The following is a 57671-nucleotide window of genomic DNA, read 5'->3' as shown; positions in this document are numbered from 1 at the left end:
TCGAGGTTTTGACAGGGCACGCTGCTTCCCCGGCGTGCCCTTTTTCCATGTGGCGAGTGATCATCCCTGTCGCTCCGCCCGTATTGACCTTGCCACGACGATATCCCTGCCCTTGCCGCCAGGTTGCGTCGTCGATCTGGCGCCTCGTTCAAAAAGTCCTCACGCGCAGGTGATGGGCCCTATGAGCCATCTCACACGCGCGCCTCATGTCTCTCGCTACCTTGAACCGCACGCTGAACGTCAAAATCCTGAAAACCAGGACTGGCGCGGCTCAACGTCACGAGGAGATCACGACATGAAATGCGCCGTCGGAACGTATCCAAGGTCGCTTTCGCTCGCACTGAAGACCCTCATTCAGGCCACCATCGCGGCGGTCACGGCCATCACAATCAGCGTCAGCTCGATCGGCCTCCCCGCGACGGGATTGATCGGCATTGCGGGTCTTTCGATTGCGACCGCGACGCCGGCACATGCAACTTGCCTGATCGCGAGCGTCCGGCGCGACGACATCTCGGACGACGATTGCCTGGAGGCCCAGCGAACGGGCTGCGTGCGGCATATGCTGACGCCGCAGCAATACACCAACTGCCTCGCGGCAAACCAGAACAAGCGCGCCAGCTGCGTCCTCAACGGCACGGTCCGCGATGATCTGAGTGCTGCGGATTGCGAAGAGGCACGGGCGACGGGTTGCGTACGCAGCCTGCTGACTCCCGCACAGTACAAGTCCTGTCTCGACGCGCAGCCGGTGCGGCGATAGCACTTTCGCCACCCACATAAGACAATGCCGCCGCCGACAATCAAGTCGACGGCGGCATGATGAAGTCAGCCGTTGCAGGCGGAAGGCTTCAGTTCCTCGCCGGCGCCGTTGCCGCCGCCGAGTGCGCCGCCCGCGGCGCGCCGGGTTCGGCGACCGGCCCAGCCGGACCGCGCGAACGGGCGATCGCGGCGTCGATCTCGGCGATGACGCGGCGCTGGATCGCCTCGTTCTTGTCGATGGTGATGTGGCCGACGCCGCTGCCGCGCACGTCGACATTGTCGAGCTTGCCGCGCAGGCCGTTCGCGGCCCGCACCGGCTCACCCGGACCGTCGCCGATATAGATGTTGATGTAGCGCTCGGCGCCGGTCGACAGCTTGGTCTTGAACACGGAGTCGAGCCCAATCGCGAGCTTCACGGGCACGCCGAGCTGGTTGAGCTTGGCGATCATGTCCGGCAGCGCGGTCGCGCCCGAGGAATGACCGACCAGCACGATGGTCTTGATACGGCCGGCCTTGTAGGCAGTCGCGGCCTCGTCAGCGAGCGAGGACCAGGACACGAAGTTCGCGACGGTCACCGGGATGCCCTGCGCCTGGAGGCGGGCGCCGATCGTGTCAAGCCCGAGCGAGAAGATGTTGAGCACGCCGCGCAGCAGGTAGACATGGGTGGTCTGGGCCGCAGTCTGGCTCGGCGCCGCCTTGGCGGTGGCCGGGCTCATGGCAACAGCTGACAGCAGGAGCAGGCAGATCGCCCACACGCGGAGGGCGGGCAATTGGCTTGCGCCGGCGGTGTGACGGCCGTTCAGTCTCATCGATTGTTTCCCTGGGGACATACGCTTCGCGACTGGCCGGAATCGTAGCCACGGCCTGCTCGCAGACGCAACAAAGAGCCGCGTGAACTGCGATCTTAGCCGCAATCCGTGACCATCCCGCAACACCTGCCCGAAACCTGCCCTTGAAGTGCCTGTTTTGAGACCATTTTTCTCTCAGCAATTGCGACCGGGCAAGGCCATTCCTATTTCAGGTCTCCGCTGCTCTCCGCCCGACAGGGTGCGGGTTCCAGCGCCTCCCTCCCCACCCCACCGGCCACCATGTCCTCCATCATTTCCGTCGCCAATCTGTCGAAGACCTATGGGTCCGGCTTCAAGGCGCTCAAGAACGTCAATCTCGACATCAAACGCGGCGAGATCTTTGCCCTGCTCGGCCCCAACGGCGCCGGCAAGACCACGCTGATCTCCATCATCTGCGGCATCGCCAACCCCAGCGAGGGCAAAGTCCTGGTCGGCGGCGAGGACATCCAGACCTCCTACCGCAAGGCACGCTCGCTGATCGGCCTGGTGCCGCAGGAGCTGCACACCGACGCCTTCGAAAGCGTGTGGGCGACCGTGAGCTTCTCCCGCGGCCTGTTCGGCAAGCCGAAGAATCCGGCGCATATCGAGAAGGTGCTCAAGGACCTCTCGCTCTGGGACAAGAAGGACAACAAGATCATCACGCTCTCCGGCGGCATGAAGCGCCGCGTGATGATCGCCAAAGCGCTGTCGCACGAGCCGCAGATCCTGTTCCTCGACGAGCCGACCGCCGGCGTCGACGTCGAGCTGCGCAAGGGCATGTGGGAAGTCGTGCGCACCCTTCAGCAGTCCGGCGTCACCATCATCCTCACCACGCATTACATCGAGGAAGCCGAGGAAATGGCCGACCGCATCGGCGTCATCAACAAGGGCGAGATCGTGCTGGTCGAGGACAAGGCCACCTTGATGCAGAAGCTCGGCAAGAAGCGGCTGACGCTGCATCTGCAGAACAAGATCGCCGCGCTGCCGGAGAGCCTCGCTCATTACGAGCTCGACCTCTGCGATAGCGGTGCGACGCTGGTCTACGACTACGACACCAAGGGCGAGCGCACCGGCATCACCAGCCTGCTCAGCGACCTCCGCACCGCCGGCATCCGTTTCAACGATCTCGACACGACCCAATCGTCGCTCGAGGACATCTTCGTCGACCTCGTGAGGGCGTCATGAATTACCGCGCCGTTCGCGCCATCTATCTGTTCGAAATGGCGCGCACCTGGCGCACGCTGTTTCAAAGCATCGTCTCGCCTGTGGTTTCGACCTCGCTTTATTTCGTGGTGTTCGGCGCTGCCATCGGCTCGCGCATCAGCCAGGTCGAGGGCGTCAGCTACGGCACCTTCATCGTGCCGGGCCTGATCATGCTCTCGGTGCTGACCCAGAGCATCGCCAACGCGTCGTTCGGCATCTACTTCCCGAAATTCACCGGCACGATCTACGAAATTCTCTCCGCACCAATCTCCTATGTCGAGATCGTGCTCGGCTATGTCGGTGCCGCCGCGACCAAGTCGATCATTTTGGGCCTGATCATCCTCGCCACGGCCGGCTTGTTCGTGCCGCTGCACATCCACCATCCGGTCTGGATGCTGACCTTCCTGGTGCTGACGGCGGTGACGTTCAGCCTGTTCGGCTTCGTCATCGGCATCTGGGCCGACGGCTTCGAAAAGCTCCAGATGATCCCGATGCTGGTGGTGACGCCGCTGACCTTCCTCGGCGGCAGCTTCTATTCCATCGACATGCTGCCGCCGACCTGGCGGACGGTGGCGCTGCTCAACCCGGTCGTCTACCTGATCTCGGGCTTCCGCTGGAGCTTCTATGAGATCGCCGACGTCAGCGTGTCCGTCAGCATCGGCATGACGCTGGCGTTCCTGGTGATCTGCCTCGCCGTGATCTGGTGGATTTTCCGGACCGGGTATCGGCTGAAGAACTGATCGTCATTTCAGGCGCGCTCCGCGCGCCCGGAATGACCGCCTGTTACCTGTAGCAGCGGAAGTGGTGATAGCCGTCGTAGTACCCGCGGCAATGGCGATGGCCGTGGTAGGGAATGCCCAGAATACCATCGACGGCGCCCACAGCGCCGCCGACACCGGCACCGACGACACCTCCGACCGCACCGCCCACAGGACCGGCAATCCGGTTACCCTCGTAAGAACCCTCCTGGGCGCCACGCACGATGCCCTGGGCGTGGCTGGCTTGCGGCAGGCAAGTCAGGGCAAGAAGGACGGCGGCGCCCGCGAAGAGCAGGCGGACGGGTAGACCCGCCGGCAACTGCGCGGCGGCGATACGAGCTTTGTTCATCTTGAGTCCCCGGGAGTAGACGGCGGCGACAGCCGCCAATTGGTAGGCCGTGTTCAACGCCCGAAGCGGCCAAATGGTTGCGCCTTTGTGACGAATTGTCGGCGTCGTGAACGCAAGCTTCCGCTCGCGAAAATGTCAGCATCGCCAGAGCCGGCGCGGCACAAAGCGGCCTTGCTTACGCCCGGCATGACGTTAACGATGGGTGGGCAGCCCGCTGGAACGAAAGCCGGATTGCAGGCATAGTGCACGCCGGGGGACGGAGAGCCGCGGTGTTATTGTTTGAGCATGATCGTTTCGGAAAACCGCTACACACTTTTCCGGATCATACTCTAGCGCGAACAGGCCGGAGGCCGGAATTCAAATGCGTTCGTTTTTCATTGCGTTTATGTCCCTGATGCTTTTGAGCGCGGGCACCGCGCAGGCCAAGGTCGACATTACCGTCGACAAGGACAATCAGCAGATGACCGTCGTGGTCGACGGCGTCACCCGCTACCACTGGCCGGTGTCGACCGGCATCCCCTCGCGCGAAACGCCGGCCGGCTCGTTCCGCGCCTTCCGCATGGAAGAGGATCACTACTCCAAGGAATTCGACGACGCGCCGATGCCGCACTCGATCTTCTTCACCAAGGTCGGGCACGCCATCCACGGCACCGACTCGGTCGGACGACTGGGCACGCCCGCCTCGCATGGCTGCGTGCGGCTGTCGCGCCAGAACGCCTCGACGCTCTACGCGCTGGTGCAGGAGCAGGGCGTGCTCAACACCACGGTGACGCTGACCGGCTCGGCGCAGGTGGCGCTGGCCCGCAACCCGCGCGTCCGGACCAACAATGCGGTGGCCCGCGCGCAGCAGCCAGCTGAGGAGCAGTACGCGACGACAGGCGATCCCGTGAATCTGACGCCGCCGATGCAGCCCGCCCGCCGCTACATGCAGCAGGACGACAACTACATCTATCCCGCCGACGGCAGCGACACTGGCGCACGCTACCCGGCGCCGCGCCCGATCAACCGCCCCAATGGCGCGCAGGTCTACCAGCAGCTGCCGCAACCACAGCCGAGCTACGACCCGGCCTATGGCCAGCAGGGCTACTACTATCAGCAGCAGCAGCCCCGGCAGTATTATCAGCCGCGCAATTATTACTACCAAAACTGAGGCTATCTGAACGCGGCGTCGCCGCGTTCAATGATTTTCCGCACAGCATCGACGAAGGCGCGGGCGACCGGCTCGAGGATCTCGGGGCCGGTCGCACTGACGTCATCAGCCGGCGTGTGCAAAGTTTGATGGCGGCCGGCCATGCCGAGGAAATTGGCGTAGCCCGCCGCATGCACGTCGCGCAGCTCGCCGACCGCCTGCTTCTCCGTCACCAGACGTTTTGCCGCGACCGCGACGAAGGCCTCATCGGTCAGCGCGACGGCTGACTTGCTCAACACGAGATAGCGCTCTTCCTCGGGCCGGCTGGTGCGTGCGCCTTCTGCAAAGGCGTAGCACGCGTTCGACGAGCCGAAGTGGATCCAGGCCAGCGTGTCCTTTGGTGCAGGCGCGCCGTCTTTCAGGAACAGCTCCATGCCGCCATGGCCGATCTCGTGGCCGGCGGTCGCGATGTAGACGAGATGCGCCGGCCATGTCTCCGCCGCCGCCGTGCGCGCCAGCGCGAGAAAATTGGCGATGCCCGGACCGCGCTCACAGACGCAGCTGTACCAGCCGGTCATCGGCGTGGAGACGACGATGGTCGGCCCGCGGCCGATGCCGGTCTCGGCAATGACGTTGCGGCCGGAGACGTTGCGCTCGTAATGTCCGGCAACATCAAGCGTCACCGGCGCGCCCGACGCGAGCGCACGCTCGAACATGCCGCGGGCCCTGGCGCCGACCACCATCACCGGCACCGGCCAGGGTGCGTCCTCCTGCGTCACGTTGTAGGCAAAGCGGTCGTCGGCGGGATTGCCGATCATCAGCAGGATGGCAGCGGGCTTCCTGGCCGCGGCCTCAGCGATCGCCGCGCGATGCGCGGGACCGAGATAGGCGCCGCGATCGAACGGCAGATCGATCCAGAGAATTTTGCCGGTGACATCGCCATCGCGTGCGAGGGGCGCGGAGAGATGAAAGCTCGCCTTGTCCTCGGGCGGCCACCAAAATGGCGTCGCCTCGACGCTCGCGCCGGCCGCCTCCGCGCTGGCCCGTTCCGCGACATATTGCCGGCCAAGCACGACGGGCTGGAATTTGATTGCGAAGCCGGCAGCCGATAGCTCACTGGCGATCCAGTCAGCGGTCGCGCGATCGCCGGGCGAGCCGAAGCGATGCAAGCCAAAGGAGGCGTAGCGCGCCACATCGGCATAAAGGCTCGCGCCCGATAACACATCCTTGGCCGCCGCCTGTCCAACCATCAGAGCCGCCATCGTTGCAATCAGGATGAGCCGCATGTGAATCGCTCCCGGTCTTTTTTGCAGACCAGTTTCGGCTTTCTACGGCCGCCGTCAACCGCCCTCGCCCACCAGCACGAACGGCGCCCATACGGCGGGATCGGCGTTACGCGGTGACGACCGATCCGCAATCAGCGATTTCATCGAGCGCCGCAGCGCTTCGGCGCGGCCAATGCCGGGATGCGCGCCGAGCTCAGAGAAGGCGCCCGTGGTCAGGCGCACCGCCGCATCGGAATCGACCGGCCAGTGCGAGACCAGCAGCGCGCGTGCGCCGGCATAGAAGAAGGCGCGCGCGAGACCCGACAAGCCTTCTGCGCCGGGCTTGTCGCCCGCGGCCGTGTTGCAGGCCGACAGCACCGCCCAGTCGGCATCGAGCTTGAGTTTTGCGATACGGCTTGCAGTGAGCAGACCGTCGTCGTCGCCGGTTGGCCGGTCCGGCAGCGTGAGAACCAGCGCCGGCTCGCTGAGGCCATTGACCTCGCCCGCGACGAGCCCATGGGTGGCGAAATCGACGACGCGGTATTGATCGAGCGCGAGCTGATTGACGCTGGTGACCGTCGCGGCTGCACCGAGCTTGACGTCGTCCTGCGGCGAGGCACCGAGCGCCTTCGCCACGGCGCGGAGCTCGCCCGCAGTTTCCGGCAGCGCCGGCAATCCCGTGCGCAGGCGTTCGAGATCGACCGCGGAACCCTGATAGTAGTCCTGGTACGGCCGCACGTTGCGCCCAATGTCTGCCGGTTTTTCCGAGGATGTGCGCCGGAACACCGGATCGCCAAATCCGATGAAAGGCTTTGCCGCATGCGACTCCCTGGCCAAGTTGCGCAGTGCGCGCAAACTCGGCACTGACGGCAGTACTGTGATCGCACGCTCGTTGAGCAGCCAGGCCGCCTGCCGGTAGCGATCATCGGCGGCCAGCGCGGGATCGGGCTTCGTTGTGACCAAGACATGGAACGGCAGGCTGGTCAGCGCGTCGGCCGGGACCACCAGCAGCTTGGGCTTGCCCGCGATGTCTGCGCTGATGGGACCGAACAGCGCGCCATAGAGATCAAACGAAGCGTCGAGATCGAATGTCGCGCGCGTCGCCTCCGGGTTGGCGAGGCCGGTCCGCAGATGCGCCACACGGTCGCTGATCTGCTTGCTGTTGAGCGCAATCTTGCGCAGCGCGCTGGTCTCCCGCGTCAGCGCGACGGCGAAGACCTCGTTATACCATGCAATGAACGCCACCAGCGCTTCGTCCGGCTTCAACAGATCTCGCGCCTGTGCGATCGACAGCGGCTGCGGGTTTGATAATTCGGCATAGGCGGGGAAGCCGTGATCGAGCTGCGCCGTGACGTCAGCATAGGATTTTTGCGTCCGCGCCAATTCCGCGCGCAGGCTACCGATCAGCGCATCGTTGCGCCTGCCCTCGGGCTGGCCGAGCTCGGTTGTGACACGCTTGTCGAGCGCCTCGAGGCTCGCCTTCAGATCCTGTTGCCGCCGCACCAGGACCGCGATGGCATCATTGCCCGCACCGAACCGCGCCGCCATCTGCGCCAGCGCCGCGCCTGCCTTGGTCTCGTGGGCCCGCTGCACGGCGCCGAAAGCCTCGTCCTTCGCCGCATCGTCAGCATGGCCATCCGTGACGCGCCAGATAGCCTCGATCAGGAGTGGATCAAGCTCGACGAAGCGGGCGAATTGCGCATTGCGCTCCGTGTTGAACACGGCCGATGCCTGTCTCAGCCGCACCAATGCATCGGCCCATTTCCCCTCCTGCGTGTCGAGATTGCCGAGGTGGACGATGGCCGCGACGGTGTCGTGATGACGCGGTCCCAGCCGGTCCTGCGCGATCTGGAGTGCCTGCTCGAACCGGCGTCGCGCTTCGGCCGCGTGACCCCGCTTAAGTTCCAGAAAGCCGAGATCGCCAAGCGGCTTGATCAAATCGGGATGCGTCTCGCCGAGCAGGCGCTGGTTGATCTCGAGCGCAAGACCGAGATATTGCGCGGCCTCGTCGAGACGGCCGGCATCCGTCAGCGCGCGCCCCAGCGACTCCGCCGCCACCGCGGTCGGCCCGCTGCCCCGGCCGAACTTGTGCTCCATGATCGCAAGCGCGCGACGAAGCAGATCGATCGCCTCGTCATAGCGTCCGAGACTCGCATAGCTGTTGGCGAGATTGTTCAAGGCGCGCCCGACATCGGGGCTGTCGGCGCCAAAGGCCTTTTCGTAGATCGCTAGCACGCGCCGCTGCAATCCCACCGCGGCCTCGACGTTGCCCTGATCGACATAAACGTTGGCGAGGTTGTAGAGGCCGATCGCCGTGGTCGGATGGTTCGGACCATAGACCTTCTCATAGACCTCCAGGGTGCGCTGGTAGAGCTTCTCGGCCTCCGCGTAGCGCCCCTCCTGCTCGAGCACGATCGCGAGATTGCCCATGGTCGCAGCGGTGTTCGGGTGATCCTCGCCACTGCGCACCCGCACGATCGCCAGCGATCGCCGCATCGCGGCTTCCGCCTCGGCAAAGCGGCCGGCATCCTTGTAGAGACTACCGAGACTGTTGAATATCTCGTCGTAATTCGGCGCGGCCTGAGCGTTCTGGCCGTAGCTGCGATCGAGCAGGTCGATCGCCTGCTTCAGGAGACGCTCGCCGTCATCGAAACGTCCAAGCCGTCCATAGGCGTCGCCGAGATTGTCCATCGCGCTGGCGAGATCGACCGGCGGCGCATTGGCGGCTTGCAGGCCGGTGAGCACACGTTCAAAATAGCCGGCCGCGTCGGCGTAGTTCTCCTTGTCGCGTGCCAATCCGCCGAGCGCGCTCAGCGTGTCCGAGAGACGGACGTCGTTTGCGCCGAACGCGCTGGTGCCAAGCGCCAGGGCGCGCTCCGCGACCGTGGTTGCCTCTGCCCGCCGCTCGAGCATACCAAGCGCGCCAACCAGGAGGTTGGAGGTGCGCAGCGTGGAGGCGACGTCGTTATTGCGCTGCTTGATGGCAAGAGCCGCGTTGAGCTTGTCGATAGCCTCGGGGTAGCGGCCGAGATTGTGCAGGAACATGCCCTCGTTATGCAGCACGCCGGCGTAGTTCATGTTGTCGGCGCCCTGCCGGCGGCGCACCAGGTTTTCCAGCTTCTGGGCGGCCGCCAGCCCCTCGGCCCAGTGCCCCCCTTGCGTCGCTGCATTCATCTGCGCCAGCAGCGAATCAAAATCGCTGCCGCGCTGGGCGGTCGCCGGCTTCGATACGGTCAGGGCCGCGAGAAAAAGGGCGGCGAACAAGCGGGCGCGGCACATGCAAAAATCCCGTCACGCGCGTCAAATTGCAATTTTGGGAGGATAGGGGCCGCCGCGCCCCCTGTCGACCGCGGGAAATCGTGCAGCCTGTACGCGAAATGAGCATCCTGCGACGCAGGAAAGCAACAGTCCCCAACCTTCAACGCCGCGGCGTTTGGGCCAAATTGACAACCTTGAGGTCGCCCGTATTGTCGTTCTGACTGTTTCTGGGAAATGACATGACACGCGAGCAGATTTCGGATTTCTGCGTTACGGCGCTAGCCAATATCCTGAGAATCTCCAAGGACCGCGTCGATACCGGCACAAAATTCAGCCGTCTCGGCCTCGATTCGGCGATGCTCGTCTATCTCATGATGGAACTCGAGGAAAAACTGGACCTCGAACTGTCGACGGACGACTTCTACGACCACCCTACGGTTGAGGCGCTGTCGCGATTTCTCGCCGACAAGAGCGCGCTCCGCTCCGCCGCCTGAGGGCGGCTGAAGCCGGCGCAATCCCAATGGACAATCTCCGCTCGCTCGTCGCGCTACTCGCCCGGCGCGCTGCGGAGCAGGCCGGCGATCGCGCCTATGTCTTCGTCTCCGATCGCGGGACGGAGGAAGCCTCCCTCACCTTCCGTCAATTGCATGAGGCTGCGCGCGCGCTCGCGGCGCGCCTGACCGCCACCGCGCAGCCCGGCGATCGCGCGATCCTGGTGTTTCCGCCGGGCATCGAGTTCATGGTGGCGTTCATCGGCTGCCTGATGGCGGGTATCACCGCCGTACCGATGATGATGCCCCGGCGAAACAGCGCCCGCGATTCCAGCGCCGCGATCCTCGCCAATTGCACGCCGGCGCTGGCGCTGACCACTTCGGCCTTCGCCCTGCGTGGCGATCTGCGGGAACGCTTTGCGCAGGAGAACATCCGGTGGATCGAGGTCGATCTCACCGAAGCGGCCGGTGCGACAGTCGACCTGCCCGAGCCTGCACCCGACGACATCGCGTTCCTGCAATACACCTCCGGTTCGACCTCTGAGCCGAAGGGCGTGATGGTGAGTCACGCCAATCTGCTCGCCAATCTCGAGATGATCCGGATTGCGCTCGGCAACACCAGGCAGTCGACCTATGTCAACTGGGTGCCGCTTTATCACGACATGGGGCTGATCCTGAATGCGCTTCAGGCTCTCTATGTCGGCGCGACCTGCGTTCTGATGGCGCCGAACGCGTTCATGCAGCGGCCGCTCGGCTGGCTGCGCGCGATCTCGCATTATCGTGCGGAGGTCGCCTGCGGGCCCAATTTCGGCTTCGACCTCTGCGTCAGCCGCTATCGTGCCGATCAGATGGACGGCGTGGATCTGTCCTCGCTCAGGATCGCGCTCAACGGCGCAGAACCGGTGCACGCCGATACCATCGCGCGCTTCATCGAAACATTTGCCCCCCACGGATTCGATTCCCACGCGATGTTTCCCGCCTATGGCATGGCGGAAGCGACGCTCCTGATTTCCGGCGGGACGCGCGGCGGCGGCCACGTCACACGCAGCATCAGCCGCGCGGCGCTTCAGGCCCATGCGGCCACGGCGCCGGTGGATCCCGACGACGCGCAACTCGTCGTCGGTTGCGGCCGCGCGCTGACCGGCGAACAGATCGCCATTGTCGACCCCGAGCACCGTGTGCGGCTTGCCGCCGACCGCGTCGGCGAAATCTGGGTCAGCGGCGCCAATGTCGCGCGCGCCTACTGGCGCAACGATGCGCCGACGCGCGAAGAGCTCAATGCGGAGATCGCAGGCGAGGATGGCCGGTGGCTGCGCACCGGCGACCTCGGCTTCCTCGATCATACAGGCGAATTGTTCGTCACCGGCCGGATCAAGGATCTCATCGTCATCCGTGGCATCAACCACTATCCCCAGGACATCGAGCGCACGGTGCAATCGCAGGACAGCGGCTTGCGCGAGAACTGCGGTGCGGCCTTTTCGGTGGCGGACGAACATGGCGAGGAAAGTCTCGTCATCGTCCAGGAGGTCGAGCGCACCGCGCGCCACGCGATCGATACCGCCGAGATCAAGGGCCAGATCCGCGAGGCCATCGCCGACAGCCATGAGCTCTCCGCGCGACATGTCGCGTTGATCCGTCCCGGCGCGCTGCCAAAAACCACCAGCGGCAAGATCCAGCGCAAGCTCGCCCGCAGGATCTGGCTCGACGGCGGGTTTGAGGAGATCGGCTGAGCCGGCTCAGAAATCGATCGTCGCGCTCTCGCCATCGCGCAGGCTCGCGATAATGCCTCGCTCGATCCGGCGCGCGAGTTTCGGGCGATAGTGGATGAAATCCGCGAAGTTGTCACGATCGCGGGTCAGCGCGTTGTCGACGCGATAGCTGATGAAATTGCTGTGTGGGCGGTCCACGATCAACTTCTTCAGCGCGCCATCGCAGGCCGTGCGATCCAGCGCAGCATCCGTGCCGGGCTTTGCCACGGCGCTCGCAAGCGTTGGCGGCACGATGATGACGATGGGCACGTCGGCCGGCAGCGTCCGGACGACATCTTGCAGGGCGCTGATCTCGGGAAAGATCGCTCGCCCCTCCGCCGAGACGGCAGGTACAGGGTCTCGCGGCGCGTTGGCCTCCTTGAATTGGCCGGGCGGCCAGATGTCCTCATAGCTGACAAAGCCGTCCGGATTCATCCGCCGCCGCCAGCCGAGCCCGATGCTCAGGCGCTGAAAGGCCTGCTCGATCGCCTGCCAGGAGATCAACCGCACCGCGTAGGTGACGACGCTTCTGTCGTAGAGCCAATAGGGGAACGGAGCGCCCTCCTCCTTCGGCCGCGCATGCACGCACCAGCCTGGATCGGCCGCGATCACCAGCGCACCGACTTGCCTGTGATTGCGCAGGAAGAAGTCGAGTACCGCGAGCTGCTCGCGCGGAGCCGAGCCGGTGGTGTAGAGCTGCACGAAGCGCAGGCCTGCCGCGCGGGACAATTCCGCCGGCTCGATCATCTGTGCCGTCGAGTTGCCGAGGATGGCGGCGTTGAAATTCGGGTCCCTGGCGCGGCTCGCGGCCGTGATCTGGGTCAGACGATTGTCGACGCCCTTAATGCCGAGCAGGCCGAGCTTGCCACTGTCATAGGGATCGACGACCACCATCAGCGCCAGCACCAGCGCGGCCGCGCCGATCAGCGTGCCCAGGCAGGCTGTGATACTCCGCCCCCAACCGGGATCGGTCTCAGAACTTGAAGTAGACGAATTCATGGAGATCCCGACCACCCATGTGGAGCAGCAAAGCGAAAAGGCAGATCCCGAGCACGCCGGCAAGCCAGGGACTCGGGCGGCGCGTGAAGAACGCGACGATGTCCTGACTGGCCGGCAACAGGAAGGCGAACAACGGCGCCACGACCAGCGGCCAGAGGTGCTGCCCGCGCGCGAGCGGCAATGGCTGGACGAGCCCGGCGAAGACATGCCAGGCGGCCTCGACCGAGCCGGCGCGAAAGACCACGCCGGTCGCCAGCACGAACAACACGGTGAGCGCCCAGCCGAGCCATGACGGGAAATGTGGGCCATAGCGCCGCCACAACGAACAAAGGACCTGCGCAAGACCGTGCAGCACGCCCCACAGCACAAAAGCCCAGCTCGCGCCATGCCACAGGCCGCACAGCGCCATGGTGATCAGCATCGCACCGAAGAACTGTACCGGCAGAAAGCGCCGCGGCAGGATGCGCAGGTTGACGAGGGGATAGAACACGTAATCGCGCAGGAACAGCATCAGCGTGATGTGCCAGCGCTGCCAGAAATCCTGGATGTTGGTTGAACGCAGCGGCGCATTGAAATTGTAGGGCAGCTGCACGCCGAACAGCACGCCAAGGCCGATCGCGATGTCGGAATAGCCGGAGAAGTCGAACAGGATCTGGAACGAAAAGCAGAAGGCGAGCCAGCCATCGCCGCTTGCAAGCGGTCCAGCAGCCGCCTGCGTGTAAATGGGATCAAGCAGGTGCGCGATGCTGTCGGCGATCACGACCTTCTGGAACAGTCCGAGCGCGATGAAGCAGATCGCGATGCAGAACTGGCGCTGCCAGCCCGGCACATAGACCTGCCTGCCGAACTGATGCATCACCTCCGACCAGCGCGCCAGCGGGCCTGCGATCGCCTGCGGGAAGAAGGCAATGTAGAGCGCATAGCGATCGAGCGCGTAGAGCGGCGCCTTGCCGCGCTTCAGATCGACCAGATACATGATGTGGTGAAAGGTGAAGAAGGAGATGCCGAGCGGCAACCCGATGTCGAGTGTCGGCAGTGCGACGCCCAGCACATGCCCGAGATTGGCGAGAATGAAGTTGGCGTATTTGAACAACGCCAGCACGCCGATATCGAGCGCGATGACAAGCGTCAGCACCGCCTTCCATTTCATCCGCCCATAGGCGACCGAGGCGAGCCAGTTGATGACGATCGAGGCAATCAGGAGCAGGATGAAGGACGGGCTGCCCCAGGCGTAGAAGGCCAGCGACAGCGCCACCTGCACGCCGATGCGCAAATGCGGGTAGGGATCGACCAGGCGGTAGATCAGCAGTGCCGCCGGCAGGAACACCAGGAGAAAGGGGTAGTCGTTGAATTGCATCGGTTCAGCGCTGCGCCGTCATCGCCGGACGCCGATCCTTAGCCTGTTTCCAGATCGGGCGCTGCATCGCCCGGCTGCCGCAGCATGCGCCGGGCGATCTTCTCCTCGCTCGGCACCTTGACGTCCCAGGCGAGCCCGAGCGCCTCCAGCGCGCGGATGAAGATGAAGCCGGGATCGAACTCGAACCAGCGCAGGCCAAAGGCGGCCGAATACGGGAAGGCGTGGTGGTTATTGTGCCAGCCCTCGCCCCAGGCGAGCCAGGCCATCACGCCGAGATTCCTGCTGTTGTCGTCACGGGTGACGAAAGGCTGCGCGCCAAAAGTGTGCATGATGGAGTTGATGGCGGACATGGTCTGCTCGACCACAAACATGCGCACCACGCCGCCCCAGAGCAGGCCGCTCAGCGCGCCCCACAGGCTCATCGTGGCCAGGCCGCCGATCGCGGCCGGCAGCAACAGCCCGAGCGCGACCCAGCTGTAATAGTAGCTGTTGACGGCGACCAGCGTGCGGTTGGCCATCAGATCCGGCACGTAATGGGCGACGTTGGGATAGTCGTGCGCGATCATCCAGGTCAGATGCGCGTGCAGGAAGCCGCGCAGTCGGCCCAGCAGGCCGCCGCCATGCAGCCGCGGCGAATGCAGATCGCCATCGTGGTCGGACAATTCGTGGTGCCGGCGGTGCATGGCCGCCCAGGACAGCATCGGGCCGCGACCGGCCATCGATCCCATCACGATCAGGATCGCGCTCATCGCGGTCGAGGTGGCAAAGGCGCGATGGGTGAACAGGCGGTGATAGCCGACGGTCAGTCCAAGCCCGGTGACCAGCCAGAAGCCGAAGAACAGGCTGAGTTCCGTCACCCCGATCGGACGGTAGAACAACAGCCCCAGCGCAACCAAGGTGCCTGCGAAGGGCAGCACGTCGAAAATGATGAAATGCCGCCGCTGCATCTTGTGAAAATGGCGGCTGCGAATGATGCGGTGATCGCGTTTTGGTTGCACGGGCGAGGATTCCAAGGCGGTCAACAGTACATAACCGCCGCCCGACCGCAACCCAAGCAGCCGCCCCAGGTCTCAACAGGTCAAGGTTTCAACAGGTCTTGCCCATGGGGACTGCGGCGGCAGGTGCGCCGAAAGGCGGTCAATCCCCTCACTTTTGCGCGAGAATCCGCCGCCTCGGCCGCGCCGGCGGGGCCGGTTCATCCAGCTGTAAAAAGCCCGCAATACCATCCGCCCATTCATTCAGCATGGACGTCGGGCGGGAGGTTTTGCGGTGTGCCCTGCATTGAGGCTGGTGCATCGTTGGCTCCCGCCCACGCGATCTGAACACCGAATGCGGAGACTGTCATGAAGCGAGGCCTTACCGTTTTCGCCTCAGTCGCAGCGCTGATGGCCTTCTTCTATTTCGTTGCCGGCAAATGGGCGATTCACCACACCACCCTGGCGTTCGCCGATATTCTACGCGGCGACCGCGACGTGACCGTGGAGCTCTCCGTCCGCCGCGACCGCGAAATGGAAGCGATCGCGGAAATGATCGAGCTTCCGGTCGTGATCCTCAGCCACGGCAACACGGTCAAGCACACCGAGTATTCGTTCCTCACCAACACATTCGCCGCCCGCGGCTATCTGGTCGTCAGCATCCAGCACGATCTTTCGACCGACGATCCGATGGTGACCAAGGCCAGCGAGGAATATGTCGGCCGCCGCTCGCAATACAACCGCGGCATCGCCAACATCCTTTTCACGATCGACGAGCTGAAGAAGCTGTACCCGAATGCGGATTACCGCCATCTGACCCTGGTGGGACATTCCAATGGCGGCGACATCTCGATGTATTTCGCCAAGCTGCATCCCGATCTGGTGAAGAAGGTCGTCACGCTCGACAATCTACGCGTGCCCTTCGTCACCGACGGCAAGGTCAAGATCCTGTCCTTCCGCTCGAAGGATCCGCAATTCAAGGCCGATCCCGGCGTCGTCCCCGACGATGAGACCTGCGCCAAGGCCGGCATCCAGGTGGTCCGGACCGAATTCCAGCACAATGATCTCAGCGACCGCGGATCGGACCAGGTCAAGGGCTTCATCGGCAGCGCGGTCGAGGATTTCCTGAACGACCTCGGCGAAGACGACAGCCCGTTCGACCTGCCGCGCCTGTCGAAGCCGCGCCCCACCATCGACCAGCTTGCGGCCTCGGTGCCCGACCGCTGAGCGCACGACCTCCCGCGCATTTCGCTGCCCTCGCCCTGCACCTCCGCCCTCGCCGGGTGGACGGCGCAGCTGATGCCGACTATTGGTCGATATGGCATTGCGGCGGAAGCCGCCCCCCTCTTGCCCGGCGTGGTTCATGATGTCATTCCGTCTTGCGCACCTGCTGGGCACGATCTGTCTTCTCGGTGCGGGAGGGGCCATGGCTCTTGATTCGGCGTTCGACCTCGAGGCGCATCGCGGCGGGCGGGCACTGATGCCGGAAAACACCCTGCCGGCTTTTGCCAATGCCCTCTCGATGGGCGTGGACACGCTGGAACTCGATGTCGGCGTGACCGCCGACGGCGAGGTGGTCGTGTCGCACGAGCGCGGGCTCAATCCCGATCTCGCCAGGGATGCGAACGGCGCCTATATCGCTGCGCCCGGCACGCCTTTCGTGAAGCTGCGGTTCGCCGATGTCAGAGCCTACGATGTCGGCCAAATTCGGCCGGACAGCGCCTATGCCAAGCAATTTCCCGACCAGCGCGCCGTGCCGGGGACCCGCATTCCCACGCTGAAGGAGCTGTTCGCGCTGGTGCGCAAATCCGGCAACGAACGCGTGCGCTTCAATATCGAGACCAAGATCGATCCGGATCATCCGGATGAATCGCTGGAGCCGCAGGCCTTCGTCGCGAAGCTGCTCGGGGTGATCCGAGATGAGAAGTTTTCCGACCGCGTCATGATCCAGTCGTTCGACTGGCGGACCCTGCTGTTGGTCCAGCAGCAGGCCCCGACAATTCCGACCGTGTATCTGACGCTCCAGCGCGGCTCGGCACCGACCATCGCCCTCGATAAGGCCACCAGCTAGACGGCGGGTTACAGCCTGGCCGATCACGGCGGCTCGCTGCCGCGCACGATCAAGGCTGCGGGCGGCGCGGTGTGGTCGCCCTATTTCGGCGACGTGACCGCGGCGCTTGTCACTGAAGCCCATACGCTAGGGTTGCGCGTCGTGGTCTGGACCGTCAACAAGCCCGACGACATGGCGCGGATGATCGAGATCGGCGTCGACGGCATCATCTCGGACCGGCCGGACCTGTTGCGGCAAGTCGCCGGCGAGAAGGGAATTGCGCTGCCGCCGGGGACACCGGTCGAGCCGTAAGCCTCGAGTTACTGCTCCCCGTACCGCAGCCGCCGGTATAGCGCGCCGAGAATGTTGGAATAGTCGTCGGTCCAGACCCGCACCTTCTCGTCCGCGTCGGTCTCCTCCCATTGCTTGGAAGAGGCGAGCTTGCCGACATCATCAGCCTCGCGCGCGGAGATGACGACGTCGGTTGAAAAGATGTAGTCGGCGTCGCGGCCCGAATCCTCGTCGTAGACCCAGCTCTTCAAATCGTTGGCATCGGCAATGCCGACCACGACGGGCTCGAGATCGAGATGCCGGTTGGAGACGTGCATCACCACGGCGCCGTGCGGGGCGAGCTTGTCCTTGTAGATCTTCATCGCCTCCTCGGTCGCGAGATGGATCGGGATCGCATCCGACGAATAGGCATCGACGATAATGAGGTCATAGACGCCGTCGGGCTCCCTCGCGAAGGTGAGACGCGCATCCCCGATCACCGGCTTCAGGTCCGGCAGACAGCTCGAGATGTAGCGGAAATTTTTCGGGTCGCGCGCGGCATCCACCATCGACTGGTCGATCTCGAAGAATTTCCAGTCCTCGCCTGGCTCCGCGGCGCAGGCGAGCGTGCCCGATCCGACACCGATCGCCGCGACCTTCAACGGCGCGCCCTTGCGCTCGCGGATCGCGGAGATGGCCTGACCGATGCCGCCGTCCTTGTGGTAGTAGGTGATCGGCTCGGGCCGGCCGGTAACCGGCGTGCCGTCATTGTTAAGGAAACGCTCGGCGCCGTGAATGGTGGTGCCGTGCATCAGCACGTGAAAATAGCCGCCCGGCGTCACCACGATCTTGTGCACGCCGAAGAAGCTGCGCACGGTGGTGACGCGGCCTTCGTCGGCCGGATAGATTCGTATCAAGGCCAGTGCCAGCGCGACGGTGGCAAAGATCTTCCAGCGATCTGCATTGAGCGCCAGCGCCAGCAGCGCTGCGAGCACACCGACGGCGCCGGCGACCCAGACGCGGTGATCCTCGAACCAGGTCGAAAGATCTCCCGTCATGTAAGACGGCGCAACGAGCGCCGCCGCGAGCACGGCAAGCGCCAGCCAGTACCATTTGACGATGCCGGCAAAACGCTCGTTCACCGTGGGCCGGCACAGTGCGGCGAGCGCGACCAGGATCGGATATTCAGCGATCCATGAGAAGGTGAAGGGAGCAACGAGGCCGGCAAAGAGGCCACCGACCATGCCGCCAAACGACAGCGCGACATAGAAGCCGGTGAGATATTTGGCTGCGGGCCGGGTCCGCGCCAGTTCGCCGTGACAGGCCATGGCGATGACGAAGAAGCACAATTGATGGCCACCGAGCGTCAGCAGCAAATTCTGCTCGCCGCCGAAGGCGAGCAGGAAGATGATGCCCGCGATCGCGACCGGCTGGAGCATCAGCATCCATTTGTGGGGCAACAGCGGCCGCGACTGGAACACCACGACCCAGGTCAGGAGGTACAGCGACAGCGGCAGCACCCACAGCAGCGGCGCCGCCGCGACGTCGGTCGAGATATGCGCGGTGACTGCGATCAGCAGGCCGGACGGCACCGCGGCGAGGAAGATCCAGCGCAGCCGCGTCACCACGCCCGGCGCCGGCGCGTTAGCTTCTTCAGCTTGCACATCGGCTACTGCCAGCTTTGGCGAGCGTAGCAACAACACGCCGCAGGCGGCGATCAGCAGGATCAAAACGCCATAGCCGCCGGTCCAAAGCCGGTTCTGCGTATGCAGCGTGAAGATCGGCTCCAGCAGGAACGGATAGGACAATAGCGCGAGGAAGCTGCCGATGTTAGAGGAGGCGTAGAGGAAATAGGGATCACGGCCATCGGGATGGCCGGTGCGGACGAACCAGGCCTGCAGCAGCGGATTGTTGGCGGCGAGCGCGAAAAACGGCAGCCCGATCGATATCACGAACAGGCCGAGCAGCCAGAACGCATAGCCTGACGCCGGCGGCTCGCCATAGGCCTTGGCGATGCTGAGCGGGAGCGTCGCGAAGGCCGCGATCAGCAGCACCAAATGCACCACGACCGGAACCACGCGGCTTTTGATCTGCATCAGAAGATGCGCATAGGCGTAGCCCGCCAGCAGCAGCGACTGGAAGAACACCATCGCCACCGACCACACGGCCGGCGAGCCGCCGAGCCGCGGCAGCACCATTTTCGTGAACAGCGGCTGCACCGAGAACAGCAAGAGCGCACTGACGAAGATCGCAGCCGTGTAGACCGTCAGCAGCAGCCGGTTGCGCGACGAGGACGGCTGCTCCGTGACGGCGGGTTGCACGATCGAATCCATGGGAGCTCCGGCAAAGCGTTTTCCAGCGAAGTGGGCACCGGTTCGCGCGAGAAAACGCGTCGAACAAAGCCCCCGGCGGGCGCCGGGCGCGCGCAATGGAGCACACCGCGCCTGAACGGGCAATAAATGGTCTCGTGATGTTGCGTCGGGAAATGGCTGATATACAGCTGTCATTCCGGGCGCGGTCCTTCGGACCGTCCGGAATGACCGCGGAACATTCTGAAATCGATCATGAACGAAACCGACGTCGTCATCATCGGCGCTGGCCATAACGGCCTCACCTGCGCGGCCTATCTCGCGATGGCGGGCTTGCGCGTGCATGTGGTCGAGCGCCGCAAGGTGGTCGGCGGGGCCGCCGTCACGGAGGAATTTCATCCGGGCTTCAAGAATTCGGTCGCGGCCTACACCGTGAGCTTGCTCAATCCGCAGGTGGTCCGCGATCTGGGGCTCGCCGCGCAGGGCCTGCGAATCGTCGAGCGGCGCGCGCAGAATTTTCTGCCCGCGCCTGATGGCAGCTATCTCCTCACCGGCGAGGGCCGGACCAAGGCATCCGTCGCGCGGCTCAGCGCGCGCGATGCCGATGCGCTCGACGGGTTTTCGCGCGAGCTCGAAGATATCGCCGACGTGTTGCGGCAGTTCGTGCTGCGCGCGCCGCCGAACCTGCTGGCCAGTTTTGGCATTGGCGCCATCCGCGAGGCCGCGAACGCGTTGACGACGGCCAACATCCTGCGCGGCCTGACGTTGGAGCAAAGCCGCAGCCTGCTCGATCTCTTCACCCGCTCCGCCGGCGAGATGCTGGACGAGCGGTTCGAGCACGATCTGGTCAAGGCGCTGTTCGGCTTCGATGCCATCGTCGGCAATTATGCCAGCCCCTACGCCGCCGGCTCGGCCTATGTGATGCTGCATCACGCCTTCGGCGAGGTGAACGGCAAGAAGGGCGTCTGGGGCCACGCCATCGGCGGCATGGGCGCGATCACGCAGGCGATGGCGCGTGCCGCGCGGGCTCGCGGCGTCACGATCGACCTTGATGCCGGCGTGCGCGAGGTGATCGTCGAGCGCGACCGCGCCGTCGGCGTGGTGCTGGAGAACGGCACGTCCATTCGCGCCAAATATGTCGCGGCCAACGTCAATCCAAAGCTGCTCTATACGCGGCTGATTGCGGCCGATGCCCTGCCCGCGGATTTCCTTGCCCGCATCCGCCACTGGAAGAACGGCTCCGGCACCTTCCGCATGAACGTGGCGCTGGATCGCCTGCCCTCCTTCACGGCGTTGCCGGGCGACGGCGATCACCTCTCCTCCGGGATCATCCTGGCGCCGAGCCTCGGCTATATGGACCGCGCCTATCTCGATGCACGGGCGCAGGGCTGGAGCCGTCAGCCGATCGTCGAGATGCTGATCCCCTCGACGCTCGACGACACGCTGGCCCCCGAAGGAAAACACGTCGCGAGCCTGTTCTGCCAGCACGTCGCGCCGGAATTGCCCGACGGAAAGTCCTGGGACGACCATCGTGACGAGGTCGCCGATCTCATGATCGCGACGGTGGACAGCTACGCGCCGGGCTTTGCGGCGAGCGTGCTCGGACGCCAGATCCTCTCCCCGCTCGATCTCGAGCGGCAGTTCGGCCTGCTCGGCGGCGACATTTTTCATGGCGCGCTGACGCTGAACCAGTTGTTCTCGGCGCGCCCGATGCTGGGCCATGCCGATTATCGCGGGCCCCTGAAGGGCCTCTATCATTGCGGCTCCGGCGCCCACCCCGGCGGCGGCGTCACCGGCGCGCCCGGCCACAACGCGGCGGAGGCGATCCTGCGGGACCACCGCGGCCTGTTCGCAAGCCGTGGATAGGTCTGTGGATGGGTTGTGGATGGGTTGTGGACAGGCCTGTTGGCAGAGCTGTGTGAAGCCGTGGATGCCTGACGCGACAGCTTGGTACAAGCGCGGATCAAGCTGTGGAGAAGGGGGTGGATAAGCCGCGTATAAGCCGGTGGATCGCGACCTCATTCATGAGCGAACAATCTGTGGAGCTCTTGTGAAACGAGCTCCCCAAAACGACATCGCCCGCCAGAGGGCAATTCCCCCAGCGGGCGCGCGTCGAAAAAGGCCATCTATGAAGAAAGTAGCCCCCGCTGGGAAATGGGAGGCAGAAATTACTTCAAGGAGCTGCTAATCGAACCGAACTTGTCGTTCATGGTGGTGCCCAGGCTGTTCACCACGGTGATGATCGCCAGCGCGATACCGGCCGCGATCAGGCCGTATTCGATCGCAGTCGCACCGGACTCATCGGACCAGAACTTCGAAACCATGCGCTTCAAGACTCGCCTCCATTTCCATTCAAGGGTGTGTTGGTTGGGTCCAACATCCGGGGAAACTACGGCCTGCAACCTACGGTCAGGTTAAGCTGGGAATTGCAAGTTATAAGGAAAATTGGAACAAAAGCTCCAAAAATTGAACCTGACGGAACCCTAGAATGCAGCCTTTGCCTACCCATCGCGCCAGCTTTTCGATCGGCAACGAGGCTGCCGCCAGGCGTGTCGTCGACGTTCTCACGGAGGTCTTTTTCGACGGCGATGCCGCCGTCGCCGCCTTCGAACGGCCGGATGGAGAATGGGACGTCACGCTGCATTTCGCCGAGGCGCCGGATCAGGAATTGCTGCGCGAACTCGTTGCAACTTCAGCAGGAAATGACATCGCCGCGACGCTTTCTTTCGACACGGTCGAGGCCAAGGACTGGGTCAAGGCGAGCCTCGAAGATCTCGTCCCGGTCCCGGCCGGGCGCTTCGTCGTCCACGGCAGCCACGACCGTGACCGCGTGGCGCCAAACAAGCTCGCCATCGAGATCGAGGCGGCGCTCGCCTTCGGAACCGGCCATCACGGCACCACGCGTGGCTGTTTACTTCTGCTTGACCATGTCCTGAAACAGGCGCGGCCGAAGCGCGTGCTCGACCTCGGCACCGGTACCGGCGTGCTGGGGATCGCGGCAGCCAAGGCGCTGCACCGCGCGGTGCTGGCCTCCGACATCGACCCGCCTTCAGTGCGGGTCGCGGCCGAGAACGCTGCGCTGAACGAAGCCGGCCATTATGTGCGGGTGATCCGGGCCACCGGCTTCGCCGCGCCGGACTTTGCCAAAAGCGGCCCGTTCGACCTGGTGCTGGCCAACATCCTTGCCAATCCGTTACGCCAGTTGGCGGGTCCGATGGTCCGGCATCTTGCGCCCGGCGCCCGCGTCATTCTCTCCGGCCTGTTAACCCACCAGGCCCCCGCCGTGATCGCCGCCTACCGCGCGCGCGGCCTTGTGCCATTGCGGCATCTGCGGATCGAGGGGTGGAGCAGTTTGTTGCTGCGGAAGATCGGTTGAGCGCAGCTGGTGGGCACGGCGTGTTGCGCCTTTGCCCACCCCACGGCATCGTCGACTAAGCTACTTTAGCGGCTTCTCGCCAGAGCCCTTCGCTGGGCGCAACGCCCGCCTCGCGCGACGCTCGGCGACGCGGTCCATCATCTGGCTGATGAGCCCGCGCGGCTTCTTCGGTGTCGTTGCTGCGGGCGCGCCGCGCACCGGCGGCGAAATCTTCTCAAAGGTGAATGCTGGCATCGTGTGTCCCCTCGCCGTTGAGATGAACCACTTGCTCGAATTTCCCTGTTATCCGGACGAAGCGCAACAGCTGCATCCTTTACTCCACTCAATTCGAATGGAACTATTTCAAGCACAGTCCATGCCAGATGAAACGCCAAATGCGTCTACATTGCGGACTGATCTCCATGATCCTAAACTGAGCCATGTTCGAAGCGCACTTCCAGACATTCGAGGAGCCCGAGGCCGGCGTCGCATTGACGGCGCGGCTCGCTGCTCTCCGTGAAGAACTCGCCCGCCGCAAGTTGACCGGCTTCGTCATTCCGCGCGCCGATCAGCAGCAGAATGAGTATGTCGCGCCCTCCGAAGAGCGGCTCGCCTGGCTGACCGGCTTTACCGGCTCGGCCGGGCTCGCGGTGGTGCTGACCCAGGAAGCTGCATTGTTCGTCGACGGCCGCTACACAATCCAGGCCGCCAAGCAGGTCGATGCCAAGGCGTGCGCGGTGGAGTCGCTGATCGATCCGCCGCCGGAGAGCTGGGTCTCGGCACACCTCAAATCCGGCGATCGCCTAGGATTTGATCCGTGGCTGCACACTTTTGCGGCAGCCGAGCGCCTCTCGGCTGCCTGCGCCAAGGCCGGCGCCGAACTGGTGGCGGTCGACAGCAATCCGGTCGACGCGGTCTGGCAGGACCGGCCGCAGCCCCCAGTCGCGCCGGTCGCGATCCACGGCCTGCAATATGCCGGCGTCGCCGAGGCCGAGAAGGTCGCTCAGATCAAGGGCGAGATTGACAAGCTGGGCGCCGACGCGCTGGTGCTGTCGGATAGCCACGCGGTCGCCTGGACCTTCAACATCCGCGGCGCCGACGTCGCGCATACGCCGCTGCCGCTGTCTTACGCACTGGTGCCAAAGGTCGGCCGGCCGATCGTGTTCATCGACCAGCGCAAGCTCTCCAACCTCTCGCGCGACCATCTCGAGCAGTCGGCCGATGTGCGCGAGCCCGATGCGCTGACGCCGACGCTGATGGCGCTCGCCAAGAGCGGCGCGGCGATTGCGCTCGACAGCGCCACCGCGGCCGACGCGCTGAGCCGGTTGATCGCGAACGGCGGCGGCAAGCCGGTGCGCGGCAGTGATCCGATCGCGCTGCTCAAGGCGGTGAAGAACGCGACCGAGATCAAGGGCACGCAGACGGCGCACCGCCGTGACGCAATCGCACTGGCGCGTTTCCTCGCCTTCATCGATCGCGAGGCGGGAAGCGGCAAGCTCACAGAGATCGACGCGGTCGAAGCGCTGGAGACGTTCCGCCGCGACACCGGCGCGTTGAAGGACGTGTCATTCCCGACCATTTCCGGCACCGGTCCGAACGGCGCCATCGTGCACTACCGCGTCACCCGCAAGAGCAACCGGCGGATCGCGCCCGGCGACCTGCTGCTGATCGATTCTGGCGCGCAATACGAAGACGGCACCACCGACGTCACCCGCACCATGGCGGTGGGCGAGCCCACCGAGGAGATGCGCGACCGCTTCACCCGCGTGCTGCGCGGCCATATCGCGATCGCACGCGCGATTTTCCCCGACGGCACCACCGGCGCGCAGCTCGACACGCTGGCGCGGCAATATCTCTGGGCCGCCGGCATCGATTTCGAGCATGGCACAGGCCACGGGGTCGGCAGCTATCTCAGTGTGCACGAAGGCCCGGCGCGGATCTCGAAACTCGGCACCACGCCGCTGAAGCGCGGCATGATCCTCTCCAACGAGCCGGGCTATTACAAGACCGACGGTTTCGGCATCCGCATCGAGAACCTCGAGCTGGTGGTTGCCGCCGACATCAAGGGTGCCGAGAAATCGATGAATGCGTTCGAGACGCTGACGCTGGCGCCGATCGATCGCCGGCTCATCGACGCCGCGATGCTGAGCAAGGAAGAGCTCGCCTGGCTCAACGCCTACCACGCGCGCGTCCGCGCCGAGGTGGGACCGGCGCTGGATGAAGCAACGAAAGCGTGGCTTGATCAGGCGACGGCGGAGCTGACGTAGCGCGCATGGCGCTACGCGGTTTGCGCAAGGCTAGGCCGCTTTCGCCCGCAATCACGACAGGCTTTGCACGCTCCTGACGCAGTTTGCCCGTAAAACAACGGCCTCCTGCACACTGTCATGATAACAGTCCCGGAATCGGTATAGCCGCATTCCCAAACGCCGATATCCGTCTTGTGCGAGCGCGCTACAGTCCGATTCGAATTCGGAAGACGGACACGCATGCACGGCATGATCAGCAAGCCGCCGGGAACGGCGACGACCAACCTCGCGACGTCGCGCGTGGTGTTGCTGCTGCTGGTCGTCATGACCGGGATCGCGCCGATCTCGCTCTACATCCTGGTTCCGGCGTTGCCCGTGCTGGCGACGAATTTCGGCCGCGACATCTCGATCGCGCAGATGACGGTGTCGCTCTACATGGTTGGCATCGCGCTGTCGCAGCTGATCATGGGGCCGCTGTCGGACAAGTTCGGCCGGCGCCCGGTGCTGCTTGGCGGCCTCGCGCTGATGGTCGCGGCGAGCGTCGCCTGCATTTTTGCCGAAACCCTGCCGCAGCTGATTGCAGCACGTTTCTTCCAGGCGCTCGGCGGCGCTTCCGGCATGGTGGTGAGCCGCGCCATCATCCGCGATATCTACGCGCGCGACCGCGTCGCCTCCATGATCAGTCTCGTGGTCGCCGCCCTGATGATCGGCCAGATGGTCTCACCGCTCACCGGCGGCCTGATCGAGACCGCATTTGGTTGGCGCGCGATCTTCTACGCCGTCACCGTCGCCGCGATCGCGGTCGCAATCGGCATCGCGATCGCGCTGCCGGAGACACGCCGCGACCGCGCGGTCGGCAGCGGCGGCTTTCGCAGCGATGTCGGCACCCTGATCAAGAGCCGGGCCTTCATCGGCTATGTGATGTGCCAGGTGCTGGCGTCCCAGATCATCTTCACCTTCGCCGGCGGCGGCCCCTACATCGTCGTGACGCAAATGGGGCGGACCAGCGCCGAATATGGCGCGTGGTTCGCAACGACCGGATTTGCGTATCTCATCGGCAATCTGCTCTGCGTGCGCTTTGCGCCGCGGCACTCGCTGGAAAAGCTGATCTGGTTCGGACTCGGCCTGCAACTCTGCGGCAGCCTGTTGAACCTGCTCTGGAGCTTTACCGGCTGGAACGAGGCGCCGGCCTGGCTGTTCGGCACGCAGATGATCGTGATGGTCGGCAATGCCTTCGTGATGGCGAATTCCGCCGCCGGCGCCATCAGCATCCGTCCCGAGGCCGCCGGCACCGCGTCAGGCGCGATGGGCTTTCTCCAGCAGGGGATCGGCGCGCTGATGTCGCAATTCGGCGCCTATCTCGGCGGCCACTCGGCAACGACGCTGCCGCTGACCTCGGCCGTGCTTGCGGTCTCGCTGCTCTGCGCCTCGACAATGCTCTTCATCGTCCCTCGCCGAGAAATGGTGGTGAGTGAGGAATTGATCGAACAGGCGGAAGAGGAAGAGACGGGAATGATGTGAGGGACGGCACGCCTTCTCTCCGTCATTGCGAGTGCAGCGAAGCAATCCAGACCGTCACCGCGGAAAGATTCTGGATTGCTTCGCTTCGCTCGCAATGACGGAGAAGAGTCACTCCCCGATCAGCGCCAGCCACTCGTCCTCGGTCAGTACCTTGACGCCATGCTTGGTGGCTTCCGCGAGCTTCGAGCCCGCACCGGGGCCGGCGACGACGAGATCAGTCTTCTTCGACACCGAGCCCGAGACCTTGGCGCCCAATCGCTCCGCGGTCGCCTTGGCTTCGTCGCGCGTCATCTTCTCCAGCGATCCCGTGAACACCACCGTCTTGCCGGCGACGGCGGAGTTGCTCTTCGGCTTCTCGGCGTCGACGATCTCGACCTCCTTGGTAAGCCGCTCGACAATGCCGCGATTGTGGCTCTCGCCGAAATAATCGGCGATGCTCTTGATCACGGTTTCGCCGATCTGGTCGAGCGCGTCCATCTCCGCCATCGCCTCCTCGTCGCCCTTGGCGACCTTGAGGCAGGCGTCGTGGAAGGCATCCCAGGAGCCGTAGCCGCGTGCCAGTGCGAGCGCCGTGGTCTCACCGACATGGCGCATGCCGAGCGCATAGACGAAGCGCTCCAGCACGATTTTGCGCCGGCTCTCGATGGCGGCGAACAGATTGCGCACCGAGGTCGCGCCGTAGCCCTCGATCTCCTCGAGCTTGAGCTTTGCGTTGCGCTTCTCAAGCGTGAAGATGTCGGAGGGTTCTTTCACCCATCCCTCGTCGAAGAAATACTGCAGCTGCTTCTCGCCGAGACCGTCGATGTCGAAAGCGCGTCGCGACACGAACAGTTTTAAGTGCTCGATCTTCTGATAGGGGCAGGCGAATTCGCCGGTGCAGCGCGATCGCGACTCCTCCTCGCCCGCCGCCGTCTCTCCACGCACGACGTCGGTGTGCAGCGGGCACGGACACTTCTTCGGGAGGTGAAACTCCTTCGCGCCCTTCGGACGCTTGTCGGGAACGACGTCAACCACCTGAGGGATGACGTCGCCGGCGCGCTGGATCACGACGGTGTCGCCGATCCGGATGTCACGCCCCTCGCGCAGCACCTCGCCCTTGTTGCCGATGCCCTTGATGTAGTCCTCGTTGTGCAGCGTGACATTCTGCACGATCACGCCGCCGACACCGATCGGCTCGAGCTTGCCGACCGGCGTGAACGAGCCGGTGCGGCCGACCTGAATCTCGATGTCGCGCAGCACCGTCATGGCGCGTTCGGCCGGAAACTTGTGTGCAATGCCCCAGCGCGGCGTGCGCGAAACGAAACCGAGCCGCTCCTGCCAGTCGAGGCGATCGACCTTGTAAACAACGCCGTCGATGTCGTAATCGAGCTTTGCGCGCTCTTCCTCGATGCTCTGGTGGAACGTGATCAGCTCCTCGACGGAGTGACACAGCTTGGTCAGCGGATTGGTCCTGAAGCCGCAGCGCTCGAACCAGTGGATCATATCGGTCTGCGTATCCTCTGGCATCGCGCTCATCTCGCCCCAGGCGTACGCAAAGAAGCCGAGTGGGCGTGATGCGGTGATGGTCGGATCCTTCTGTCGCAACGAGCCTGCGGCCGAATTGCGCGGATTGGCGAAGATGGTGTCGCCGGCCGCCTTCTGCCGCTCGTTCAGCGCGAGGAAGGCCTTCTTGGTCATGTAGACCTCGCCGCGCACCTCGCAGACGTCAGGGACGTTGCGCCCTTTCAGCTTCTGCGGGACATCTTCGAGCGTGCGGATGTTCGCGGTGACGTCCTCGCCCTCCGCGCCGTCGCCACGCGTCGCCGCCGTGACGAGCTCGCCGCCCTCATAGCGCAGCGACATCGACAGGCCGTCGATCTTCGGCTCGGCGGAGAAATTGATCTTGTCGTCGTCGAGCTTCAGGAAGCGCACGATGCGGCCGACGAAGTCGCGCACGTCTTCCTCGGCAAAGGCATTGTCGAGCGACAACATCGGAACGGAGTGGCGCACCTTCCTGAAACGCCCCGATGGCGCTGCGCCGACCTTCTGTGAGGGCGAATCGCCACTGACGAATTCCGGAAAGCGTTTTTCGATCGCATCGAGGCGGTGACGCAGGGCGTCATACTCGGCGTCGGTGACGGTGGGCGCGTCGTCCTGATAGTAGCGTTCGTTGTGCCCCTCGATCTCGAGCGACAGCCGCATGTGCTCGACCTTGGCCTGCGCCTTGGTGAGGTCGGCAACGTCACGAAGCGTTTTGGATTTTGCTGCTCTTGCCATGGTGCTTGGATACGACGGAGCGGGCGGGAGGGTAAAGGCGGTAAAAGTCTTGTGCCCCGGCTCGGCTACGCGCGTCCGGGACACGAAGCCTAACTCGCCGCCTTGAGCAGCCTGTCCGCGGCCGCCCTCGCCTCGGCCGTGATCTCGGCCCCGGCGAGCATGCGGGCGATTTCCTCGCGGCGGTGGTCGGCGGCGAGCGCGTTGACGCGGGTGGCGACGCGCTTGCCCTTGTCCAGCGCATCCTTGGAGATCAAGAGATGCTGGTCGGCGCGCGCGGCAACCTGCGGGGCATGGGTCACGGCCATGACCTGAACCTTGCCAGCAAGCCGCGCCAGCCGCGCACCGATGGCGTCCGCGACCGCGCCGCCGACGCCGGTGTCGATTTCGTCGAAGACGAGCGTCGGCGCCGAACCGCGGTCGGACAGCACGACCTTGAGCGCCAGGAGGAAGCGCGAGAGCTCGCCACCGGAGGCGACCTTCATCATCGGCCCGGCCTTGGTGCCCGGATTGGTCTGCACCCAGAACTCGACGCGATCGAAGCCTTGCGGCCCGGGCGCGGCCTCGTCGGTCGTGACTTGCGTCATGAATTTCGCGCGCTCGAGCTTGAGCGGGGCGAGCTCGGCATTGACGGCCTTGTTGAGCTTCTCGGCCGATTTCTGCCGCGCTGCCGAGAGCTTTTTCGCCGCCGCCGCATAGCGTGCATCGGCTTCGATCGCAGCCTGCTCCAGCCTCTTCAAGCGCGAGGCGCCGGCATCGATCAGCACGACGTCGGCGGCGTATTTGGCGGCAAGCGCCGCCAGGCCATCGACCGGCGTCGAATATTTGCGCGAGGCGGCGCGCAAAGCGAACAGCCGCTCCTCGATGCGTTCGAGCTCGGCCGGGTCGAAATCGGTTGCGGCGAGCGCGGCCTGGAGGTGCTGGTCGGCCTCCTCCAGCGCGTTGATCGCGATATCGATTGCTCTCACTGCGGGCTCGACCAGCGCCGGCGAGTTGACGCCGCGGCGCTCCAGCCGGCGCACGGCGGCCGACAGCGCGGCAACCGGCGAATTGTGGCCGCCGACGACCTCCTGCGCCTCGCGCAGATCGGAGGCGATCTTCTCGCCCTGCATCATGGTGGTGCGGCGCGAGGCGAGCGAGGTTTCCTCACCGTCCTTCGGCGCGAGCTGCTTCAGTTCGTCGGAGGCGTGGCGCAGATAGTCGGCCTCGCGCGCGGCGCGCTCCATGCCGGCGCGATGCTCTTCCAGCTCGGTGTTGGCGGTGCGGCGCGCGTCCCAGAGCGCTTCGACGGCTGCGACGTCCTTTTCGAGGCCCGCAAAGGCATCGAGCAGGCGGCGATGGGTGGCGGCATCGACCAGCGCGCGCTCGTCATGCTGGCCGTGGATCTCGACCAGCGCGGCGCCGACGGCCTTCAGCGTCTGCACGCTGATCGCCTGGTCGTTGATGAAGGCGCGGGTGCGGCCGTCGGCGAACTGCACCCGCCGCAAGATCATCTCGCCGGTGTCGTCTAGCCCGTTCTCGGCGAGGATTTTCGTTGCGGGGTGATTTTTGGGGATATCGAAGACGGCCGTGACCTGCCCCTGCTCCGCGCCATGGCGCACGAGGCCGGCGTCGCCGCGGCCACCGAGCGCCAGTGCAAAGGCATCGAGCAGGATGGATTTGCCCGCACCGGTCTCGCCGGTCAAAACCGCAAGTCCGGTGGCGAATTCGATATCGAGCCGTTCGATCAGGACGATGTCACGGATCGACAGACGCGCCAGCATGGAACCAGATTTCCTAGCCGAGACCTAGAGGCCTATCCCCTTGAAGGTCCGGCTGATCCAGGACCCCTGATTCTCGCTCGGCTCGAGACCGCCGGATTTTACAAGATTATAGGCGTCCTTGTACCACCGGCTGTCGGGAAAATTATGCCCGAGCACGGCGGCGGCGGTCTGGGCTTCGCCGACGATGCCGATCGCCATGTAGGACTCGGTAAGACGGTAGAGCGCCTCCTCGACATGGCGCGTGGTCTGGTACTGCGTCACCACGGCCTTGTAGCGGTTGATCGCGGCCGTGTAGTCGCGCTTCTGCATGTAATAGCGGCCGACATTCATTTCCTTGCCGGCAAGCTGGTCGCGCGCGCCCTCGATCTTGGCCTTGGCGGAGGTCGCATATTCGGACGTCGGATATTTGCGCACCACCTCTTCCAGCGAGGCGATCGCCTTCTCGGTGCGGCCCTGGTCACGGTTGATGTCCGGAATCTGGTCGTAATGCGAGGCGGCGATCAGATATTGCGCGTAAGCGGCGTCCGGGCTGCCGGGATGCAGGGTGACGTAGCGGGTGGCAGCGCCGATGCAGCTGTCATAGTCGCCGCCCTGGTAGGACGCGTAGGCTGACATCAGCAGCGATTTGCGCGCCCAGTCGGAATAGGGATGCTGGCGGTCGACCTCTTCGAACTTCTTGTTCGCCGCCTTCATGTCCTTCTTTTCGTTCATGAGGTACAAGCCCTCATTGTAGATCTTGTCGGCAGGCTCCTCGACGAAGGTATCGTCCTTGGCGATGAACTTGTCCCAGAGCGAGCCGGTGCCGCAGCCGGCCAGCGGCAACGCGAGCACGAAGAGGGTCGCGGCCTGAAGCAGCCCACGGGCTCGCGGTGAAACCAAGAGATATCCGCGCGTCATACGCTGTGCCGACATGAATTTAAGACCTGACGCCCTGTGATGCGGTGCCCGCCAGCCCATGATCCCCGTCACGGGCGCGAAATGTAACCGTGGTGCCTGCCATGCGACCACGTCGGTGTAACCGAAAAACGATTGTTAACCTATCGGATAGGCAGGCATTCCGCCCGGATTAAGGCGAAAACGCCGCAATCCTAGTCGATCATGGTTACCAGGAGTTTCCCGGATAAAACGCCAGCCGCTGCAGGCTTCAGGACACGCCCGGCCCGTAGGCGGCAGCGATCCTGCCGCCAACAATGCCGCTGCCGACCTCGGCCACACCACGTGTGGTGCGGCGGGCCACCTCGCCCTCGACCACCCGCCAGGCGGTCCGGTCGGCCAGCAGTGCGGTCAGAACGGCGTGGTTGAGCTTGTGGCCGCCACGCACCGAACGATAGGCACCGAGCAGCGGCAGGCCGGCCAGCGCGAGATCGCCGATCACGTCCAGCACCTTGTGGCGGGCGCATTCGTCGGCGTAGCGCAGGCCCTCAGTGTTGAGCAGCCGCTCCTCGTCGAACACGACGGTATTTTCAAAGGAGGCGCCGAGCGCATAGCCCGCGCTCCAGAGCCGGGCAACATCACCCATCAGACCGAAGGTCCGGGCACGGCCGACTTCGCGGCGGAAGCGCTCGGGGCTCACGTCGAAGCCATAGCTCTGCTGGCCGATGACGGGATTGGTGAAGTCGATCTCGACCTCGGCGCGGAAACCGTTGGCGTAGGGCCGGATCTCGCCGAAGGAGTCGCCGACCTTGACCGAAACCGGCTTCAAAACCTGGATGAACCGACGCTGCGCCGGCTGGTTGACGATACCGGCCTGATCGATCGCCGCGATGAAGGCAGCGGCGCTGCCGTCCATGATCGGCACTTCCGGACCGTCGATCTCGATGGTGGCGTTGTCGATACCCATGCCCCGCAGCGCAGCCAGCACATGCTCCGCGGTGGAAACCAGCGGACCGCTGCGATCGCCGAGGACGGTCGCGAAGTCGGTCGCGATCACCTGCTCGGCGGTCGCCTGAATCTCGCGGTCACGTCCTTCGAGTCCGGTGCGGACAAAAATAAAACCGGCATCGACAGGTGCAGGTCCGAGCGTAAGGGTGACGGGAAGACCGGAATGAACGCCAACGCCGGCCACGGTGGCTTGCGCACGAAGCGTTGTTTGCCGGCTAAATTTCATCAGGAACCGCCCCACTACGACCAACTGCGACTTATACTGGACCCGACTGATCGATCGAGATCGACCGTCCGAATCTCCGTATCCCCAAGTCACACCGAACCATAGTCACTGCCTTAAACAGCGCCAACTCACGCTTTTTTACCGATTGTTACCCCAAACCGGCCGTATTCGCGCCAAGGCTTAACCAAATTGCGCCGAGGTTTGGGGCACATATCGGCAGCTTTACTGAAGCACCGAACCGGTAATTAATGATTTAAAATCAGTTGCTTGAACGCGCAATCCGGATATGCACGGGACATAAGGAAAGGCCCCGGCAAGCTTCCCGCCGGGGCCTTTCTGCGTCTGCCTTATTGTAACAATCCTCAGGTCGCCTGCCGCCGCAGGAAGGCCGGGATATCAAGATGGTCATCTCCCTGTGGCGCCGGCGCAACAGGTGCCGGGCGGCCATGGGCGTCGAGACCCTGCGGCGCGGGCCGGCGGGCATATTCCGACACCGGTTCGGTGGCTGCGATCTGCTGCTGCACCGTGCGCTGCGGCTTGCGCTCGGGCAGCGCCGGCATGGCGGGACCGGCGGTGCGGGCGGCGATCGGGGCCTCGGTCTCCTCGTCGCGACGGCCGAGGCCGACATTGGCGAGGCGCTGCAGCAGCGACAGGCGGGTCTTCTGCGGCGTTTCCTCCTCAACCTCGCCACGGGCCTGACGAATCTCGGCCTGGGCCGGCATCGGCAGCTCGTCGAGGCGCGGCATCCGCGGCGCGCGGGCCGGGGCACGCTCGGCCTGCGGCGGGATGAAGGTTTCCGGCGTCATCTGCTCATGCATGGCAACCGGCGCCTGCTCGGGCTCCGGAAACAGCGTGGGCTTCTGCGCGATCGGGCGCACGGTGACGTCGCCATAGGTCTGCATCGGCGCGGGTACCTGCGGGACTTCGGAAACGGCAGCCGCGATGGCCGCAAGCGCCGCACGCTCGACATTGGGACGCTGTGCGACAGGCGCGGCAGCCGGGATCTGCGAGTCCAGCTTCTGGGCGCGCTCGGCCAGACGCTGGTTGTCGGCGCGAAGCCGCGCGGTCAGGTCGGCGAGACGGCTCTCGGCAGCGACGGCCGGAGCCGCCGGGGCTTGCTGGGCCTGCGGCGCGGCGTTTGCGACCGGAGCGCTGGTGCCCTGGGTGGTGCGGGCGATCGCGGCCTGCTCGATGCCGGTGGCAACGACCGAGACGCGGATCAGGCCGTCGAGCGCTTCGTCGAAGGTGGCACCGACGATGATGTTGGCGTCCTGGTCGACTTCCTCGCGGATGCGGGTCGCGGCTTCGTCGACCTCGAACAGGGTGAGGTCCTTGCCGCCGGTGATGGAGATCAGGAGGCCCTTGGCGCCCTTCATCGAACTGTCGTCGATCAGCGGGTTGGCGATCGCGGCCTCAGCGGCGGTCAGCGCGCGCTTGTCGCCGGAGGCTTCGCCGGTGCCCATCATCGCCTTGCCCATCTCGCGCATGACGGCGCGGACGTCGGCGAAGTCGAGGTTGATCAGGCCTTCCTTGACCATCAAATCGGTGATGCAGGCCACGCCCGAGTAGAGCACCTGGTCGGCCATCGCGAAGGCGTCGGCGAAGGTGGTCTTCTCGTTGGCGACCCGGAACAGGTTCTGGTTCGGGATGATCAGGAGCGTGTCGACGACCTTGTGAAGCTCGTTGATGCCGGCTTCGGCGGTGCGCATGCGGCGGCCGCCCTCGAAGTGGAACGGCTTGGTCACGACGCCGACGGTGAGGATGCCCATGTCGCGCGCGGTCTTGGCAATGACCGGAGCAGCGCCGGTGCCGGTGCCGCCGCCCATGCCGGCGGTGACGAACACCATGTTGGCGCCCGAGAGATGGTCACGCAGCTCGTCGATCACCTCTTCCGCGGCGGCTGCACCGACGTTCGGCTGCGAGCCGGCGCCGAGGCCTTGCGTCACTGCGGTGCCCATCTGCACGATGCGCTGCGCCTTCGACATCGTCAGCGCCTGCGCGTCGGTGTTGGCAACCACGAAGTCGACGCCCTGGAGGCCGGCCGTGATCATGTTGTTGACGGCGTTGCCGCCGGCGCCGCCGACGCCGAACACGGTGATGCGGGGCTTCAACTCGTGAATATCAGGAACATTGATGCTGATGGTCATGTTTGCCTCTCGATCACGCGCGCGTGGGTTCGCCCCGGCCTACGGCCGCGGGAGTTGGTGAAAATCGACAATTGCGGAAAGCGGTCATCAAAAGCCCTCGCGTAGCCATCGTCCGACCTTTCCGAAATAACCGCCCGTTCCTGTCCTGACCTGCTGCCGCGTATGCCGCGGTTCGACATGTTCGTGGTGAACATATTGCGGGTAGACGAGAAGTCCGGCCGGCACCGCGAACGCGGCGTTCTTCGCCTCGTTGGGCAGCCGGCCAAAACCGAGAGGACGTCCGACCCGCACGGGCCGGCCGAGAATCTGGGTTCCGAGCTCGACGAGGCCGGTGAGCTGCGAGGCGCCGCCGGAGAGCACGACACGGCCCTTGGGCTCTGCCGCGAAGGGCGAATCCTTCAGCTTGTCCCGAACCATTTCGAAGACTTCCTCGGCACGATGCTTGACGATGTTGGCGATGGTGGCGCGCGAAACGATCTGCGGCAGATCCTGGTCGTCACCGGCTGTCGGTACAGACATCAGCTCACGCGAGTCCGATCCGCCGGTAATGACGGTGCCGTATAACGTCTTGATTCGCTCGGCGTCGGCAATGGTCGCCGAGAGTCCGCGCGCGAGATCCATCGTGATATGTTGCCCGCCGACCGCAAATCCGGCCGCGTGCACGAAGCGGCCGCCGGAATAGACCGCGATGGTGGTGGTGCCCGCACCCATCTCGACGACGGCAGCGCCGAGATCGGCCTCGTCGTCGGTCAGCACCGACAGGCCGGCCACATAGGGGGCCGCCGCCATGGCTTCGACATTGAGATGGCAGCGTTCCACCGCCAGCATCAGGTTCCGCGCCACGGTGGCGTCGCAGGTGACGACGTTCATATCGACGCCGAATTGATGCGCGACCATGCCGCGGGGATCGCGGATGCCCTTGACGCCGTCGAGTGTGTAGCCGACCGGCAGCGCATGCAGCACGGTGCGGCCCTCGCCGGTGGCGTGGCGCATGCCGGTGGAGGTGACGCGGCTGACATCGGCCGGCGTCACCGCACCGCCGCGGATATCGGCTGCGGCTTCGACCAGCTGGCCCGCGAGCCGGCCGCCGGACACCGACAGCAGAACGGACTCGACCCGGACCTTGGCCATTTTCTCGGCGAGGCCGACGGCCTGGCGCACCGCCTGCTCGCATTCGGCGAGATCGACCACCGCGCCGGCCTTCATGCCGCGCGACTGGATCTGGCTGTAACCGATCAGTTCTACCGCATGGGTGCGATCGCGTAGGGCCTCGCTCGGCGCGGACGGCTTCAGCCGCGCGATCATGCAGGCGATCTTGCTGGTGCCAATGTCGAGGCAGGCGACGAGACCGCCGCGCTTGTGCGGCATCGGGCGCATCTTCGGCGTCTGGGTGCGATCAAGACCGGTCATGCGGCGTCCCCGGCCTTCTTTTTCTTCTTGTCCTTGAACAGATCTTCGCGCGCCTTGGCGGCGTCATCGGACAGCTGCACCACCAGACGGTCGGGCAGGCGCATGTCGATCGCGACGATATCCTTCGAGAACAGCCTGTCGTCCTTGTCGAGCTTGGAGAGCGCGGCGAGTGCGTTGCCGACATCCTGCTCCGGAAGGCGGACGTCGAGGCCATCTTTCAGCCTCAGGTTCCAGCGCCGCTCACCGACATAGATCGCGGCTTTCGTCACCGCGTTCACCTGCGGATAGCGGGCAAGCAGCGCGAGGAAGTCGCGGGCCTGCGTGTCGGCGCCCTTGCCGACCACGAGCGGCAGCGACAGGAACCGGCGCGAGACATAGGGTTCGAGCAGCGCGCCATCGTCGGCGATGACGGAGAGCCGGCCGGCCTCCTGCCACAGCGCGAACGCCTTGCGCTCGGTGATCTCGATCATGAGCTGGCCCGGATAGAGCTTCAGCACGGTCGCGTCCGCAATCCAGGCATTGGCCTTGAGCTTGTCGCGAACGTTGTCGGCATCGAGGAACAGCAGCGAGGAGCGGCCGCTGACGCCGCCGATGGCGAGGATCTCGTCCTGGCTGAGCTGCTTGCGGCCGTTGATCACGACCGAGGTGATGCGGAAGCCGGCCGAATTGGCCATGGCGTTGCGCGCGTCGCTGACCGCCGTGATGAAATCCTGGAGATGGCCGCCCTTGACGATGCCGAGGCCGCAGCTGCCGATCAGCAGCAGCACGGTCATGCTGATCCCGACCCGGCGCGGCAGATAGCGCTCGACCATCGCGATCAGGCGCGGCGGCGGCTCACGTTCGACGACGGCCTTGGCCTTGATCTTCTGCTTGGCGGTGGCGCGCTTCTCCTCACGCCGATCCTGCACCCACTCGCGCAGAAGCACGACCGCTCCGATAGCGGCCGCCTTCAGGTCAGCTTGGGGCCTCAGCGATCTCAAAAACGACCGGGTGAGGCTTCCTGCACCATCCATTGCACGAGCTCGTCAACAGTTTGCCCGCGACATCGCGCGGGTCCTGGCGAACATGACGTCTCGGACTTGCCGGGCCGGGTACTGGTCTTCGGCAGAAGAAACCGCTCCCCTTCAAAGCGTTCGCCGGTCGGAGACAATCCGAAACGGCTCACGCGCCGGCAGCCAAAACGCCATATGCGCCGCCAGCGTTAACCTTCGGACTTCCTGGTAAACAAAAGGTAAAGTTCGTTAACGAAGAATGCGTTTTGCCCAGCTCTGTGAGGCAGTTATGCCACGATGTCCGGCATTTTACCGGTTTTGGGCACCAAACCGGCCGTTTTCGCCCTCTCAGCCGTTAACCAATCCTAACTATTTCCGCACCCGCCGCACCGCCAGCTCGATCAGCTCGCGGAGGAAGTCGGGGAATGCGATGCCCTCGGCTTTCAGCGCCTTGGGGTAGAGCGAGGACTTGGTCAGCCCGGGCAGCGTGTTGGTCTCGAGATAGACCAGCCCCTTCTCCGAGACGATGAAGTCGGAGCGGGAATAGCCGGTGCAGGACATCGCGCGATGCGCCGCCATGGCCTGGGTCTTGAGCGCCTCAGTGACCTCGGCGGTGAAGCGGCCCGGGCAGATCTCCTGGGTCGACTTCAAAAGATATTTTGCCGCGTAGTCGAAATTGCCCTCACCGGGAATGATCTCGATCGGCGGCAACGGGATGATCGACCCGTCGGTGCGCTCCAGCACGCCGCAGGTCGCCTCGACGCCGGCGATGTAGGGCTCGATCACATACTCTTCGTGCCTGGCCGCATTGCGGACGGCGACGAGATCCTGCTTGGCGTTGACGAAGATCAGGCCATAGCTCGATCCATCACGCGCCGGCTTTGCGATCAGCCTTCCATATTCAGCGAAGGCATCATCGATATTCTCGAGCGCGATGCCATCGGGCGGCGTCACACCGCCGAGCGCGGCAAAGCGCTTGGCCGCGATCTTGTCGAAGGCGAGATGTGAGGAGGCCGAACCGGAGCCTGTGAACGGCACGCCGCGCACCTCACACATCACCTGCAATTCGCCATTCTCGGCGCTGCCGCCATGCAGGCTGAGCACGAGGACGCGGTCTTCAGTCCTGGCCTTGTCGAGCGCCTGCGCCAGCGGAATGCCACGCGTGCCAGGCTTGAACTCGTCCTCGAAGGGCCGCGAATGTTCGAGCAGCTGCTTGGACTGCACGACGTGCACCTTGTCCTCGACGTCCCACCACCAGAGATCGGCCTCGGGCAGCGCCTGATGCAGGGCCTGGGCTGAAGCGACGGAAACCAGACGTTCGCGGTTGGAGCCGCCAAAGAGGATCGTGGTGCGCATGTTCTCTCGTCGCTTGTCCAAATTAGCCGGGAATTCCAATCCGCTTGATTTCCCAGTGCAGCTCAATTCCGGAATTCGCCTTCACGCGTTCGCGCACCGTCTCGCCCAGCGCCTCGATGTCGTGCGCGGTGGCATCGCCCGTGTTGATCAGGAAGTTGCAGTGCATCTCGGAGACCTGCGCGCCGCCGACGCGCAAGCCACGGCAACCTGCGGCGTCAACCAGCTTCCAGGCCGAATGGCCGGGCGGATTCTTGAAGGTCGAGCCGCCGGTTTTTTCGCGGATCGGCTGCGCGGTCTCGCGATGGCTCTGTACGTCGGCCATACGCGCGCGGATGACTGCCGTATCCCTGATCTCGCCGCGAAAGCGAGCGGAGGTGAAGATGATGGAGGGATTGACACCACTGTTGCGGTAAACGAATTTCATGTCGGCGTTGGAGAAGACGTGCTTCGCGCCGTCGCGGCCGATGCCGGTCGCCTCGATCAGCACATCCTTGGTCTCACCGCCATTGGCGCCTGCATTCATGCGCAGCGCACCACCGATCGTGCCGGGAATGCCGAAGTAGAATTCGAGCCCGCCGATATTGGCAGAGGCCGCGACCTCCGCGACGCGCTTGTCCAGAGCGGCCGCACCCGCGGTCACGACGTCACCGTTCGCAGTGGCCTCGCCAAAAGCGCGCGGCGCCAGCCGGATCACCACGCCGGCAATGCCGCCATCGCGGACGATCAGGTTGGAGCCGACACCGACGACATAGACCGGGATGTCGCTGGCGAGATGCGCGAGGAAATAAGCGAGATCATCCTCGTCCGCCGGCGTGAACAGCACCTGCGCCGGCCCGCCGACGCGAAACCAGGTCAGCTCGGCCAGCGACTGGTTGGCAAGCAACCGCCCGCGAAGATCCGGCATCGCGGCTTTGAGCTCCGGTGTGATGTCGGGGAAGCTCACCGCCCTACCCCAGCGCCTTCAACTGGTCCGGCAACGCATACGCCCATTGCGTGATGTTTCCTGCACCGAGGCACACGACGAGATCACCCGACTTCGCCACGTCCTTGACGATGCCGGCGAGCTCAGACGCCGCCGGCAGCGGAACCACCTCGCGATGGCCGTGCGCGCGCAGGCCCGTGACGAAATGATCGCGGTCGATGCCGTCGATCGGCGTCTCGCCCGCGGCATAGACGTCTGCGACGACCACCGCATCGGCGTCGTTGAAGCAGGTGCAAAATTCCTCGAACAGCGATTGCAGGCGGGTGTAGCGATGCGGCTGCACCACGGCGATGATCTTGCCGTTGCTGGATTCCCGCGCGGCCTTCAGCACCGCCGCAATCTCGACGGGGTGATGGCCGTAATCGTCGATCACGGTGACGCCGTTCCACTCACCGGTCTTGGTGAAGCGCCGCTTGACGCCGCCGAATCCGGCGATCGCCTTGCGGATCGCGTCATCTGAAACGCCAAGCTCGCGCGCGACCGCGATCGCAGCCGTCGCGTTGGAGGCGTTGTGGCGCCCCGGCATCGGCAGCATGAGATCGGCGATCTCGTGCACGGCGCCCGTCTTGCGATCGCGGAACGCGACCTTGAACTTTGATCCGCCACCCATTGGGGTCAGGTCGAGCAATCGCGCGTCGGCCTGCGGATTTTCGCCGTAAGTGATGATGCGACGATCCTCGATCTTGCCGACGAGGGTCTGCACGACGGGATGATCGATGCACATCACGGCAAATCCGTAGAACGGCAGGTTCTCGACGAAATGCCGGAAGGCGTCCTGCACGGCCTCGAAGGTCTTGAAGTGATCGAGATGCTCAGGATCGACATTGGTGACGATCGCGACATCGGTCGGCAGCTTCAGGAACGTGCCGTCGCTCTCGTCGGCCTCCACCACCATCCAGTCGCCGGCGCCGAGCCGCGCGTTGGAGCCGTAAGCATTGATGATGCCGCCGTTGATCACGGTCGGATCGAGCCCGCCGGCATCGAGCAGGGTTGCGACCATCGTGGTCGTGGTGGTCTTGCCGTGCGTGCCGGCAATCGCGACGCAGCTCTTCAGCCGCATCAATTCGGCCAGCATCTCGGCGCGGCGCACCACGGGAATGCGCCGCTCGCGCGCCGCCATCAATTCCGGATTGTCGCGCTTGATCGCGGTGGACACGACGACGACCTCGGCCCCGTCGACATTCTCGGCCTTGTGGCCGACCGAGACCTTTGCGCCCTTCTTGCGCAGACGGTCGAGATTGTAATTGTCGGAGGCGTCCGAGCCCTGCACGGCATAGCCGAGATTGACCAGCACCTCGGCGATGCCGCTCATGCCGATCCCGCCGATCCCGACGAAGTGGATGGGTCCGATCTCGCGCGGCAGTCTCATGCTCTGTTCCCTGACCTCGCCGCCTTGCGCAGGCGGCATCTGGCAAAGGTCACGGCCAAATCAGCCGCGCCGTTCTTACTGGATGCCCCGCTTTAGAAGGCGAAGACAAGGGCTTTTTCGCGTCAGATTCCCGCGACTTTGACCACCAGATCGGCCAGCCGCTCGGCGGCATCGAGCCGGCCCGCCCCTTTCGCCGCGGCTGCCATGGCGCCAAGGCGCGTCGGCTCGGCCGCAAAACCGGAGATCTCTGCGGCGAGACGGTCCGAGGTGAACTCGGTCTGCGGGATGCGAATGGCGCCGTCGACCTTGGCCAGCACGCCGGCATTGGCGAACTGATCCTGGTCGATCGCGCCCGGCAGCGGCACCAGGATCGAGGGCCGGCCGATCGCGGCGAGTTCGGCGACCGTGCCGGCGCCGGAGCGCGACACCACCAGATGGTTGGAGGCGAGCCGCGCCGGCAAATCCGTGAAGAACGGCGCGAGCTCGGCCTCGATCTTGAGCTTGTCGTAGACAGCGCGCACGCGGGTCATGTCCTCGTCGCGGACCTGCTGGGTGAGGATGAGCCGGCCCCACAGCGCGGGCTCGAGCCGCTCGATCGCGCCAGGCACGATGTCGGCCATGATGCGCGCTCCCTGGCTGCCGCCGACGACGAGCAGGCGCAGCGGGCCATTCATTTCGGGTGCGACATATGGCACGGCGGCAGCGGCGAGGACCGCCGGCCGCATCGGCGTGCCGACCGTTGTGGTCTTGGCTGCCAGCGCCGGATCGCGGTCGAGCACACCCGGCAACGACGTCGCGATGGCGCGAACACGGCTCGACAGAAACCGGTTGGCGCGGCCGAGCACCGCGTTGGCGTCGTGGATGATGCCGGGCACGCCCGCGAACTTGGCCGCAACCAGTGGCGGCAATGTCGGATAGCCGCCGAAGCCGATAACGGCAGCGGGCTTCAATCGCTTGATCAGGCGATACGCAGAGAGCGTGCCGGTGGCGAGCGTGAGGCCGGCATAAGCGAGCTGAAGCGGATTGCGGCCGCGCGCGGTCTCGCTCGCGACGACGTCGATCATGTCCTTGGTGAACAGCCCGCTATAGCGCAGTGCGCGCTCATCGGTGACGAGGCGGACGCGAAAGCCGCGCCGGATCAACTCGACGCCAAGCGCCTCGGCCGGAAACAGATGGCCGCCGGTGCCGCCCGCGGCGAGAAGAATCAAGGGGGAATTGTCCATGGAGAGGCCTTTTACAAGGTCTTTCTCGTCATTGCGAGCAAAGCGAAACAATTCAGACTGCCTCCACGGCGACACTCTGGATTGCTTCGTCGCTTCGCTCATCGCAATGACGGCCTAAGCGTAACTCCGCATCGCCTCGGCGTGGCCGCTGGCCTCGACCTCTGTGCGCGGGCGCAGCCGTGTCAGGGCCAGCATCATGCCGACGCCATAGGAGAGCGACACGATCGAGGAGCCGCCATAGGAGATGAACGGCAGCGTCATGCCCTTGGCGGGGATAAGCTGGAGATTGACCGACATGTTGATGGCGGCCTGCACGCCGAACAGGATCGCAAGGCCAGAGGCCGCAAAGCGCGAGAACATGTCCTCGTTGGCATAGGCGCGCGACAGCGTGCGGATGACGACGAAGGCGAACAGCGTCAGCATCGCCAGGCACAGGATGATGCCGAACTCCTCGGCGGCGACCGCGAACACGAAGTCGGTGTGGCTGTCCGGCAGGCTGCGTTTTGCGATGCCCTCGCCCGGTCCGAGGCCAAACCAGCCACCGTTGTAGAAGGCCTCCATCGCAGTATCGACCTGAAAAGTGTCGCCGGAGGCCGGATTCATGAAGCGCTTGATGCGTCCGGCAACGTGGGGAACAAAAAGATAAGCGCTGAACAGGCCGGCCGCGCCGATGCCGGCGAGACCGAACACCCAGATCATGCGCATGCCTGCGATGAAGAAAAGCGAGCCCCACACCATCAGGATCAGCATGGTCTGGCCGAAGTCCGGCTCCATCACCAGCAGAGAGACCAGCATCATCAGCAGCACCAGCGCCATCGAGGTCGCGGGCATCTCCGGCCGCTTGGTCGATTCCGCGAACAGCCAGGCAGCGATGACGACGAACGAGGGCTTTGCGATTTCGGAGGCCTGAATGTTGACGCCGAGCAGCGTGATCCAGCGCCGCGAGCCCTTGACCTCGGGGCCGATGGCGAGCGTCACCACGATCAGGATAATGCTGACGGTAAAGATGATCAGAGCCGAGCGGCGGATCGAGCGCGGCGACAGGAAGGAGACGCCGACCAGCACCATGAAGGACGGCGCCAGGAACATCACGTGGCGGCTGAAGAAGTGGAAGGGATCGAGCCCGATGCGGGTCGCGACCGGCGGGCTCGCCGCAAGCGACAGGATGACGCCGGTCAGCATCAGCACCAGGATCGCGCCGAGCAGCGGCTTGTCGACGGTCCACCACCACTCGGTAAAGGGGGTGCGATCTTCACGGGAGAGCATGGGCGGCCGCTTTCGGACAGAGGTCCGTTCATTGGTCGCCGAGGTTGGTTACCGCAGGGTTAAGGGAATCGATATCCTTGGCGATAGATCCACCGGCGGCCCTATTCGTAGTTGATCGTGATATCCCCCGCGCGCTGATCGCGCTTATCGATCTGCGCTGCCTCGGGAATGAAGCCGATCCTGACCGCCCGCTCGCTGTTCCAGGCAACAACAACATCAAGATGCCCGCGCACGCTGACAAAGGTCGGCGTGCTCTCGGGTGAGAACGTCCGACCGCGCGCCACGATGCTGGCTTGCGTGCTGTCGGGCACTGTCGCCCCGCACGTCTTCCAGACCACGACAACCAACTGACTGCCGCTTGGGGAGGCGAACGCCCGCTGTCGAACGACGCGGCACGCGCCGAATTCGTGCATAACGTTGTCAATGAGGACAACACAGAGGAAACCGACCGGGACAGCAAGAGCGACGACAATTCCGATCCAGCGTCGCCGCGACATCCTCACACCACCGGTTTCACACCCGGCAGCGCCTGCACCAGCTCGCGGAACTTTGTGCCGCGAATTTCGAAGTTGCGGTACTGGTCGAAGGAGGCACAGGCCGGCGACAGCAGAACGACCGCGTCGGTAAGGCCGGACGCTTCCGCGTCGCGCGCGGCGTGTTCGACGGCCACATCGAGCGTCTGGCTGATCTCGTGCGCGACCGTGCCAAGCGTGCCGGAAAATTCCTGCGCGGCTTCGCCGATCAGATAGGCCTTGCGGATGCGCGGGAAGAAGGAGGTCAAGCTGGTGATGCCGCCCGCTTTCGGCTTGCCGCCGGCGATCCAGAAAATGTCGCCAAAGGACGACAGTGCATGCGCGGTGGCGTCGGCGTTGGTGCCCTTGGAATCGTTGACGAACAGCACATTGCCGCGACGGCCGACCTGCTCCATGCGATGCGCAAGGCCCGGAAAGCTGCGCAGGCCGTTCTGCAGCACGTCCAGGCTGATGCCCATCGCAAGCGTGGCAGCGGCGGCGCAGGCTGCGTTCTGCGCGTTGTGCAGGCCACGCAGCGAACCGATGCCGCCGAGTTTTGCGATCTCGCTGCGGGCACCGCCCGAGGTGCGCACGATGGTGCCGTGCTCGATATGAATGCCGCTCGCCAGCGGATTCCTGACGGAGATCCGCACCACGTTCTTGCCGGCGCGGTCGAGCCGATCGGCGATGTCGCGGCAATAGCCGTCATCGACGCCGACGATCGAGGTGCCGCCTGCCTGCACGCATGCAACCAGGCGCTCCTTCACCGCAGCGTAATGTTCGATGGTGCCGTGACGATCGATGTGATCCTCGCTGACATTGAGCAGAATGCCGACAGAGGGATCGAGCGAGGGCGTGAGGTCGATCTGGTAGGACGACATCTCGATGACGTGGACGCGGCCCGTGCGCGGCGGCTCCAGCGACAGGATCGCGGTGCCGATATTGCCGCCCATCTGGGTATCGTAGCCGGCAACCTTCGTCAGATGCGCGATCAGCGCCGTCGTGGTCGACTTGCCATTGGTGCCGGTGATCGCAATGAACGGCGCGTTCGGCGCGTGCCGTCGGCGCTCGCGGCAGAACAGCTCGATGTCGCCGATCACCTCGCAGCCCACCTCGCGCGCTTTCAGCACGCTCCAGTGCGGCACGGGATGCGTCAGCGGCACGCCGGGCGCGAGCACGAGCGCTGCGAAATTGCCCCAGGAGACGTTGCGCAAATCTGCGGTGACGAAACCGGCCTGCGCCGCCTTGGCGACGTTCTCGGCATTGTCGTCGGCGGCGATCACCTCGGCGCCGCCGGCCTTCAACGCGTGGCAGGAGGCGAGCCCCGAGCCGCCGAGGCCGAACACCGCGACCGTCTTGCCGGCGAAGGATGTAACCGGGATCATCGTGGTACCATCAACGCAGCTTCAGCGTGGAGAGGCCGGCGAGCGCCAGCATCACCGAGATGATCCAGAAGCGGATCACGATCTGCGGCTCGGTCCAGCCGAGCTGCTCGAAATGGTGGTGGATCGGCGCCATCCGGAAGATGCGCTTGCCCGTGAGCTTGAACGACACCACCTGCACGATGACGGAGACCGCCTCCAGCACGAACAGGCCGCCGATCACCGCGAGCACGATCTCGTGCTTCACCGCGACCGCGATCGCCCCCAGCATGCCGCCGAGCGCGAGCGAGCCGGTGTCGCCCATGAAGATCGAGGCCGGCGGCGCGTTGAACCAGAGGAAGCCGAGGCCTGCGCCCAGCAGCGCGCCGCAGAGCACCGCAAGCTCGCCGGTGCCGGCGACATATTTGATCTGGAGGTAGTCGGCGAACACCGCGTTGCCGGCGAGATAGGCGATCATCGCAAAGCTCGCGGTCGCGATCATCACGGGCACGATGGCGAGGCCGTCGAGACCGTCGGTGAGATTCACCGCATTGCCGGCGCCGACGATGACGAAGGCGCCGAACACGACGAAGAACCAGCCGAAATGCAGCACGGTGTCCTTCAGGAAGGGAATCGTCAGCGCGGTCGACGCAGGATCGCGGTTCAGCCGCACCAGCGCATAGCACGCGACCAGTGCGATGATCGCCTCGATCAGCAGGCGCAGCTTGCCGCCGAATCCGCTCGTGGTCTGCTTGGTCACCTTGAGGTAGTCGTCGTAGAAGCCGACGAAGCCGAAGCCGAGCGTCACCGCCAGCACGATCCAGACATAGGGATTGAGCGGGTTGGCCCACAGCACCGTCCCGACCGTGAGGCCGGACAGGATCATCAGCCCGCCCATGGTGGGCGTGCCCTTCTTGGCCAGATGCGATTGCGGACCGTCGGTGCGGATCGGCTGGCCCTTGCCCTGGCGGATGCGCAGATGATCGATGATCCAGGGCCCGAACAGGAACACGAACAGCGCGCCGGTGACGACGGCGCCGCCGGTGCGGAATGTGATGTAGCGGAAGACGTTCAGAACGGTGCGCACTGCACCGAAGCCCGGAAATGTATTGGAAAGCTCGATCAGCCAGTAAAACATTCAGTCGGTCCTATGGCGCCTTTCGCACGCGGCCTTCGCCTTTGGCCTCAACGTGTGTCACGCGCATTCGCTGGTCTTCATCATGGGGTCGGGCGACCTCAAAGAAACCGGACGGCGGCGCGCCACAAAGGGTGGGATTCGGGAACAGCGCCTTCCAAGCAGTTTACGCCTTTGCCTGCAAGGCGGCCACTAGCCCCGGCACAAACTTGTTGACCCAGAACATCTTCTTGCTGCCCTTGACAACCACGACATCGCCTGCCTTCAGCAGGCCCGCGACCTCGCCCGGCTTCAGCGTGGCGGGATCGTCATGCCAGCCGAGCCCTTTGCCGGCGGGAAGCGCGTCATAGAGATGCCGCATCAATGGCCCGACGCAATAGATGCCGTCGATGCCGTCGAGATGCGTGGTCAGCGCGGTGTGGTAGCTTGGTGCGTCGTCGCCCAGTTCCAGCATATCGCCGAGCACGGCAATGCGGCGGCCACCCGTCATGTTGCGCGCCTGCAGGCTTTGCAGCGCAGCAGCGACACTCGCCGGATTGCCGTTAAAGCTGTCGTCGATCACGGTGACGCCGCCGACGGCCTGCTCCACGCCGCGGCCGGTCATGATGCCGACGCGGTCGAGCTTGATCGCGAGCGTCGCGACATCGAGATGCGCGGCGTGAACCGAGGCGAGCGCGGCGAGCGCGTTCTGCACGCGGTGCGGTGCACCCGGCGTGAGGCTGAAGGCGATCTCCTTCTTGCCGATTGCGGCCACGACCTGCCAGCTATCGCCATGCGGGGCGTGCGTCACCTCGTGCACCCCGGCCTTCTCGCCGAAGCGCACCACCTTACCCTTCCAGTCGGACGCCTTGAGCCCGGCCGGCAGCACCAGCACGCCGTCTTGCGGCAGGCCGAGCGCGATCGACACCTTCTCGCGGCGGATGGCGTCGAGCGAGCCGAGCTTTTCCAGATGCACTGGTTGGACGTTGACGACGAGCGCGACGGTCGGCCGCGTCAATTCACTGAGCCGCGCAATCTCACCCGTCTGATTCATGCCCATCTCGACGACCCAGAGGCTGGCATCGGGCCGGGCGTTGCACAGCGTCAGCGGCACGCCCCAGAAATTGTTGAAGCTCGACGGGCTCGCATAGGCGTTGGGATAGGCCGCAATGAATTCCTTGGTGCTGGTCTTGCCGGCACTGCCGGTCAGCCCGATCACCGGGCCGTTGAAGCGCGCGCGTGCGGCGCGGGCGAGGCCCCAGAGGCCGTCGATCAGCGTGTCCTTCACGACGATCTGCGGAATGCCAACGCCCGCGATCTCATGCGGCACGATCATCGCGACCGCGCCTGAAGCCTCCGCCTTGTCCGCGAACTCCCAGCCGTCGCGCGCGCTGGCGAAGGCTGAGATGAAGCCGCCGCTCGGCGTGCCGCTCAACGCCACGAACAGGCTGCCCGGCTTCACCAGGCGGCTGTCCTGGGTGACGAAGTCGATGGGCGTGTTCGGAAAAGATCCTGTCGCGCCAAGCGCACGCGCCACCTCGGCAACCGTCCATAGTGGCCCGCTCATGCGACCCTCGATGCTAATGCGGCGGCAACCGCCTCGTGATCACTGAACGGCAGGACCTCGCCTCCGACGATCTGCCCGGTCTCGTGGCCCTTGCCGGCGACGAGCAGCGCATCGCCATCTTCCAGCTCTTCGATCGCGGCGCGGATCGCGGCCGCGCGGTCGCCGATTTCGCGCGCGCCCTTGGCGGTGGCGAGGATCGCGGCGCGAATGGCTTCCGGCTTCTCGCTGCGCGGATTGTCGTCGGTGATGATGATGCGATCGGCATTCTCAGCCGCGATCTCGCCCATAATCGGCCGCTTGCCGGCGTCGCGATCGCCGCCGGCGCCGAACACCACGACCAGTCTTCGTTTGGCGTAAGGCCGCAGCGCCTGCAACGCCTTCGCCAGCGCATCGGGCTTGTGCGCATAGTCGACAAAGATCGGCGCGCCGTTGCGTTCGCCGACGCGCTCGAGCCGGCCCTTGGCGCCTTCGAGATGTTCGAGGCTCGCAAACACATTGGCCGCATCGCTGCCGGTGCCGATGGCAAGACCGGCCGAGACCAGCGCGTTCTCGATCTGGAATTCGCCGGCCAGCGGCAGCCGGACCACATAACGCTTGCCGCGATGTTCAAGTGCAAGCTTTTGCGAGAAGCCCTCGACCTCGACATCGGCGAGACGAATGCCCTCGCCTGCCCCGTCGCCGTGACGGCCGACCGCCATCACGCACAGACCGCGTATCGTCGCGGCGTCGATCGCTTCCGCCGAGCAATCATGATCGGCCGAGATCGCTGCGGCGCCGCCGGGCTGCACGAGCTCGCGAAACAGCCTGAGTTTTGCTGCGAGATAATGTGCGACGGTCGGATGGTAATCCATATGGTCGCGCGAGAGATTGGTGAAGCCTCCGGCGGAGACGCGCACGCCGTCGAGGCGATATTGATCGAGGCCGTGCGACGACGCTTCGAACGCGAGATGCGTCACACCCTCGCGCGCGATCTCATCGAGCTGCCGATGCAGTGCGATCGGATCCGGTGTCGTCAGCGAACCGTAGACGGTGCGTTTCGGCGAGACGAGGCCGATGGTGCCGATGCTGGCCGAGGCATGCCCCAGCCGCTCCCAGATCTGGCGCGTGAACGCCGCAACCGAAGTCTTGCCACTGGTTCCCGTCACCGCGGCAATGGTCGCGGGCTGAGCCGGGAAGAATCTTGCTGCAGCCAGCGCCAGTGCGCGGCGCGGATTGGCGACAGAGATGAACGGCACCTTGCAGCCATCAGGCGCATGATCGCCGACCACGGCCACGGCGCCGGCCGCAATCGCAGCATCGATGAAGCGCACGCCGTCGGTCTTGCTGCCGGCGAGCGCGAAGAAGAGATCGCCGGGCTTGACCACGCGGCTGTCGAGCGCAACGCCGCTCACATCGAGCGCCGCGACGGCGGGCTCGATCGCGGCATCGTTGCCCAGGACATCCTGACCCAAGAGTTCACGCAGCTTCATGGTCTTCCAGTCGACATGCCGCGCCGGAAAGCCGAATCGTCAGGAAAAGCCGAATCAGCACCGGCGATGGCCACCCCAGTTGATTACTGGGTTGTCCTGGATGCTGCAAGAATAAGGCGGTCCGCAGGCGGCAAATCGAAGCGGGGCTCGATGCCCAAGAGCGGCGCGATCCGCTCGATCACCTTGCCGCCCGTGGGCACCGCGTTGAAGCCCGAGGTGATGAAACCATGCGTTTCAGGCAACGCCTGCGGCTCATCCAGCATGACGAGAATCTGATACTTTGGATCGTCGGACGGCATGATGGCGGTGAAGGAGTTGAGCACCCGCTTCTTGGCATAGCGGCCGTTGATGACCTTCTCGGAGGTACCGGTCTTGCCGCCGACATAGTAGCCCTTGACGTCGGCGGACCTGGCGGTACCGATTTCGGCATTGAGCCGCATCAGATACCGCATCTTGTCGCTGGTCTCCTGCTTGATCACGCGCTTGGCCATCGCCCGCGCTTCGTCTTCGCTGCGTTTCATGAATGTCGGCGGAATTAAATAGCCGCCGTTCATCAGGGCGTTGATGCCCATCACCGCCTGGAGCGGCGCGACCGACAGGCCCTGACCGAACGCGATGGTGACCGTGTTCAGCTCACCCCAGCGGCGCGGCACCAGCGGAGCCGCGCTCTCCGGCAACTCAGTGCGCAGCCGCGTCAATTGTCCCATCTTGGCCAGGAACGCCTTGTGCGCCTCGACACCCTGGTTGAGCGCGATCCGCGCGGCGCCGATATTGGACGAGTAGGTGAACACTTCCTTGGTATTGATGAAACGTCCCAGGTTGTGGCTGTCATGGATGGTGAACTTGCCGTAGTGCAGGTTTCCGCGCGCATCCCACGACGAGTTCAGGTTGATCTTGCCGGAATCGAGCGCCATCGCCAGCGTGAACGCCTTGAAGGTTGATCCCATCTCGTAGACGCCGGTGGTCAGGCGATTGATGCGATCGGGATCGTGGGCTTCCTTCGGATTGTTGGGATCGAAATCCGGGAGAGAAACCAGGGCGACGATTTCGCCGGTCTTGACGTTGGAGATGATGCCGGAAGCCGCCTTGGCATGGAATTTTTCCTTGGCCTTCAACAGCTCGTCGCGCAGCGCGTGCTCGACGCGCAAATCGACCGACAGCTCGATCGGCTTTTGCAGGCGGTCGGTGGCGAAGCCCGCGCGGTGGAGATCGGCGAGCCCCTGATTGTCGAGCCACTTCTCCATGCCGGCGATGCCCTGGTTGTCGATGTTGACCAGACCGATGAGGTGGGCGACCTCGTTGCCGGTCGGATAGACGCGCTTGTTCTCGCGCAGGAAGCCAATCCCGGGAATGCCGAGCTTGTGGATGTCCTGCTGCTGCTTTGCCGTGATCTCGCGCTTCAGCCAGACAAAGCCCTTTCGCGACGACAGGCGGTCGCGCACCTCGACCTCGTCGAGGTCGGGCACGGTCGCGGTCAGAAGCTCGATCGCCTCGTCCTTGTCGATGATGCGGCGCGGCTCGCCGAACAGGCTCGCCGCCTTGACGTCGGTTGCCAGGATCGCGCCGTTGCGGTCGACGATATCGGGCCGCGCGGTCGCGACCACCTCCTGCGAGGCAGCACGACGCGCGCTGTGAGCGTCGGCGCCGACCGCGAACATCACCAGCCGGCCGCCGATCAGGGCGTAGACCGAGGCGAAGGCGAGCATTGCGAGGCCGACGCGCGCGCGCGCCTTCGCGGCACGATCGACATTGCGCCCGTAGAGCAGGCTGCGGATCAGACGCTGCCGCCAAGGCTCAACTGGTTTGGCCGGAGTCGCAGCGCTCATTGCTTGTCCTCGGGCTGAGGCACGGAGCCTGTCACGCTATCCGGATCGCTCGCGGCTTCGATGGTGTTGAGCATGGCTCCGATCGGATCGGGCTCGCCCGGCCGGAACATCCGCGGCGGACGGTCCGGCAGGTTCTTCATTGAATCATATTGCGTGCCGTTGACGGGCTTGAGCGGCAGATGCCGCTCGGACAGGCCCTGTAGCCGCAAGGGCGCATCGAGCTTGGCCCATTCGGAGCGCAGCTGCGCGATCGCGTCGCGCTGCTCGCGGATCTCCGCGTGCAGCCGCAGCACCTTCTCGGTGCGCGCGGTGGAATCCATCTTGATCCGGTAGACATAGGCAGCTGCGAAGATCAGCGCGCCGATGACGAGAAGGTGGATGAAGCGCATGTGCTAGCCGCCCCTCATCACGTCGGAGAGTCTTGGCCATGATGATGGCTCGGCATCGTCATGCGCCGGCGCCGCGGTGCGCTCGGCGGCGCGCAGCTTTGCGGATCGGGCGCGCGGATTATGCGCAACCTCCGCCTCGCCGGCGATCACGGGTCGTCGCGTCAAAAGCTGGAAGCTCGGCGCGCCTTGCGCCAGTTCCGGCAGATGCCGCGAGCCGCCGCCGGTTTTTGACCGTGAGGCGAGGAAATTCTTGACGATGCGGTCTTCCAGCGAATGGAACGAGACCACCACCAGACGGCCGCCGGGCTTGAGCACGCGCTCGGCCGCAGCCAGCGCGGTCTGAAGCTCCTCAAGCTCTTCGTTGACGAAGATGCGCAGGGCCTGGAACGTCCGGGTCGCCGGATGAATGTCACCGGGCTTTGAACGAACGACCCGGCCGACGAGATCGGCGAGCGCGCGCGTGGTGGTGAACGGCGTCTCCTGCCGATCAGCCACGATGGCGCGGGCAACGCGGCGCGAATGCCGCTCCTCGCCGAAGAGATAGATGATGTCGGCGAGATCACTTTCCGAGGCGCGCGCGACGACGTCAGCGGCCGTAGGCCCCGCCTGTCCCATGCGCATGTCGAGCGGACCGTCGAGACGGAACGAGAAGCCGCGACCGGCCTGGTCGAGCTGCATCGAGGACACCCCGACATCCATCACGACGCCGTCGACCGCATCAACGCCTTGCGCCGCGCAGACTTCGGCGAGATTCGAGAAGCGGTCTTCGACCAGCGTCAGCCGGCCCGCGGCGCGCGCGACCAGCTCGGAACCGCCGGCAATCGCCGTTTGGTCGCGGTCGATCGCGATCAGGCGGGTTCCCGGCACATCGAGCATGGCGCGGCTGTAGCCGCCGGCGCCGAAGGTGGCGTCGACATAGATGCCGCCCTCGCGCGGCGCGAGATGCTCGACCGCCTCGCGGCCAAGCACGGGAATATGCGGCGCGCCGCTCATGCGCCGCGCCCGCCAGGCAGACAGGTGAAATCGGGGGCGAAGCAGCCCATCACGCCTCGAATAATTCCGCGTCGCGGCGGTTCCACGACAAAGCCCCAGTCCAACACGCGCGCCGAGCCCGGTCGTCCCAGGCGGCAGACCCGGTGTTCCCAGTGGAATATGTCGGGCAGCCATGGGATTTCGAGCCAAAATCGCTTCTGGCCGCCTCCGGACGCGGGTCGGCTCTTCACCCCTCAGTAACGGCCCTCAGCGTTAAGAAAGCGTTGATCGCATCGTTACAAGTCGAAAAGGCGGCCTGGCGGTGATGCGGCATCCACACACATGCGCCAAAATGCACCCGTTAACCGCACCGCGCGATTGCGCGGACCGGACAGTAAAGAAATAGTAAAGAGAAGGGCTTGGCCCCCTCTCCTGTCCGACCTGAGCTGTTTATGTCGTCCGGTTCGTCCACGCCGCCTGGAACTGATTCGAAGCGTCAGCGCGTTCTCCCGGTTCCCAAGGCCGCGGCGAACATGCGGACGTTCGAGCCGGATTCGTCGACCGTGTCCGACATCATCCCGTCCCCCAATCACGGCGAGCGCAACAAGGGCCGGCAGCCCGACATGATCGTGCTGCACTACACCGGCATGCCCGACGTCGAGGGCGCGCTGGCGCGGCTGTGCACGGCGGGCACCGACGTGTCGGCTCATTATGTCGTGCTCGAAGACGGCCGCATTGTGCAATGCGTCCCCGAAGCGCGGCGCGCCTGGCACGCCGGTGTCTCCACCTGGGCGGGCGAGGACGACATCAATTCCTGTTCGATCGGGATCGAGATCATCAATCGCGGCCACGATTGGGGCTATCCGGAATATCCGCTGCGCCAGATCGCCGCCGTGATCGCGCTGTGCCGCGGCATCATGCTCCGCCGCAAGGTCGCGCCGCAGCGGGTGCTCGGTCATTCCGACGTCGCGCCCGCGCGCAAGAAAGACCCCGGCGAAAAATTTCCCTGGCATTCGCTGGCCAATTCCGGCGTCGGTCACTGGGTGACACCTGCGCCGGTCGTGCGCGGCGAGAGCCTGATGCTCGGCACCATCAGCGACGAGGTGCTGAGCCTGCAGCAGGCGCTTGCGCGCTACGGCTACGGCGTGCCGCTGACCGGCAAATACGACGCATCGACGATGGAAGTCATCACGGCATTCCAGCGCCACTTCCGCCCCGCACGCCTGGACGGTGTTGCCGATCACTCGACGCTGTCGACCTTGCAGGCCCTGCTGGCGAGCCTGCCGGCGGACGGGACGGCCGTCGCGTCGAAGTGACGCCTCGATCAAGAATCCTCCGCTGTTCGCTCGAATGTGATCACGCGATCGTCACTACGATTGCGGACGTCGGGCTATTGTCCGACGATCATGCCCGAGCGGGACGAGCAAAACGATGCAGATCGATCGCAGGCCACTGATAGAGCGACTGGCAGCCTTTCCTCGCCTGGGGCTGGCCGATCTTCCCACACCACTCGAACCGATGAAGCGGCTGACGGCTCATCTCGGCGGGCCGCGGCTGTGGGTCAAACGCGACGACGCCACCGGGCTCGGCTTCGGCGGCAACAAGCTGCGCAAGCTCGACTACGTCCTGCATGATGCCGTCTCAAAAGGCGCCGATACGATCGTCTCGGGCGGCGTCGTGCAATCGAACAGTCAGCGACAGGTCGCGGCGGTTGCTGCAAAGCTTGGGCTCGCCTGTCATCTGGCCGTCTACCACGGCCGGCTCGCACCGCCGACGCCGGAATACGAGACCTCGGGCAACGCCTTTCTCAATCGGCTGTTCGGCGCGCAGCTGCACGACGTGCCCTGGACCGGCGACCGCAATGCCGCCATCCGCACGCTGGTCGACGATCTCCGGGCGTCGGGACGCAAGCCGTATTTCGTGCCTTACGGCGTGTCGAATCCGCTGGGCGCAGTCGCCTATGCCACCACGATTGCCGAAATCGAGCAGCAGGCGGCGCTGTCGGGCTTCAAGCCGGCCGCGATCGTGCATTGCACCGGAAGCGCCGGCACGCAGGCCGGCCTCGTCGTTGGCGCGACGATGGCCATGCCGGACACGAGAATCGTCGGGATCGATATCGATGCGGAGCCCGCGCGGGTGCGCTCCGACGTGGTGGCCCTTGCGCGGCAAGCGGCGGATCTGCTCGGCGCAGGCTTTGACGAGTCCACGGTCGAAGTGGTCGCCGGTCATGCCGGACCAGCCTATGGGGTGCCGCACGAGGCCACGATCGAAGCGATCCGGCTGGCAGGCCAAACGGAGGCGCTTGTGCTCGACCCCGTCTATTCGGGCAAGGGGCTCGCCGGTCTGATTGCGATGATCCGCCAGGGGCGTTGGCGCAACGACGAGGATGTCATCTTCCTGCACACCGGCGGCGCCCCAGCCCTGTTCGCCTATCAGAGCGCGCTCGGCATCTAGTCAAGCTCCCGCACCCGCCGCGCATACAGCCGCCGCAACGGCTCGAGCTGCGTCGCCTCCGTTGCCACACGATAGGCCTCGCGCGCGTCGTCCTTGCGGCCGAGCCGCCGCAACAGATCGGCACGCACCGCCGGCAACATCTCATAGCCGTCCAGCCCGCCGCGCGCGGTGATCGCGTCGACGAGATCGAGCGCGCGCGCCAGACCGTCGACCATCGAGACCGCGGCGGCATGGTTGAGCTCGATCACCGGGGACGGGCTGATGCGCAGCAGCACTTCGTAGAGGCCAGCGATCTGCGGCCAATCGGTCTCCTCGAAGCTCGGTGCGCGGGCATGCAGCGCTGCGATCGCGGCCTGCACCGCATAGGGCTGCGGCCGGCCCGGCACGCGCAGTGCGTCATCGACGAAACGCAGGCCTTCCTCGATCTGCGCGCGATCCCAGAGCGAGCGGTCCTGCTCTTCCAGAAGCACGATGTCGCCGGCCGCGGTTTCGCGCCCGGCGCGGCGCGCGTCATGGAGCAGCATCAGCGCCAGCAGTCCCTTGATCCCCGCGCGGTCGGGCATCAGCCGGTCGAGCAGGCGGCCGAGCCTAATCGCCTCGACCGCAAGGTCAGGCCGCATCAGGTCAGCGCCCGAAGTTGCGACATAGCCTTCGGTGAAGACGAGGTAGATGACGGCGAGCACGCCATCGAGCCGCGGAGCCAAGGCATCGCGCTCAGGCACTTCATAGGGAATGCCGGCAAGCCTGATCTTCTGCTTGGCGCGCACGAGGCGCTGCGCCATCGCATCTTCGCCAATGAGAAAGGCGCGCGCGACCTGCGCGGCGGAGAGGCCGCAGACCGTGCGCAGCGTCAGCGCGACCCGAACCTCGGGCGCGAACGCCGGGTGGCAGCAGGTGAAGATCAGCCGCAGCATGTCGTCGTCGAGCATCGCCGGCGGTTCGGCCGGCGTGTCTGCGTTGAGCTCGATCTCGTGCAGGAGCGCCTGTTGCTTGCCGCGGAAGGCGGCCTGACGACGCACACGGTCGATCGCCTTGTTGCGGCCGACATTGACCAGCCAGGCGCGGGGATTGTCGGGGACCTCGTCCGCCGCCCAGCGCTCAAGCGCGACCGCGAACGCATCCTGCAGCGCATCCTCGGCCAGATCGAAATCGCCGACGAGGCGGATCAGGGTGGCCAGCGCCCGCCCCGCCTCGTCGCGGAAGATCCTGTCGATGTCGGCAGGCGAGATCACTTGTAGATCATGACCGGCCTGACCTCGATCGATCCGCGCTTGGCTTCGGGAATTCGCGACGCGAGCGCGACGGCGTCGTCGAGGTCCTTGGCTTCGACCAGATAGTAGCCGCCGAGCTGCTCGCGCGTTTCCGCAAACGGGCCGTCGGTGGTCATGGTCTTGCCGTCGCGCACGCGCACCGTCGTCGCCGTCGTCGTCGGCTGCAGCCCGTCGCCCGCCTTGAAATGGCCGCTCTGGATGATCGACTGCGTGTAGGCGCCGTATTCTCCCGCCAGCTTCTGACGGTCGGCGGCGTTCATCTCGGTCATGTAGTTTTCGTTCCGGTAGATCAGCAGCAGATATTGCATCGCTTAACTCCTGTTGTTCGGGGGATCACCGACACCAGTCGAACGGGGCCGGCACCAAACGACATCATCGCGAGATTATTTTCGAGATCATTTGTAGATCATGACGGGCCGGACTTCGATTGACCCGTCCCGGGCACCGGGAATCCGCGCAGCGAGCTCGATCGCGGTGTCGAGATCCCTGGCCTCGACGAGATAATAGCCGCCGAGCTGCTCGCGGGTCTCCGCGAAGGGACCATCGGTCGCCAGCGTCTTTCCGTCACGAACGCGCACGGTGGTCGCAGTCTTGGTCGGCTGCAGTCCGTCGCCCGCCTTGAAATGGCCGCTCTGGACGATCGACTGGGTGTAGGCGGAATACTCGGCCAGCAGCTTCTGGTAATCCGCGGGCTCCATCTGGCCCTGTTGCGCTTCGTTCCGGTAGATCAGCAGCAGATACTGCATCGCTCAACTCCTGTTGCTGGCGGGATCGCCGGCACCCAGTCGAACGGGGTCCGCGCCCAACGACACGTTCAGGATAAATTATTTACGCCGCAGTGTGCGCGACGATCTCTGCTTGACGAAACCATCACAAATGCCCATTGCCTAGGCCGTCAGTCGGCCGGACGGCCGCTCCGGCAAGTGCCGAAAGGCCGCCGGGGAGGAAAGTCCGGGCTCCCTTGACATACGGTGCCGGATAACGTCCGGCGGGGGCAACCCCA

General features: G+C 64.9%; 46 protein-coding genes, 1 other RNA gene and 1 pseudogene (1 of these 48 only partly in view). 15 read left to right on the top strand and 33 right to left on the bottom strand.

Features of this window, described 5'->3' with window-relative positions:
* The first annotated feature begins 295 nt into the window (after positions 1-295).
* Positions 296-757 carry a hypothetical protein gene (locus FXB40_RS30325; protein ID WP_148775780.1) on the top strand — a complete coding sequence of 154 codons (462 nt, stop codon included), beginning with the start codon at positions 296-298 and terminating at the stop codon, positions 755-757.
* Positions 758-845: 88 nt separating this feature from the next.
* On the opposite strand, the gene FXB40_RS30320 is transcribed toward FXB40_RS30325, so the two are convergent.
* Positions 846-1565, bottom strand: coding sequence for a hypothetical protein (locus FXB40_RS30320; protein ID WP_148775779.1), 720 nt, complete (start codon positions 1563-1565; stop codon positions 846-848).
* A 279-nt stretch (positions 1566-1844) separates the two neighbouring features.
* On the opposite strand from FXB40_RS30320, the gene FXB40_RS30315 reads away from it, so the two are divergent.
* Entirely contained in the window at positions 1845-2768 is a 924-nt protein-coding gene (locus FXB40_RS30315; RefSeq protein ID WP_148775778.1) for an ABC transporter ATP-binding protein, read from the top strand.
* On the top strand, positions 2765-3526 hold the full coding sequence (locus FXB40_RS30310; protein WP_148775777.1) for an ABC transporter permease: 762 nt from the start codon (positions 2765-2767) through the stop codon (positions 3524-3526). Before FXB40_RS30315 ends, FXB40_RS30310 begins: the two co-directional genes overlap by 4 nt.
* A 43-nt stretch (positions 3527-3569) precedes the next feature.
* On the opposite strand, the gene FXB40_RS30305 is transcribed toward FXB40_RS30310, so the two are convergent.
* Positions 3570-3893: a hypothetical protein gene (locus tag FXB40_RS30305; RefSeq protein WP_148775776.1), complete on the bottom strand. Its 324-nt coding sequence runs from the start codon at positions 3891-3893 to the stop codon at positions 3570-3572.
* Positions 3894-4254: 361 nt separating this feature from the next.
* Here FXB40_RS30305 and FXB40_RS30295 point away from each other — a divergent pair, with 361 nt between their 5' ends.
* The gene (locus FXB40_RS30295; RefSeq protein WP_148775775.1) at positions 4255-5043 is read left to right on the top strand and encodes a L,D-transpeptidase; all 789 of its coding nucleotides are present in this window, start codon (positions 4255-4257) and stop codon (positions 5041-5043) included.
* 2 nt (positions 5044-5045) lie between these two features.
* On the opposite strand, the gene FXB40_RS30290 is transcribed toward FXB40_RS30295, so the two are convergent.
* On the bottom strand, positions 5046-6308 hold the full coding sequence (locus tag FXB40_RS30290) for a hypothetical protein (RefSeq protein ID WP_148775774.1): 1263 nt from the start codon (positions 6306-6308) through the stop codon (positions 5046-5048).
* A 54-nt stretch (positions 6309-6362) separates the two neighbouring features.
* Positions 6363-9566, bottom strand: coding sequence for a CHAT domain-containing tetratricopeptide repeat protein (locus FXB40_RS30285; protein ID WP_148775773.1), 3204 nt, complete (start codon positions 9564-9566; stop codon positions 6363-6365).
* A 218-nt stretch (positions 9567-9784) separates the two neighbouring features.
* Here FXB40_RS30285 and FXB40_RS30280 point away from each other — a divergent pair, with 218 nt between their 5' ends.
* Positions 9785-10039, top strand: a complete 255-nt coding sequence (locus FXB40_RS30280) for an acyl carrier protein (protein WP_148775772.1) — start codon at positions 9785-9787, stop codon at positions 10037-10039.
* A 26-nt stretch (positions 10040-10065) separates the two neighbouring features.
* Positions 10066-11766, top strand: a complete 1701-nt coding sequence (locus tag FXB40_RS30275) for a fatty acyl-AMP ligase (protein WP_148775771.1) — start codon at positions 10066-10068, stop codon at positions 11764-11766.
* Between the two features lie 6 nt (positions 11767-11772).
* On the opposite strand, the gene FXB40_RS30270 is transcribed toward FXB40_RS30275, so the two are convergent.
* The 3 genes from FXB40_RS30270 to FXB40_RS30260 are packed head-to-tail and all read right to left on the bottom strand — an operon-like array spanning position 11773 to position 15138.
* On the bottom strand, positions 11773-12783 hold the full coding sequence (locus tag FXB40_RS30270; protein ID WP_148775770.1) for a hypothetical protein: 1011 nt from the start codon (positions 12781-12783) through the stop codon (positions 11773-11775).
* Entirely contained in the window at positions 12758-14140 is a 1383-nt protein-coding gene (locus FXB40_RS30265; protein ID WP_148775769.1) for an MBOAT family O-acyltransferase, read from the bottom strand. Before FXB40_RS30265 ends, FXB40_RS30270 begins: the two co-directional genes overlap by 26 nt.
* Before the next feature lie 38 nt (positions 14141-14178).
* Complete coding sequence (locus tag FXB40_RS30260; protein ID WP_246208039.1) at positions 14179-15138, bottom strand: acyl-CoA desaturase; 960 nt, start codon at positions 15136-15138, stop codon at positions 14179-14181.
* Between the two features lie 345 nt (positions 15139-15483).
* On the opposite strand from FXB40_RS30260, the gene FXB40_RS30255 reads away from it, so the two are divergent.
* Positions 15484-16341 carry an alpha/beta fold hydrolase gene (locus FXB40_RS30255; protein WP_148775768.1) on the top strand — a complete coding sequence of 286 codons (858 nt, stop codon included), beginning with the start codon at positions 15484-15486 and terminating at the stop codon, positions 16339-16341.
* Between the two features lie 199 nt (positions 16342-16540).
* A pseudogene (locus tag FXB40_RS30250) lies at positions 16541-17476 on the top strand (glycerophosphodiester phosphodiesterase).
* An 8-nt stretch (positions 17477-17484) separates the two neighbouring features.
* Here the strand turns inward: FXB40_RS30250 and FXB40_RS30245 are convergent.
* Complete coding sequence (locus FXB40_RS30245; RefSeq protein ID WP_148775767.1) at positions 17485-19767, bottom strand: spermidine synthase; 2283 nt, start codon at positions 19765-19767, stop codon at positions 17485-17487.
* A 231-nt stretch (positions 19768-19998) separates the two neighbouring features.
* On the opposite strand from FXB40_RS30245, the gene FXB40_RS30240 reads away from it, so the two are divergent.
* Positions 19999-21609: a phytoene desaturase family protein gene (locus FXB40_RS30240; protein WP_148775766.1), complete on the top strand. Its 1611-nt coding sequence runs from the start codon at positions 19999-20001 to the stop codon at positions 21607-21609.
* A gap of 302 nt (positions 21610-21911) precedes the next feature.
* Here the strand turns inward: FXB40_RS30240 and FXB40_RS30235 are convergent, their stop codons facing one another.
* Positions 21912-22067 (bottom strand): Flp family type IVb pilin, encoded by a 156-nt coding sequence (locus tag FXB40_RS30235; RefSeq protein WP_148754203.1) that lies wholly within the window; start codon positions 22065-22067, stop codon positions 21912-21914.
* A 164-nt stretch (positions 22068-22231) separates the two neighbouring features.
* On the opposite strand from FXB40_RS30235, the gene FXB40_RS30230 reads away from it, so the two are divergent.
* On the top strand, positions 22232-23119 hold the full coding sequence (locus FXB40_RS30230) for a 50S ribosomal protein L11 methyltransferase (RefSeq protein ID WP_148775765.1): 888 nt from the start codon (positions 22232-22234) through the stop codon (positions 23117-23119).
* A 60-nt stretch (positions 23120-23179) separates the two neighbouring features.
* Here FXB40_RS30230 and FXB40_RS48215 read toward each other — a convergent pair whose 3' ends face one another.
* The gene (locus FXB40_RS48215) at positions 23180-23353 is read right to left on the bottom strand and encodes a hypothetical protein (protein ID WP_187437244.1); all 174 of its coding nucleotides are present in this window, start codon (positions 23351-23353) and stop codon (positions 23180-23182) included.
* A 185-nt stretch (positions 23354-23538) separates the two neighbouring features.
* Here FXB40_RS48215 and FXB40_RS30225 point away from each other — a divergent pair, with 185 nt between their 5' ends.
* Together FXB40_RS30225 and FXB40_RS30220 are read left to right on the top strand one after the other, a co-directional pair.
* Positions 23539-25365, top strand: coding sequence for an aminopeptidase P family protein (locus FXB40_RS30225; RefSeq protein ID WP_148775764.1), 1827 nt, complete (start codon positions 23539-23541; stop codon positions 25363-25365).
* A 219-nt stretch (positions 25366-25584) separates the two neighbouring features.
* Positions 25585-26865: a multidrug effflux MFS transporter gene (locus FXB40_RS30220; protein WP_148775763.1), complete on the top strand. Its 1281-nt coding sequence runs from the start codon at positions 25585-25587 to the stop codon at positions 26863-26865.
* A 108-nt stretch (positions 26866-26973) separates the two neighbouring features.
* Here the strand turns inward: FXB40_RS30220 and ligA are convergent, their stop codons facing one another.
* The 20 genes from ligA to rsmH form a co-directional block, all read right to left on the bottom strand.
* Positions 26974-29121, bottom strand: coding sequence for an NAD-dependent DNA ligase LigA (gene ligA / locus FXB40_RS30215; RefSeq protein WP_148775762.1), 2148 nt, complete (start codon positions 29119-29121; stop codon positions 26974-26976).
* Between the two features lie 89 nt (positions 29122-29210).
* The gene (recN, locus tag FXB40_RS30210; protein WP_148775761.1) at positions 29211-30881 is read right to left on the bottom strand and encodes a DNA repair protein RecN; all 1671 of its coding nucleotides are present in this window, start codon (positions 30879-30881) and stop codon (positions 29211-29213) included.
* A gap of 24 nt (positions 30882-30905) precedes the next feature.
* Positions 30906-31793: an outer membrane protein assembly factor BamD gene (locus tag FXB40_RS30205; protein WP_148775760.1), complete on the bottom strand. Its 888-nt coding sequence runs from the start codon at positions 31791-31793 to the stop codon at positions 30906-30908.
* Between the two features lie 232 nt (positions 31794-32025).
* Positions 32026-32988 carry a UDP-3-O-acyl-N-acetylglucosamine deacetylase gene (gene lpxC / locus FXB40_RS30200; RefSeq protein WP_148775759.1) on the bottom strand — a complete coding sequence of 321 codons (963 nt, stop codon included), beginning with the start codon at positions 32986-32988 and terminating at the stop codon, positions 32026-32028.
* A gap of 362 nt (positions 32989-33350) precedes the next feature.
* Positions 33351-35135 carry a cell division protein FtsZ gene (ftsZ, locus tag FXB40_RS30195; protein ID WP_148775758.1) on the bottom strand — a complete coding sequence of 595 codons (1785 nt, stop codon included), beginning with the start codon at positions 35133-35135 and terminating at the stop codon, positions 33351-33353.
* Positions 35136-35222: 87 nt separating this feature from the next.
* Positions 35223-36545, bottom strand: a complete 1323-nt coding sequence (ftsA, locus tag FXB40_RS30190) for a cell division protein FtsA (protein WP_148775757.1) — start codon at positions 36543-36545, stop codon at positions 35223-35225.
* Positions 36542-37558, bottom strand: a complete 1017-nt coding sequence (locus FXB40_RS30185) for a cell division protein FtsQ/DivIB (protein ID WP_148775756.1) — start codon at positions 37556-37558, stop codon at positions 36542-36544. Before FXB40_RS30185 ends, ftsA begins: the two co-directional genes overlap by 4 nt.
* A gap of 348 nt (positions 37559-37906) precedes the next feature.
* Entirely contained in the window at positions 37907-38893 is a 987-nt protein-coding gene (locus tag FXB40_RS30180; RefSeq protein ID WP_148775755.1) for a D-alanine--D-alanine ligase family protein, read from the bottom strand.
* Positions 38894-38915: 22 nt separating this feature from the next.
* Positions 38916-39836, bottom strand: a complete 921-nt coding sequence (gene murB / locus FXB40_RS30175; RefSeq protein ID WP_148775754.1) for a UDP-N-acetylmuramate dehydrogenase — start codon at positions 39834-39836, stop codon at positions 38916-38918.
* Positions 39837-39840: 4 nt separating this feature from the next.
* Entirely contained in the window at positions 39841-41244 is a 1404-nt protein-coding gene (gene murC, locus FXB40_RS30170; RefSeq protein ID WP_148775753.1) for a UDP-N-acetylmuramate--L-alanine ligase, read from the bottom strand.
* Positions 41245-41366: 122 nt separating this feature from the next.
* Positions 41367-42467 carry an undecaprenyldiphospho-muramoylpentapeptide beta-N-acetylglucosaminyltransferase gene (murG, locus tag FXB40_RS30165; RefSeq protein ID WP_148775752.1) on the bottom strand — a complete coding sequence of 367 codons (1101 nt, stop codon included), beginning with the start codon at positions 42465-42467 and terminating at the stop codon, positions 41367-41369.
* A 114-nt stretch (positions 42468-42581) separates the two neighbouring features.
* Positions 42582-43733: a putative lipid II flippase FtsW gene (gene ftsW, locus FXB40_RS30160; protein WP_148775751.1), complete on the bottom strand. Its 1152-nt coding sequence runs from the start codon at positions 43731-43733 to the stop codon at positions 42582-42584.
* A gap of 101 nt (positions 43734-43834) precedes the next feature.
* Entirely contained in the window at positions 43835-44230 is a 396-nt protein-coding gene (locus FXB40_RS30155) for a hypothetical protein (RefSeq protein WP_148775750.1), read from the bottom strand.
* Positions 44231-44232: 2 nt separating this feature from the next.
* Positions 44233-45630, bottom strand: a complete 1398-nt coding sequence (gene murD / locus FXB40_RS30150; protein WP_148775749.1) for a UDP-N-acetylmuramoyl-L-alanine--D-glutamate ligase — start codon at positions 45628-45630, stop codon at positions 44233-44235.
* 10 nt (positions 45631-45640) lie between these two features.
* The gene (mraY, locus tag FXB40_RS30145; RefSeq protein ID WP_148775748.1) at positions 45641-46744 is read right to left on the bottom strand and encodes a phospho-N-acetylmuramoyl-pentapeptide-transferase; all 1104 of its coding nucleotides are present in this window, start codon (positions 46742-46744) and stop codon (positions 45641-45643) included.
* Between the two features lie 163 nt (positions 46745-46907).
* A complete protein-coding gene (locus FXB40_RS30140; RefSeq protein ID WP_148775747.1) occupies positions 46908-48287 on the bottom strand; it encodes a UDP-N-acetylmuramoyl-tripeptide--D-alanyl-D-alanine ligase in 1380 nt (459 codons plus the stop codon).
* Positions 48284-49756: a UDP-N-acetylmuramoyl-L-alanyl-D-glutamate--2,6-diaminopimelate ligase gene (locus FXB40_RS30135; RefSeq protein ID WP_148775746.1), complete on the bottom strand. Its 1473-nt coding sequence runs from the start codon at positions 49754-49756 to the stop codon at positions 48284-48286. The genes FXB40_RS30140 and FXB40_RS30135 overlap by 4 nt, the downstream gene beginning before the upstream one ends.
* Positions 49757-49839: 83 nt before the next feature.
* On the bottom strand, positions 49840-51582 hold the full coding sequence (locus FXB40_RS30130; RefSeq protein ID WP_148775745.1) for a peptidoglycan D,D-transpeptidase FtsI family protein: 1743 nt from the start codon (positions 51580-51582) through the stop codon (positions 49840-49842).
* Positions 51579-51971 carry a cell division protein FtsL gene (ftsL, locus tag FXB40_RS30125; protein ID WP_148775744.1) on the bottom strand — a complete coding sequence of 131 codons (393 nt, stop codon included), beginning with the start codon at positions 51969-51971 and terminating at the stop codon, positions 51579-51581. The genes FXB40_RS30130 and ftsL overlap by 4 nt, the downstream gene beginning before the upstream one ends.
* A 3-nt stretch (positions 51972-51974) precedes the next feature.
* Entirely contained in the window at positions 51975-52964 is a 990-nt protein-coding gene (gene rsmH / locus FXB40_RS30120) for a 16S rRNA (cytosine(1402)-N(4))-methyltransferase RsmH (RefSeq protein ID WP_187437243.1), read from the bottom strand.
* A gap of 512 nt (positions 52965-53476) precedes the next feature.
* On the opposite strand from rsmH, the gene FXB40_RS30115 reads away from it, so the two are divergent.
* Both FXB40_RS30115 and FXB40_RS30110 read left to right on the top strand, forming a co-directional pair.
* Positions 53477-54259, top strand: coding sequence for an N-acetylmuramoyl-L-alanine amidase (locus FXB40_RS30115; protein WP_148775742.1), 783 nt, complete (start codon positions 53477-53479; stop codon positions 54257-54259).
* A gap of 115 nt (positions 54260-54374) precedes the next feature.
* A complete protein-coding gene (locus FXB40_RS30110; RefSeq protein WP_148775741.1) occupies positions 54375-55397 on the top strand; it encodes a D-cysteine desulfhydrase family protein in 1023 nt (340 codons plus the stop codon).
* On the opposite strand, the gene FXB40_RS30105 is transcribed toward FXB40_RS30110, so the two are convergent.
* The 3 genes from FXB40_RS30105 to FXB40_RS30095 all read right to left on the bottom strand — a co-directional run bounded on the left by FXB40_RS30105 (position 55394) and on the right by FXB40_RS30095 (position 57414).
* Positions 55394-56626: an RNA polymerase sigma factor gene (locus FXB40_RS30105; protein ID WP_187437254.1), complete on the bottom strand. Its 1233-nt coding sequence runs from the start codon at positions 56624-56626 to the stop codon at positions 55394-55396. The two genes, FXB40_RS30110 and FXB40_RS30105, sit on opposite strands and share 4 nt — an antisense overlap.
* A complete protein-coding gene (locus FXB40_RS30100; protein ID WP_148775739.1) occupies positions 56626-56976 on the bottom strand; it encodes a YciI family protein in 351 nt (116 codons plus the stop codon). The genes FXB40_RS30105 and FXB40_RS30100 overlap by 1 nt, the downstream gene beginning before the upstream one ends.
* An 87-nt stretch (positions 56977-57063) precedes the next feature.
* Positions 57064-57414 carry a YciI family protein gene (locus tag FXB40_RS30095; RefSeq protein WP_148775738.1) on the bottom strand — a complete coding sequence of 117 codons (351 nt, stop codon included), beginning with the start codon at positions 57412-57414 and terminating at the stop codon, positions 57064-57066.
* Positions 57415-57563: 149 nt separating this feature from the next.
* Here FXB40_RS30095 and rnpB point away from each other — a divergent pair.
* Positions 57564-57671, top strand: an RNA gene (gene rnpB / locus FXB40_RS30090) — RNase P RNA component class A; it runs 323 nt beyond the window's last position.

It is taken from the genome of Bradyrhizobium rifense, from assembly GCF_008123425.1.
Taxonomy (GTDB): Bacteria; Pseudomonadota; Alphaproteobacteria; order Rhizobiales; family Xanthobacteraceae; genus Bradyrhizobium; species Bradyrhizobium rifense.
Note: the sequence above shows the minus strand (reverse complement) of the source record. Positions and strands in the feature narration are given on the sequence as shown.

Excerpts from the sequence above, each read along its gene's own strand:
- ftsL (WP_148775744.1), bottom strand. The coding sequence starts at position 51,971 with ATGCGCTTCATCCACCTTCTCGTCATCGGCGCGCTGATCTTCGCAGCT.
- FXB40_RS30095 (WP_148775738.1), bottom strand. The coding sequence starts at position 57,414 with ATGCAGTATCTGCTGCTGATCTACCGGAACGAAGCGCAACAGGGCCAG.
- FXB40_RS30295 (WP_148775775.1), top strand. The coding sequence starts at position 4,255 with ATGCGTTCGTTTTTCATTGCGTTTATGTCCCTGATGCTTTTGAGCGCG.
- FXB40_RS30240 (WP_148775766.1), top strand. The coding sequence starts at position 19,999 with ATGAACGAAACCGACGTCGTCATCATCGGCGCTGGCCATAACGGCCTC.
- FXB40_RS30180 (WP_148775755.1), bottom strand. The coding sequence starts at position 38,893 with ATGCGCACCACGATCCTCTTTGGCGGCTCCAACCGCGAACGTCTGGTT.
- FXB40_RS30110 (WP_148775741.1), top strand. The coding sequence starts at position 54,375 with ATGCAGATCGATCGCAGGCCACTGATAGAGCGACTGGCAGCCTTTCCT.
- FXB40_RS30220 (WP_148775763.1), top strand. The coding sequence starts at position 25,585 with ATGCACGGCATGATCAGCAAGCCGCCGGGAACGGCGACGACCAACCTC.
- mraY (WP_148775748.1), bottom strand. The coding sequence starts at position 46,744 with ATGTTTTACTGGCTGATCGAGCTTTCCAATACATTTCCGGGCTTCGGT.
- FXB40_RS30305 (WP_148775776.1), bottom strand. The coding sequence starts at position 3,893 with ATGAACAAAGCTCGTATCGCCGCCGCGCAGTTGCCGGCGGGTCTACCC.
- FXB40_RS30135 (WP_148775746.1), bottom strand. The coding sequence starts at position 49,756 with ATGAAGCTGCGTGAACTCTTGGGTCAGGATGTCCTGGGCAACGATGCC.
- FXB40_RS30310 (WP_148775777.1), top strand. The coding sequence starts at position 2,765 with ATGAATTACCGCGCCGTTCGCGCCATCTATCTGTTCGAAATGGCGCGC.
- ftsW (WP_148775751.1), bottom strand. The coding sequence starts at position 43,733 with ATGCTCTCCCGTGAAGATCGCACCCCCTTTACCGAGTGGTGGTGGACC.
- FXB40_RS30280 (WP_148775772.1), top strand. The coding sequence starts at position 9,785 with ATGACACGCGAGCAGATTTCGGATTTCTGCGTTACGGCGCTAGCCAAT.
- FXB40_RS30155 (WP_148775750.1), bottom strand. The coding sequence starts at position 44,230 with ATGTCGCGGCGACGCTGGATCGGAATTGTCGTCGCTCTTGCTGTCCCG.
- lpxC (WP_148775759.1), bottom strand. The coding sequence starts at position 32,988 with ATGAAATTTAGCCGGCAAACAACGCTTCGTGCGCAAGCCACCGTGGCC.
- murG (WP_148775752.1), bottom strand. The coding sequence starts at position 42,467 with ATGGACAATTCCCCCTTGATTCTTCTCGCCGCGGGCGGCACCGGCGGC.
- recN (WP_148775761.1), bottom strand. The coding sequence starts at position 30,881 with ATGCTGGCGCGTCTGTCGATCCGTGACATCGTCCTGATCGAACGGCTC.
- FXB40_RS30100 (WP_148775739.1), bottom strand. The coding sequence starts at position 56,976 with ATGCAATATCTGCTGCTGATCTACCGGAACGAAAACTACATGACCGAG.
- FXB40_RS48215 (WP_187437244.1), bottom strand. The coding sequence starts at position 23,353 with ATGCCAGCATTCACCTTTGAGAAGATTTCGCCGCCGGTGCGCGGCGCG.
- FXB40_RS30315 (WP_148775778.1), top strand. The coding sequence starts at position 1,845 with ATGTCCTCCATCATTTCCGTCGCCAATCTGTCGAAGACCTATGGGTCC.
- FXB40_RS30245 (WP_148775767.1), bottom strand. The coding sequence starts at position 19,767 with ATGGATTCGATCGTGCAACCCGCCGTCACGGAGCAGCCGTCCTCGTCG.
- murD (WP_148775749.1), bottom strand. The coding sequence starts at position 45,630 with ATGATCCCGGTTACATCCTTCGCCGGCAAGACGGTCGCGGTGTTCGGC.
- FXB40_RS30285 (WP_148775773.1), bottom strand. The coding sequence starts at position 9,566 with ATGTGCCGCGCCCGCTTGTTCGCCGCCCTTTTTCTCGCGGCCCTGACC.
- rsmH (WP_187437243.1), bottom strand. The coding sequence starts at position 52,964 with ATGAGCGGCGCGCCGCATATTCCCGTGCTTGGCCGCGAGGCGGTCGAG.
- FXB40_RS30230 (WP_148775765.1), top strand. The coding sequence starts at position 22,232 with ATGCAGCCTTTGCCTACCCATCGCGCCAGCTTTTCGATCGGCAACGAG.
- FXB40_RS30205 (WP_148775760.1), bottom strand. The coding sequence starts at position 31,793 with ATGTCGGCACAGCGTATGACGCGCGGATATCTCTTGGTTTCACCGCGA.
- FXB40_RS30270 (WP_148775770.1), bottom strand. The coding sequence starts at position 12,783 with ATGAATTCGTCTACTTCAAGTTCTGAGACCGATCCCGGTTGGGGGCGG.
- ftsZ (WP_148775758.1), bottom strand. The coding sequence starts at position 35,135 with ATGACCATCAGCATCAATGTTCCTGATATTCACGAGTTGAAGCCCCGC.
- ligA (WP_148775762.1), bottom strand. The coding sequence starts at position 29,121 with ATGGCAAGAGCAGCAAAATCCAAAACGCTTCGTGACGTTGCCGACCTC.
- ftsA (WP_148775757.1), bottom strand. The coding sequence starts at position 36,545 with ATGACCGGTCTTGATCGCACCCAGACGCCGAAGATGCGCCCGATGCCG.
- FXB40_RS30320 (WP_148775779.1), bottom strand. The coding sequence starts at position 1,565 with ATGAGACTGAACGGCCGTCACACCGCCGGCGCAAGCCAATTGCCCGCC.
- FXB40_RS30325 (WP_148775780.1), top strand. The coding sequence starts at position 296 with ATGAAATGCGCCGTCGGAACGTATCCAAGGTCGCTTTCGCTCGCACTG.
- FXB40_RS30235 (WP_148754203.1), bottom strand. The coding sequence starts at position 22,067 with ATGGTTTCGAAGTTCTGGTCCGATGAGTCCGGTGCGACTGCGATCGAA.
- FXB40_RS30265 (WP_148775769.1), bottom strand. The coding sequence starts at position 14,140 with ATGCAATTCAACGACTACCCCTTTCTCCTGGTGTTCCTGCCGGCGGCA.
- murC (WP_148775753.1), bottom strand. The coding sequence starts at position 41,244 with ATGAGACTGCCGCGCGAGATCGGACCCATCCACTTCGTCGGGATCGGC.
- FXB40_RS30225 (WP_148775764.1), top strand. The coding sequence starts at position 23,539 with ATGTTCGAAGCGCACTTCCAGACATTCGAGGAGCCCGAGGCCGGCGTC.
- FXB40_RS30255 (WP_148775768.1), top strand. The coding sequence starts at position 15,484 with ATGAAGCGAGGCCTTACCGTTTTCGCCTCAGTCGCAGCGCTGATGGCC.
- FXB40_RS30115 (WP_148775742.1), top strand. The coding sequence starts at position 53,477 with ATGCGGACGTTCGAGCCGGATTCGTCGACCGTGTCCGACATCATCCCG.
- FXB40_RS30185 (WP_148775756.1), bottom strand. The coding sequence starts at position 37,558 with ATGGATGGTGCAGGAAGCCTCACCCGGTCGTTTTTGAGATCGCTGAGG.
- FXB40_RS30140 (WP_148775747.1), bottom strand. The coding sequence starts at position 48,287 with ATGAGCGGGCCACTATGGACGGTTGCCGAGGTGGCGCGTGCGCTTGGC.
- FXB40_RS30275 (WP_148775771.1), top strand. The coding sequence starts at position 10,066 with ATGGACAATCTCCGCTCGCTCGTCGCGCTACTCGCCCGGCGCGCTGCG.
- FXB40_RS30290 (WP_148775774.1), bottom strand. The coding sequence starts at position 6,308 with ATGCGGCTCATCCTGATTGCAACGATGGCGGCTCTGATGGTTGGACAG.
- FXB40_RS30130 (WP_148775745.1), bottom strand. The coding sequence starts at position 51,582 with ATGAGCGCTGCGACTCCGGCCAAACCAGTTGAGCCTTGGCGGCAGCGT.